At 60.2% G+C, this 40,439-nt stretch carries 32 protein-coding genes; 18 read left to right on the top strand and 14 right to left on the bottom strand.

Annotation, left to right across the window (positions count from 1 at the left end; genetic code table 11):
- Together PLJ71_15225 and mtnA are read right to left on the bottom strand one after the other, a co-directional pair.
- Positions 1-2,005: hypothetical protein (locus PLJ71_15225; protein ID HQM50040.1), on the bottom strand; the 2,005-nt coding region annotated here is incomplete at its 3' end.
- Between the two features lie 32 nt (positions 2,006-2,037).
- Entirely contained in the window at positions 2,038-3,075 is a 1,038-nt protein-coding gene (mtnA, locus tag PLJ71_15220; protein HQM50039.1) for an S-methyl-5-thioribose-1-phosphate isomerase, read from the bottom strand.
- 630 nt (positions 3,076-3,705) lie between these two features.
- Here mtnA and PLJ71_15215 point away from each other — a divergent pair.
- The 8 genes from PLJ71_15215 (at position 3,706) to PLJ71_15180 (ending at position 13,180) form a co-directional block, all read left to right on the top strand.
- Positions 3,706-4,629 carry a DUF1559 domain-containing protein gene (locus PLJ71_15215; protein HQM50038.1) on the top strand — a complete coding sequence of 308 codons (924 nt, stop codon included), beginning with the start codon at positions 3,706-3,708 and terminating at the stop codon, positions 4,627-4,629.
- Between the two features lie 151 nt (positions 4,630-4,780).
- Positions 4,781-5,998, top strand: a complete 1,218-nt coding sequence (locus tag PLJ71_15210) for a DEAD/DEAH box helicase (GenBank protein HQM50037.1) — start codon at positions 4,781-4,783, stop codon at positions 5,996-5,998.
- 323 nt (positions 5,999-6,321) lie between these two features.
- On the top strand, positions 6,322-7,320 hold the full coding sequence (locus tag PLJ71_15205) for a phytoene/squalene synthase family protein (GenBank protein ID HQM50036.1): 999 nt from the start codon (positions 6,322-6,324) through the stop codon (positions 7,318-7,320).
- A 41-nt stretch (positions 7,321-7,361) separates the two neighbouring features.
- A complete protein-coding gene (gene crtI / locus PLJ71_15200; GenBank protein ID HQM50035.1) occupies positions 7,362-8,882 on the top strand; it encodes a phytoene desaturase family protein in 1,521 nt (506 codons plus the stop codon).
- A complete protein-coding gene (locus PLJ71_15195) occupies positions 8,872-9,648 on the top strand; it encodes an alpha/beta fold hydrolase (protein ID HQM50034.1) in 777 nt (258 codons plus the stop codon). The genes crtI and PLJ71_15195 overlap by 11 nt, the downstream gene beginning before the upstream one ends.
- Positions 9,645-10,781 carry a glycosyltransferase family 2 protein gene (locus tag PLJ71_15190; protein HQM50033.1) on the top strand — a complete coding sequence of 379 codons (1,137 nt, stop codon included), beginning with the start codon at positions 9,645-9,647 and terminating at the stop codon, positions 10,779-10,781. The genes PLJ71_15195 and PLJ71_15190 overlap by 4 nt, the downstream gene beginning before the upstream one ends.
- Positions 10,782-10,871: 90 nt before the next feature.
- Positions 10,872-11,648 carry a carotenoid biosynthesis protein gene (locus PLJ71_15185; GenBank protein HQM50032.1) on the top strand — a complete coding sequence of 259 codons (777 nt, stop codon included), beginning with the start codon at positions 10,872-10,874 and terminating at the stop codon, positions 11,646-11,648.
- 104 nt (positions 11,649-11,752) lie between these two features.
- Positions 11,753-13,180 carry a VCBS repeat-containing protein gene (locus PLJ71_15180; protein ID HQM50031.1) on the top strand — a complete coding sequence of 476 codons (1,428 nt, stop codon included), beginning with the start codon at positions 11,753-11,755 and terminating at the stop codon, positions 13,178-13,180.
- A 175-nt stretch (positions 13,181-13,355) separates the two neighbouring features.
- Here the strand turns inward: PLJ71_15180 and PLJ71_15175 are convergent, their stop codons facing one another.
- The 11 genes from PLJ71_15175 to PLJ71_15125 all read right to left on the bottom strand — a co-directional run bounded on the left by PLJ71_15175 (position 13,356) and on the right by PLJ71_15125 (position 24,526).
- Positions 13,356-14,552 (bottom strand): hypothetical protein, encoded by a 1,197-nt coding sequence (locus tag PLJ71_15175; GenBank protein ID HQM50030.1) that lies wholly within the window; start codon positions 14,550-14,552, stop codon positions 13,356-13,358.
- A 39-nt stretch (positions 14,553-14,591) separates the two neighbouring features.
- The gene (locus tag PLJ71_15170; GenBank protein HQM50029.1) at positions 14,592-15,752 is read right to left on the bottom strand and encodes an SGNH/GDSL hydrolase family protein; all 1,161 of its coding nucleotides are present in this window, start codon (positions 15,750-15,752) and stop codon (positions 14,592-14,594) included.
- An 89-nt stretch (positions 15,753-15,841) separates the two neighbouring features.
- The gene (locus PLJ71_15165) at positions 15,842-16,894 is read right to left on the bottom strand and encodes a glycosyltransferase family 1 protein (protein ID HQM50028.1); all 1,053 of its coding nucleotides are present in this window, start codon (positions 16,892-16,894) and stop codon (positions 15,842-15,844) included.
- Positions 16,895-16,947: 53 nt separating this feature from the next.
- The gene (locus PLJ71_15160) at positions 16,948-17,292 is read right to left on the bottom strand and encodes a hypothetical protein (GenBank protein ID HQM50027.1); all 345 of its coding nucleotides are present in this window, start codon (positions 17,290-17,292) and stop codon (positions 16,948-16,950) included.
- Positions 17,289-18,680 (bottom strand): alkaline phosphatase family protein, encoded by a 1,392-nt coding sequence (locus PLJ71_15155; GenBank protein ID HQM50026.1) that lies wholly within the window; start codon positions 18,678-18,680, stop codon positions 17,289-17,291. Before PLJ71_15155 ends, PLJ71_15160 begins: the two co-directional genes overlap by 4 nt.
- Entirely contained in the window at positions 18,677-19,834 is a 1,158-nt protein-coding gene (sat, locus tag PLJ71_15150) for a sulfate adenylyltransferase (protein HQM50025.1), read from the bottom strand. Before sat ends, PLJ71_15155 begins: the two co-directional genes overlap by 4 nt.
- Before the next feature lie 240 nt (positions 19,835-20,074).
- Positions 20,075-20,530, bottom strand: a complete 456-nt coding sequence (locus PLJ71_15145; GenBank protein HQM50024.1) for a cyclic nucleotide-binding domain-containing protein — start codon at positions 20,528-20,530, stop codon at positions 20,075-20,077.
- Positions 20,531-20,637: 107 nt separating this feature from the next.
- Positions 20,638-21,468 (bottom strand): PTS sugar transporter subunit IIA, encoded by an 831-nt coding sequence (locus PLJ71_15140; protein HQM50023.1) that lies wholly within the window; start codon positions 21,466-21,468, stop codon positions 20,638-20,640.
- Between the two features lie 129 nt (positions 21,469-21,597).
- Complete coding sequence (locus PLJ71_15135; GenBank protein HQM50022.1) at positions 21,598-21,783, bottom strand: hypothetical protein; 186 nt, start codon at positions 21,781-21,783, stop codon at positions 21,598-21,600.
- Positions 21,784-21,916: 133 nt separating this feature from the next.
- Positions 21,917-22,429 (bottom strand): shikimate kinase, encoded by a 513-nt coding sequence (locus tag PLJ71_15130; GenBank protein ID HQM50021.1) that lies wholly within the window; start codon positions 22,427-22,429, stop codon positions 21,917-21,919.
- Between the two features lie 69 nt (positions 22,430-22,498).
- Complete coding sequence (locus PLJ71_15125; protein ID HQM50020.1) at positions 22,499-24,526, bottom strand: glycoside hydrolase family 3 N-terminal domain-containing protein; 2,028 nt, start codon at positions 24,524-24,526, stop codon at positions 22,499-22,501.
- Between the two features lie 487 nt (positions 24,527-25,013).
- Here PLJ71_15125 and PLJ71_15120 point away from each other — a divergent pair, with 487 nt between their 5' ends.
- From PLJ71_15120 to lpxC, 8 genes are all read left to right on the top strand, one after another.
- Positions 25,014-26,666 carry a hypothetical protein gene (locus PLJ71_15120; GenBank protein HQM50019.1) on the top strand — a complete coding sequence of 551 codons (1,653 nt, stop codon included), beginning with the start codon at positions 25,014-25,016 and terminating at the stop codon, positions 26,664-26,666.
- A gap of 237 nt (positions 26,667-26,903) precedes the next feature.
- Positions 26,904-27,425 (top strand): UvrB/UvrC motif-containing protein, encoded by a 522-nt coding sequence (locus PLJ71_15115; protein ID HQM50018.1) that lies wholly within the window; start codon positions 26,904-26,906, stop codon positions 27,423-27,425.
- 7 nt (positions 27,426-27,432) lie between these two features.
- Positions 27,433-28,476 carry a hypothetical protein gene (locus PLJ71_15110; protein ID HQM50017.1) on the top strand — a complete coding sequence of 348 codons (1,044 nt, stop codon included), beginning with the start codon at positions 27,433-27,435 and terminating at the stop codon, positions 28,474-28,476.
- Positions 28,477-28,548: 72 nt separating this feature from the next.
- Positions 28,549-31,005, top strand: a complete 2,457-nt coding sequence (locus PLJ71_15105; GenBank protein HQM50016.1) for an ATP-dependent Clp protease ATP-binding subunit — start codon at positions 28,549-28,551, stop codon at positions 31,003-31,005.
- Entirely contained in the window at positions 31,002-33,308 is a 2,307-nt protein-coding gene (bamA, locus tag PLJ71_15100; protein ID HQM50015.1) for an outer membrane protein assembly factor BamA, read from the top strand. The genes PLJ71_15105 and bamA overlap by 4 nt, the downstream gene beginning before the upstream one ends.
- Before the next feature lie 288 nt (positions 33,309-33,596).
- Positions 33,597-34,172, top strand: a complete 576-nt coding sequence (locus PLJ71_15095; GenBank protein ID HQM50014.1) for an OmpH family outer membrane protein — start codon at positions 33,597-33,599, stop codon at positions 34,170-34,172.
- Between the two features lie 62 nt (positions 34,173-34,234).
- Positions 34,235-35,290 (top strand): UDP-3-O-(3-hydroxymyristoyl)glucosamine N-acyltransferase, encoded by a 1,056-nt coding sequence (lpxD, locus tag PLJ71_15090; GenBank protein HQM50013.1) that lies wholly within the window; start codon positions 34,235-34,237, stop codon positions 35,288-35,290.
- Positions 35,265-36,617, top strand: a complete 1,353-nt coding sequence (gene lpxC / locus PLJ71_15085) for a UDP-3-O-acyl-N-acetylglucosamine deacetylase (protein HQM50012.1) — start codon at positions 35,265-35,267, stop codon at positions 36,615-36,617. Before lpxD ends, lpxC begins: the two co-directional genes overlap by 26 nt.
- Before the next feature lie 57 nt (positions 36,618-36,674).
- On the opposite strand, the gene PLJ71_15080 is transcribed toward lpxC, so the two are convergent.
- The gene (locus PLJ71_15080) at positions 36,675-37,796 is read right to left on the bottom strand and encodes a hypothetical protein (protein HQM50011.1); all 1,122 of its coding nucleotides are present in this window, start codon (positions 37,794-37,796) and stop codon (positions 36,675-36,677) included.
- A gap of 355 nt (positions 37,797-38,151) precedes the next feature.
- On the opposite strand from PLJ71_15080, the gene PLJ71_15075 reads away from it, so the two are divergent.
- Together PLJ71_15075 and PLJ71_15070 are read left to right on the top strand one after the other, a co-directional pair.
- Positions 38,152-39,516 carry a sodium:alanine symporter family protein gene (locus PLJ71_15075; protein HQM50010.1) on the top strand — a complete coding sequence of 455 codons (1,365 nt, stop codon included), beginning with the start codon at positions 38,152-38,154 and terminating at the stop codon, positions 39,514-39,516.
- A gap of 370 nt (positions 39,517-39,886) precedes the next feature.
- On the top strand, positions 39,887-40,439 hold a 553-nt coding region (locus PLJ71_15070; protein ID HQM50009.1), incomplete at its 3' end, for a GLUG motif-containing protein.

Genomic DNA, 40,439 nt, shown 5'->3' with positions numbered 1-40,439 from the left:
CGATGGACGTGAAGCGACGCTGATAGGTCATGGATGCTTCGCCGGTGTCAGGGACTACCAGGCGGGCGTTCGCTGACGCTTCGCTCTGTTCCAGGGCGAGCATATCAGCGCAAATCACCACGCCGCCTTCGAAACGTCCCGACACGCGCGGTCCTTCCCCGGTGTCGCCCTTTCCGAGGGTTATCACGATATGGTGTTGTGCGCGAAGGCGATTGGCTTTTTCTTCGAATTCGCGCCGCATTTCAAGCAATTCATGCCGGCGTTCTTCGGCGGCCTTTCGTCGTTTCTCGATATTCCTGCACATGGTGGCCACGAAATTGCTGGCCAGCTTCTTCGCCACAGCGGGCTTCTGAGGCCGCTCCTGGGCCGATGCCAGCAAGGTCTTCAACATGCGCTCGGCTGAATCCCGATCGGACGCCGAATAGACGAATTGTCCGAATTCCAGTTGTGACCGCAGATGGGCTTCGCGCTGCTCGAGCTGGCCGCCAATCCGGTTGCGCTCTGCGATCCAGGACTGCAATTCCTGGCGGATGCGCGCCAGCGAAGACGCGGCGAGCCGGTTGCCGGGCGCACCGCTCCGGAATCCATCGCGAATGTCGGCGACGCGGCCGATAAACGCGGGCACGTCGCGTTCAGCCGAGCCCGCGGAACTCAGGTCGTTCAGGACGGCATCGGCGACGCCGAACATGACTTCGGCCTCGTCATGGTCGCCGCGGTCTGGTTGTGCCGGGGCATTGGCTCGTTCAGCCGCGCGCTCGGCGATGGCGTAGGCCATGCCAAGAAGACCCTCGATTATGCGGTCGATGACGTCACGTCTTCCTTTGTCCCGCCGAATGGCGTCGGCCTGTTCTCGGGCGGTTTCGTCGCTCAAGATGTAATAGAGCGCATTCTCGGCCAGACGCTCGATTTCTCGATCGAGAGAATTGATGAGCGACTCGAGCGTGAGAACGCGCATCTTCAGTCGGAGCACCTCCGATGAAAGCCGCGCTGCTTCTTTGCTGCGGATCCCGCCGAAATCGCTGGCAGACAATTGTTTCCGAAATATGATCTCGAGCGGCAGGCCAGGCGTCGCGCGGAAACGGCCGCCCGACAAGCACCGCGATACCTGAATCCTGCCCCCGATGGCCTCCTCATGCACATCTATATCGGGTGCGATGATATTGCCCCGGCGAATGGTATCCACGACCACCAGGCGTTCGCCCGCAAAAAGCAATCTTGGGTTCTCGACGCGGCAAACATGCACGCTCCCCGCTTTCGCCACAACGTAGGCCTGGTCGATGATGTTCCGGGCGCGAATGCTGCCCATACTTGAGATGACAACACCCGAAATGTTGTGACGAACGTCACAGTGATGCGTAACGGCGAGCCGTCCCATCACGTATCCCGCCACGCTGCAACAGCCGTTCTCGACCACAAGGGTGCAATCATCCGGAACATTGCCTAGCAGCTTGACGTGCCCCGAATACCGGCGCAAGGGGCCTCTGGCAGAGATCCCGATGCCCGCAATCGAGCGAGCCGCGACATGCGGCGCGTCTTCAAGCTCCTTGGCATCCACGAAATGCACGCGCTTTGCCAGACCGGTCAGCCGAAGGTAATCCGGAAGTTCCTTGCGCCGAACCTCGATTTCGTTCAAGTAGGGCGCCAGCACAGAGCGCACGCGCGCGTACACGGTTCGATCCACAAACCGATCCGCCAACACGTACACGCAACAAAGGAAATCCAGTTCATCCCTTTCCAGCCCGAAGAGCTCGCCCCTTTGCACCACATCTATGAGGTCGCGCAGGACCCACTGGTACCGATGGCCCTCCGAATCCGGTGGCTGCTGCGCGTGTTCCGCCAGCCACGCATCAAGCTGCGCCTGCGCAGTCTCGCATACCTCCTTCTTCCTGTTGTGCCGCTCTTGGGCCTCGCACCAGGTCCGGCACAACGCCGCGTCCTCGAGGGAAATCTCGCGGAATTGCTCTTCGGTAGCCCCGGCTATGACTTCTACGAGTTTCTCGATCATCCTGGCAAATCCCACGTTGCTTTCGTATGCCGTCAGAAGCACTCGCTGATTGAATTCAGGAAAGGCGGCCGCAATATACCCCTTTCCGTGACAATTCCCGCGATCAGACGCGCCGGCGTTACATCAAAAGCCGGGTTGTACGCGTCCACACCCTCTGGAGCTATGCGCTTGCCGAGGCCATCGGTGATCTCGCCGCCGGGACGGTGCTCAATGGGAATGGCGTCCCCGTTCGCGGCCGCCGGATCGAACGTCGACAAAGGGGCGGCGACGTAAAACGGCACCCCGTGGGCTGCTGCAAGCACCGCAAGCCCGTACGTGCCGATCTTGTTGGCCGTGTCGCCATTTGCGGCGATGCGGTCCGCACCGGTCAGCACGAGCTGGACACGGCCCTCGCGCATGACTTGCGCGGCCATGTTGTCGCAGATGAGAGTGACCTTGATACCGGCGCGCATCAGTTCCCAGGCGGTCAAACGGGCGCCTTGCAGCAGAGGCCGGGTCTCGCTTGCGTAGACGTGAAAGGAGCGGCCTTGCTCGTGGGCGCGATACATCGCCGCAAGAGCGGTGCCATAGGCGCTCGTCGCCAATGCACCGGCATTGCAATAGGTCAACACCCCGCCGCCTTCAGGGATCAGTGCAGCGCCAAAATCGCCTATTCGCCGGCAGCAGGCCGTGTCCTCGTCGCGGATGGCGCACGCTTCCGTCTCGAGTGCGTCCATGAAGCCCTGCACGGACACGGTGCCCGCGTGTTCCCGGGCCGCATGCTGCATCCGGCGCAAAGCCCAGAACAGATTGACCGCGGTCGGCCGTGCGGTTTCCAGACGTCCCGCCGCCTCGTCCACCGTCCGCAGAGCGGCCGAGACGTCTTGTGGGCGGTTTTCGCGCAGGCATACCACCACGCCGAATGCCGCACAGACTCCGATGGCCGGCGCTCCACGGACCCGAAGGCTGCGGATCGCATCCCAGACGGCTTGCAGCGAGTCCAGGCGAACCTCCCGATACTCCAGCGGCAACAGCGTTTGGTCGATTATGGATAGTTCCCCTGCTCGCCAGATGACCGGCGTAAGATTCATACAGGAGGCTCCTTATGTCTAACCTTCCGGTAGGCTACCCAAGTGCGGCGCGTGAGGCAAGTTTTACGTTACACCCGAAGCCATGATAATGATTTGACGCAGGGCGCGGGTTGGCCGCCAAGACCAACCTCAGATGCGAGCGTAATGAGGCAACCAGCCATCATTACCAGGCGCGACCGTGCGCCCGCGCGGCTGGCCGCTCTATGTCCCCGGACGAGGTATCTCGTCCAAAGCTCCTTGGGAGGAGCTTGCGTGACCGAACGGGCCCGGCGGCAGCCGCTGTCTGTCCAAGAACATCGACCCCACCGGATGTATCCGCCCCCGCACAGTTTCCAGCACAGAATTGATTGTTTACGCAGGATTCACGCCGTCGTTAATGGTTGGTTTTTTCTCGATTCGTATAATTATTATTGCAAGTCGCATAATATATGGTATAATTGCAACTGGTCCGGGACAAGAGACCGGCCCAGACTTTCCGTCAAGATGGATTTCGAGATGGGTAAATTCGGAATTATCGGGAATTTCCGGATATATTCCATTGATTTTCGTGATACAATGGTTAGCAGGATGGCGCGGGTTTTTATTGACAGGACTCCTGAGGAGGAGTGTCCCGGTCTTGGGGAGAGAGCCATGAGGTATCGAGGATTTACCCTGATCGAGCTGCTCGTCGTAGTAGCCATCATCGGGATATTGGCGGCGATCTTGTTGCCAGCACTCGCGCGGGCCAGGGAAGCCGCACGCCGGGCCAGCTGCGCCAACAACCTCAAACAAATGGGGTTGATTTTCAAAATGTATGCAAACGAATCGCAGGGGGAGAAGTTTCCTCCGCTTCGGTTCCGTGACGGTACGGCATGCGACCAAGTAACCAGCGAAGCGATTTTGATATGGACCCCGGAAGGAGCTTCCATTTACCCCGAGTATATGAGCGACGCAATGATTCTGCTGTGTCCATCTGATCCGGACACTGCGGACGTACTTGAAGGGGGCGCCTTCCACTGCAATGGCGAGCTGGATTCCGCGATCTGTCCGTGCCTGATGTATCCGATTTCGTATTTCTACTACGGGTGGGCCTTGACACCGGAGTACTACCTGACAGACAGGGATGACCTTCAAAGCACGGACCCCGCCCTGGGTTTCCTTTCAAGTGATTTTCTTCTTGCGTTTATCGAGATGGTTACGGGTGTCGTGGATGCGGCCACGCTCGAGGATGCCGTGACTGCGGCGGATCGCGATGTGCTGGTCGGAGAAAAGACGGCTTACAGGTTGCGCGAAGGAATCGAACGGTTCTTTGTGACGGACGTAAACAATCCGGCAGCCGGGTCAATCGCCCAGAGCCGCTTGGTGGTCATGCACGACTCCGCGAATGCTGATGTGACCGTAAACAGCGTTGATCTGCTCGGAAACCCCTATACCGTCAATGAATTCAACCATGTACCGGGCGGCGGCAATGTCCTTTTCATGGACGGCCATGTCGAGTTCATCCGGTATCCGGGCGAGTTTCCAATCTGCGCCTCGTGGTCCATCCTCTTTGCGCACGTGAAAAACTTGCTATAATCACCCTGCCTGACTGTTTCAGGTGCTGTGTTCGACACGCCGGGAGCCTTGGTCTTCAAACAGATTACGCATGTTTGCTTGCGGGTTTCGTGACGCGTGCTTCAAGCACTGCGATCCGGTGTATGCCAACCCGGCGGGCGGGCGGAAGTATATGCAATTCGATGATTTCGGCTTACATCCCAGTTTGCTCCGTGTTCTGGATACGGAGGAGATTCACACTCCCACCCCGATTCAGCATGAAACGATCCCTGCAGTGCTCGCGGGGCGCGATGTTGTCGCCGTGGCGCAGACGGGCACGGGGAAGACCTTGGCTTACGTGCTGCCGGCCCTGACGCGCCTTGCCGAAGGCCGCATTCGGGCAAATATGATGTTGGTGCTCGCGCCAACCCGCGAACTTGCGCAACAGGTTCATGAGGTGATCGTCCGGACGGGGAAACCCCTGGGCATTGGCAGTGCCGCGGTGTACGGCGGCATGGGATACGGGCCTCAAATCGACGCATTCAAGAGGGGAGTGGCCGTGGTGGTCGCGACACCCGGCCGCCTTCTGGACCACATGCACCGCGGCCACGCCCGGTTCAACGACCTCGTGGTGCTCATTCTGGACGAGGCGGACCGCATGCTCGATATGGGGTTTCTTCCCGATATACGCAGCATTCTTCGAAGACTCCCCACTGGGCGGCAGACCGTGATGTGTTCGGCAACGTTTCCGCGGGAAATCGCGCGGCTTGCCGACGAGTTTCTCAAAGACCCCCAGCGTATAGAAGTCGGGCAGATTGCCAAGCCCGTCGAGACGCTGCGTCAACTGCTGTATACGGTTGAGGCCGAAGGAAAACTTTCGCTGCTGCGGGAATTGCTGCTGGACGAGAATATTGACTCCGCCATGATTTTTGTGGGCACGAAACCGCGCACGGAGCGAGTGGCCAAGGCCTTGCGAAAGCACGGTTTCAAGGTACAGGCGCTCCACGGAGACCGGTCCCAGCGCCAGCGCAACGAGGCGCTTGCCGGGTTCCGGTCGGGCAAGTACCGCTATCTCGTAGCAACCGACGTTGCCGCGCGGGGGCTTGACATCGAGGCCGTGAGTCATGTGATCAACTTCGATATCCCCGAAAACGCCGAGGATTACATCCACCGCATCGGCCGCACGGCACGGGCAAGCGCCGACGGTGACGCGCTCACGTTCGTTTCGCCGTCCGACCATCTCGCGCTGGAAGCCATCGAGCGGGCTCTGGGCCGGAACCTGCCCCGTGCCGATTGGGAGGGAGCGGTGCCCGTCATTTCCTTGTTTCAGGCGTCAGGCGGGGAAACCGCCCGGGGGCGGCACGGCATCTCGTACCGGCGGCGGCGCAGCGGCCTGTTCAAGTCGCGGTAGGCCCCTGAAACGTCGTCCGCCGACGGTTGTATTAGTGAACAGTGACCTTTGCCTGTGCTATCCTATCATTGCTGAAGTCTAAACAGGGCGTGCATCGGGGCGGCGATGTGAGAGCCAGCCCGCTGACCTGCCGGAGCAAGTCCCAATGCGGCGGCGAGGTGCCCACGCACAAGAAATGGGGAAGCAATCTTTTTCTCATGTTGTTTCAGGTTGACACAGGCCAGCGGCCCGGGAGCGTATAACTCAGGGGCACTTGAGAGTGCGGCGCCAGAGGCGCGGCGCACTGCACCCGCGCAACGACAGTCTGTGATTAAGGATATGCTATGTGGTTGTCTCGAAATGAGTACTCTCTTGCCGACTGGGAGCGCTTTATGGCGCAGACCCGAGCGGAAGTGCGAGACGCGGCCAGCGATTCTGAAGCATGGGCCGCGGCGGTTCGCAGTTCACGCCATGTGCTGCGCAATTACAGTACCAGCTTCTTCATCGTCACGCGTTTCCTGCCCCGCGTAAAGCGCGATCAGGTCGAGGTCATCTATTCGGCTCTCCGGTATCCGGACGAGATTGTCGACTCGTTCGCGTGGGATGAATCGCGCAAACTTGAGGCGCTCGACGTCTGGACCGTCCAGTACGATGCGGCTCTTGCGGCGCCGTCGCTGCGCGCCGCGGTTGAGGCAGGGACCCCGGTGTTTGCCGCCGCATTTGCCGAGGTCGTCCGGCGAAACAACATTCCCCACGAATACTACCGCGATTTTCTTCGCGCCATGCGCCTCGACGTGTGTCCGGCGCATTTCGAGACGTTGACGGACCTTATCGATGGATACGTCTATGGCAGCGCGATCGTAGTAGGCTATTTCCTGGCGTACGTTTATGGTCCGGCGCGCCCCGAGGATTTCCCGAGAGCCATACGTTCCGCGAGAGACCTTGGGATCGCGCTGCAGCTCACGAACTTCGTGCGCGACGTCGCCGAGGATCAGCGGCGAGGAAGGCAGTACCTCCCCATGGAACTACTGCGGGCAGAGGGCATTGCCCGCATGGACACCCTAGATCCCGCGCAAAGCGAGGCCATCTCGCGTGTTGTGCATCGTGTGGCAGGGGAGGCAGAGGTGTACTACGACCGGGCGCGCGCGGACCTCGATGCGTTCTCTCCGGATAGCCGGACTGCCATCCATGCCTGTATAGAAGTCTATGGCCGCTTGAACTGGCAGATCCGAAACAGTCGCGAGGGTTTTCTGCACCGGGAGACTGTGCCCTTCCGGGACAAATTCAGGCTTCTACCGGCGAGCAAGTACTGGCGCTTGCCACTGTCTTTCTTGCATTCGTGACTCCCGGCGTCTGTTGAGCGCCGCGTCTTCAAACTATGCTTATGCTTGGAAACCGCTGTCAACATGCCAATACCGCGTCTCCTGTCGCCGTGATAGGAGGGGGACTTGGGGGATTGAGCGCGGCCATACATCTGCGCCTGGCAGGATTCCCCGTAACCCTCTACGAGGCGAACGAGCGTCTGGGCGGGCGCGCTAACCTCCTCGAGTCGAATGGTTTTCGATTTGACACGGGACCGTCCCTCCTCAATTATCCCTGGGTCTTCGAAAACCTGTTTCGCGCGGCCGGCGCCCGGATGGCGGACTATATCGAGCTGTTGCCCGTGGAACCCGGCGTGGCATTTCAGTGGCCCGACGGAACCCGGTTCGCTCTCTCGAGCGATCTTGTAGCTCTGTTGAGGGCACTGGAATCCGTCGAACCGCGTGTTGCGCCGGGGCTTATGCACTTTCTTGCGGACGCGGGAGCCAAGTATGACCTGGCGTTTGCAAAATTGGTGACGCGCAATGTTGACAACCCCCTGCGATGGTTGGTGTCGATGCGGCCCGGGGAAATCCTGCGCCTGAGCGTGTGGCGCTCCCTGTACGGCGAGCTGGACCGTTTCTTCAAGAGCCGCCATATTCGCGAAGGGCTGGGGTCGTATGGAATGTACCTGGGCGGCTCCCCCTTCCAACTGCCGGGTTTCTTCTCGATCCTGCCGTATGGAGAGCTCGCGTACGGGTTATGGCTGCCGCGGGGGGGAATCTACGGCCTCGTCGAGGGCCTTGAACGTCTCGCGCGCGAAACAGGAGTGGCAATCCTGACAAGCACCCCGGTCGAGCGGATCGAGACCGCCGGCGGCGCGGTGCGGGGGGTGCGGAAAGCGGGAGGCGGAATAGACGCCTTTCGGATTGTCGTCTCGAACGTGGATGTGCCGACGACCGACCAAAGCCTCCTCGGCCACGAACCGCTCATCGAGAAGCGGCGCCGCTCGAACGCGCGGACGCGCATGACGCCTGCCGTGCTGACGTTTTACTGGGGCGTGCGAGGGCAGGTCAAGGGGATGGGCCACCACACCATCTTCCTGCCCGACGACTATCCCGGCGCCTTCCGTGACTTGTTCCGGGGCAGCACGGTTCCGCGCGGCCTTCCTTTCTATGTGAGCATCGCCTCGGCGACCGACCCCCGGCTTGCACCCGAGGGCAACACAACGGTGTTCGTGCTCGTGCCCTTGCCGTTACTGAGCAGGATGGGCGACGTGGACTGGGCACAGTGCGTTGCGAGCATCCGGGCCCAGGTGCTCGAGCGTTTGAGACAACACGATTGCGACCTGACCGCGGCCCGGATCTGCGTCGAGCACGTCTATACCCCGAACGACTGGCGAGAGCGTTTTGGATTACACGACGGGTCGGCTTTCGGCGCGGCACACACGCTGTTCCAGGTAGGCCCGTTCCGCGCCCGAAACTACGCCCCAGAGCTAGAAGGCATGTACTACACCGGCGCCAGCACCACGCCGGGCACGGGAATGCCCATGGCGGTACTGAGCGGCAAGCTTACGGCGGAGAGGATACTGGCGCATGAACGTTGAGCGCATAGGTAATGGACCGCGCGCGTTCGTCGGCGTGCACGGGTGGGCCGGCAATAGCCGCACTTTCCGGCGGCTTTACGACTACATGCCTGCTGATGCTTCGTTCTTTGCCATGGACCTTCCGGGCTACGGCGATTCGGTGGCGCCCGCGGAGCTTACCCTCGAGCCCGTGCTCGAGTGTATTGCCAACGCGATCCGGCAGGCGCCCTCCGGCGACATCACCCTCGTGGGCAACTGCGGCGGCGCTCAGCTCGGTCTGGAAACGCTGCGTGTATATGGATTGAACGTGCCCCGGGTGCTGCTTATCGACCCGTTTGCCTATTGCCCCTGGTACTTTCGGCTATTTACATGGGGAACGTTTGGGCGCAACGCGTACTATACGACATTTGCCAACCCCCTGGGACGCTTCATCACCAATAACGCCCTTCGGAAACGGCGCCGCCCCGAAACCAATCTGACCTCCGCCTTTGTCAAGGTAGACCACGCTGTGGCGCACCGCTATCTGTGCCTCATGCTCACTTTGGCTGACAGCCGCCGATTCAAATCCCTTCAGGTCGACGTCGACATCGTCCACGGCGACCGCACCTTCGCGGCGGTTCGGCGGTCGCTCGACATATGGCGCGAAGTCTTTCCGGGCGTTCGCATTCATGAATTGCAGGGAGCGGGCCACGAACCGATCCGGGAAGCGACAGCGCAGCTTGCCGGCATCCTGTTCCAAACACCCTGCAACGGCAGAACGCCGGCATCTGCCGAGGCGGCGCCATGACAGCGCTCACCACGATTGTCTTCCTGCTCTGTTCGTTTGTCTTTCTCGTGGTTGTGATGAACATGGCCTTATGGCCGGGGGTGCGCAAGAAAGAGGGCGAGGACGTGCCGGCAGTATCCGTCCTCATCCCGGCACGGAACGAGGAACGGCGGCTCGGGTCGTGTCTCGACTCGGTTTCCAGGCAGGGGCCGGCGGTGGCGGAAGTGCTGGTGTATGACGACCATTCGACTGACGGCACGGCGGACCTCGTCAGGGAATACGCCGCCCGCGATGCCCGCATTCGACTGTTGCCCGGCGTTGCCTTGCCCGACGGATGGTTCGGCAAACCGTTTGCATGCGCTCAACTGGCCCGGAACGCCGCTTCGGAATGGTTCCTGTTCCTGGATGCTGACACGGCTCTGAGCGCGGACGCGGCCGCGAGGATGGTTAACGAAGCCCGCGCCCGCAACGCCACCTTTTTGTCGTGCTGGCCGGCTCTCGAATGCCGCACCTTCTGGGAGAACGCCCTCATGCCCATGTTGAGCTTCTGTGCGTTCACGCTGTTTCCCGCTCATCTGGCGCTGTCGCGCAACGATCCTTCGCTGGGACTGGCCCATGGGGCGTGCATACTTGCGCAACGCGACGCGTATCGCTCGGTAGGCGGGCATGAGGCCGTACGCAACGAAATCTTCGAGGACACGTGTCTCGCGCGGCTCTGGCGGGTGCGCGGCCAACGGAGCATCTGCCTTGACGGGCAGGATGTTGTGCGCGTGCGCATGTATGAAGGTCTGGGAGACATCTGGCGCGGGTTTCTGAAGAATTTCTACCCGGCGTTTCGTCATAGGTGGGGTTTCCCGCTGTTCTTGCTGTTTCATTTCACGTGTTTCCTGCTGCCCTTTCTAATGATTCCTCTAGCGTTGATGATTGATGGCCCCTGGCACTTGTTCGCGGCGTCTGCCGCGCTGGTGGTTGCCATGCGCGCCATAATGGGGATGCGTTTTGGACATCCCTTCTGGTCGAGCCTGCTTCATCCGGTGGCCGAGGCGATGTTCATCGCTCTGGGCATTTCATCGTGGTGGCAGTGCCGCTCCGGCCGTGGCGTTGAATGGAAAGGACGGCGCTACCATGCGGGCGCCCCGGTGGATAAGCCATGAGCAAAGACGCCGGACACGCAGTGGTGAGCGGCGGCCGTACGCCCGTGGTGCGCTTATCCGCGAAGATCGCCGAGGAGTTGCTCATCCGCCATGAAACGTAGGCTCTTGCTCGGCATGCTGGTCATTCCGTACGCCGTGTTGTGGGCGGGCGGGATGGTCTCCTACGTTGTCTCGGGACAGCCCGAGGAGCACATGCGGTGGGCCGGACCTCTATTCATGATGCTGGCCGCCGTACTGGTTCTCATCTGCTCCACCAAACGCTATCAGATGGCGCTCGTAATCGGAGGACTGGCTGGATTCGCGGCCGAGATTCTGGGGGTTTGGACCGGGTTCCCTTTCGGCGAATACCAGTACACGCAGGCGTTCGCCCCATTGCTGCTCGGCGTGCCGTTGGTGATGGTGTGCGCGTGGGCGGTGCTCGCGGGGTATCTCGACGTATTGCTCCGGCCCTTTATCCGGCATCCGATGGTTCTTGCGCTTGCCGGCGCAGCGGGATTGACCGCGATAGATCTTGTGCTCGACCCCGTAGCCGCGGGGCCCATGCGTCTCTGGCAATGGGGCCACGCGGGCCTCTACTATGGCATCCCCATCAGCAATTTCGCCGGCTGGTTCGGGACGGGCTTTGTTGTATCCGGCGTGCTCTCGGCCGTTGGGCGCCGCGAAAAGGTGTCCCCGGCATTGCGTATCATCGGGCTGAGCCTGGTCGTTTTTTTCACCGTGATCGCTCTCGGAAGCCGGTTGTTCGTTCCGGGATGCTGGGGTCTGGCGCTATGTGTTGCTCATGTGATTCTCGTGCATGCGGCCAAGGGGCGCGGGGGATGCGCCGAGGCGTCAGCCGAAGGTTGCGGGAAACCGGACCGCGATTGAACGAGAAAGCGTCATACATATCAGCCGAGAGCATTGGAGGCGGGTTCACGATGCCGAATAGCCGCTAATCACGGCAGGAGCATCTGCGCGAAGGGAGATGCCGCGTGCTTTGTTTTCTCGTCATGATTTGTTGCGCTGTGACGGACGGGGCTGCGCAGCACTACACGTTGCAGCATGAAGACGTTCTCGCCGATGTGGCGGTGTCGGATGTGAACGGCGACGGGCGCGACGACATCTGCGCCCTGTCCGCGCGCGGGACCGCGGACCGGGGCACGTATTTATCTGTATACCTGAGCCGGCCCGACGGAACCTATGCGGAGAAAGCTGATTGCCGGCAGGAACTTCCACCCACCGTCGGCGGAGTGTTCTTTGCAGAGACGGATGGGGCCCCCCCCGCGGAGGTCGTGGCGGTGGATACGGCCGGGGCTCATATCCTCGCGTTGCGAGACAAGGCATTCACCCAGGTCGCCGAGCCGCGTTTCGTTTCGTTGTTTCCGGCCGGACTCGAGTTCCCCCGCTTTCTCGATAACCAGGTCGTTGACGTTGACCGTGACGGCGTCCATGAGTGGCTGGTCCCCCTTCCTCACGGCTACGGTCTGCGCGAGCCGGGCCGCGAAATTGCCACCATTGGATGCCATGTGGCGGGAGCGGTGGCCCACGACAGCGCTTCCCGCACGCACTTGCGTTACGACTTCCCGGGTGTCGTGCCGTTTCCCTGGGAAAACGACGCGTATCAGGCGCTGGCTTTCATCAATACGCACACGGTCGAGTTTGTACGGGGACCAGACTGGAATGATCTTGTCACCTCGGAAATCCCCTTCAAGAAAGCGCCCGAGCGCCTGTCCCCAACGCCGTCCGGGGCCTATGCGGACACTTTCCCAAAACCGCCAAAACCCCAAGCGCACGCTGAACTCCACGATTTGAATGAGGATGGCCTGCCTGACTTGCTTGTCACGGAAGCGCAGGGAAGCATAGATGTCGAGACGTGCACACGCATCTTCTTCGCGCAACCCGGCTGCACCTTTTCACAAGAGCCGGACATGCAATTCGTCAAGTCCGGCGCCTTCGCCCAGCCCACCGTCATCGACGTTAACGGCGACGGCCTGGATGATGTCTTCTTTTTCGAGTTGTCATTCGGACTGAAATCGATGGTGAGTTATCTCGTTCGCGAGAGACTTACGCTGCGCCTGGAAGCGCACTTGAACTCGCCCCACGGTTTTGACGCAACTCCCCGATATCGGAGCCGGTTCACGCTCGCCGCGCCTGACGGAACCAGAGAGGGCATCCTCGCACTCGGCGATTTTACCGGGGACGGCCGCATGGACGCGGTCTTCAGTCCTGACGGAAAAAGGTTGGGACTGTTCGAAGGCCGCGGCGAAGAACTTGTTTCCCAAGAGCCTGCGGCAACATTCGATATCCCGCCATATGGCGCAGCGAAGACGTGCGATCTCAACGCCAACCGCCGCCGCGACATCGTGGTGTTCGAAGCCGGCAATAAAGGAACGCGAGACATCCATGTGCTTGTCTTTTAGTCCTGGTCGCGAAGGCGCCGAATCTTTTTCTCTGCGTCTGCGCGCATGCGTGGATCAATGCTCTCTGGCGCGACGCCGCGTTAGACGCTTCCGGGCCTCGAACCACAAAGGCGCGAAGATGCCATCGAACAATCCGCGGCAAGGCAGCGCGGCCTGAGGCAAAGCGCTATCGTGTTCAGGGTTCGGCTATACCGCTCTTGACCACGTCGGTCTTGCGTCCAAGCACGGCGGTAAGGTCCACGCGTGGGAGTGCGGGCGTTCGGGTGATAATCTCCTTGGTCCCGTCAGGCATGAGAAGGAAGGTGTCTTCGGATTTCACCCCCGGCGCGGAGGGGTTCCACGCGAAGGCTTGCCCAAAGACCGCATCGATGCCCGTGATATCCCGCACTTTCTTCTCCCATCTGGTGTCAAGGATGGGAAACGATTCTTGGGGGGACGCCTTACATGTGCGGCCCGCGTAACCCGTTGTGCCGCCCTGATGGTGGTTATGCCATTCGGTCGCCGAGAAGCGCATGGCGGTATAGGCCTGCTCGCACTGGGAAAACACGTCGCCCAAGGTTTTGCCGGGCTCGGTGGCCTCGTGCAAGAGGGTATCGACGCCGCAGATGCGGGCGTACGCGGAGGGGATGCGGTCGGGCAGCTCGCCGACTCGCTTGAACCGAGTGACAGACGCCACGAGGCCTTCTCTCAGGAGAGAAAGAATGATCATCACATACCCGCGCACCAGGACCTCCCGCATCTTGTCGGGAAGGAGCGGCGCCGTGGTCGGCAAGGGGTGGCGGAACTTGGTGATGCGCCGGTCCGCCGCGATCAGGGCGATAGGTACCTGGCAACGGCGCTTGGCGCCTTCGCCTATGAGCAGCGCGGCGATATCGGCTTCGGCCATGCCTGCCTCGGCCCCTTCGACGGCCGCCGTGACGGTCTCAGCGGCCAGCTTGCCCAGATGGCGGTACTTCTCGAGTTCGTTGATCGTCAGCAGCGAGCGTATGTAGGCCATCTGAGCGTTGACGTTCTTGCCGAGGCTCCCATCATCCGATACGAGAGTCCCCGTGAATTCGCGTTCCGCCAGTGCCGCCGCCGAATCCTGAAACCACATGAACCTCCGGATTTCGCAGCCGTAGGGGCGCAGTTCCTCGGCGATGACACGTATTTCTTCGATATTATTGCCGATAAAACAGGCGTCGCCAGCGGACGTCACAAAGAGCGAACTCGCGCCCATATCGGAGCACAACGACACGTAGTTCCGTTTTCCCGCGGTTGCCATCGCGAAATTGTCTGTGCGGGAAAGCAGGATCCCGTCGTACTGATGGTCGAGCAAGAACGCCTGAATAAGACCGATGCGCACACGGAAAAGTTCGAGTTCGCTTAACATGGCTCGCTACCCTCTCGCTGCCGGTGGCCTCGAGGCCGCCTATTTGCTCAGGATCGAATTCAAGACCGGGGTGATGGCTTGGGCCATGCGCAAGAATCCCAAGTCCGTCGCATGGGTACCGTCGACGGTAGCTTCGGCGTCGTCGCCCAGCAGAGCATCGCACGGGATGTAGTGCAGGTTCTTTACGCCCGCCGCTACAAGCCGTTCGTAAGCCGCTTTCAGCTCGACATTCTTTTTTTCGTAAGCCTCACGCATACCGGGAATGAAATACCCTTCCTGATAAATGATGTTCTCCATCAGCACTATGGGGGTTTCCGGGCGGGTTTCCCGCAGGAGTTGCACCACCGGCTCCGTCCGCGCGGCGATCTCCTCCGGACCGAGATTCGGACAGCAATCAACGACGAACATTTCCGCGTCCAGTTCCGCGATGAACTTCGCCATCTCCGGCTCCATCTGTCCGTTGCCCGAGAAGCCGAGATTGATCGTGGGCCGGTCCATCATGCGTCCCACGATTGCCGGGTAGGCCATCCCGGGCCGCGCCGCGCAACCGCCCTGCGTGACCGATGTTCCCCAGAACACGATGGGTTTGCGTGTGGCTTCGGGCCGCTGCGGAGGAACCGCGAGGGTAGAATCCGGCTGAACACCGATGTGCACAGTCGTGACCCCGTTGTATAGCGGCAGGTACAGGAGATATTCGTGCATCCCTTCCGGGATTCCCGAGAGCAGCTTGGCTTGCATCGTAGTGGCAGACGGACGGCCGTTTGCGACCCAGAGCCACCTGCCCCCATCCTTGACGTATAAGTCCAGGCCGCTGACTCCCGTGGCGGGCATGTGCGCCATGGCCAGGCTGGCGTCCCGCAAGACCCAGCGCGCCCCGATCGTGGGCGAGTTGGTCATGAAACGGACCGCCATGCCCGCCGAATCGCGGCTGAGGTCCCAGACTGGCGGACGCACCACCCCTTCCGCGCGCGCAGGGAGGCGGTCATACGGAGCAGCGGTGTCGGTCCAGCCCCTGCCGTCGACGGGAAGGCTTGTTGCGTCGTACCAGAGCAGTTCATCGCCGAACTCGCTGGTAGCCGTGGCGGGGTCAACCGGAGCCGGACCGGCCGTAGCCTCCTGCGCGGAGGCATATCCGGCTCCGAGTATTACTGCACCCCAAAAGGCAATCATGGCGGCATACGATTGATGCAAGACAGTCATGACACTTCTCCCCACTTGTTTGGTCTCCCGTGTGCTGAAGGAAGGCCATTATAACGGAAAACGCCGGGCAAACGGAGCAGCAAATGGCATCACCATGTGCGAAAGGCTTGGAGGGTCTTCCACGCGCAGTTGTCCCATGTGTATTCCGCCGCCGCGTTGGTCATGTAGAGAGCGCGCCGCTTGCGCTTTTCCGGCTCGATATCCATGGCCCGCTGAATAGCCGAGGCGATCATCCCGGCGTTCTGAGGATTGCAGTAGATTGGCGCGTTGCCGGCAAACTCGGGGATAGCCCCGACGCGTCCCGCCACAAGCTGAGCGCCCGCCCGCATGGCCTCCAGCACCATGACGCCAGAGCCTTCATAGAACGAGGAGCACACCACGGCCTCGCAATGCTGATACAAGGCGGCCAGCGCGTTCTCGGGACACTGCTGGATGCGCATGACCCGAGGGCCCCAGTCGCGAAACTCGCGGTCTCCGGGAAGCCCCGCAATCACAAGACTGTGCGGGCCGCGCGACTCGAAGAACTGGAACGCCCGCAACAAGCCCTCGACGTTCTTCGAGGCCCGCGTCGCCCCCACTGAAAGAAAATAAGGTTGCTGCACCCAGCAGGCCTGAGGTTCGGCAAACACATCCGAAACACCCAAGGGCGCCACCACCACCCTGTCCAGCGGCACCTCCAAAAGCTCGAGAAGCTGTCTGCGGATGAATTCAGACGGAGCCACTATCGCAACGGCGTTTTCGCACGTTTGCACGACCCGTTTGACCATGGCCTTGTCGCGCCAACGGCCCTTCGCGAGCGGTTCGAGGATGAACTGCAGGTCCATCGTATACAGGACTTGGGGGACGCGCGGCTTGACCGGCGCCGTCCGCAGAGAAGAAAAGAGAACGTCGATGCCCGCGCTTTCGATGGTTTTTGTGAACTCACGTTCGGATGCCGGCAACCCGATTACGCTCGCGTCCACGGGCTGTTCGAACACCACACGGTCGCATCCCGCAAAAAACTCGTTGTTCTGTGCGCTTGTAATGAAGATCCCTGTCGTCTCCGGCTGCAAGTCGCGGACCCGCGCAAACACCTTGCGGAGATAAACCGTCTCCCCGCAATAGCCGGGTTCGAGGGACAATGCGTTAATACCTATCCGCATAGCGCTTGCTGAGCGTTTCCTGAATGGCGGTAGTGGAATGCGTTTACGCGCTGCTATTCAATATACCCTAAATCGGCCAGACGTTTCCGGACAGCTTCTTCCTCCTCCGGGGAATAGTCTTCCGATTCCATCGAAATCACCCCCCGTTCGTCAAGGAGATCCAGGATTTTTTCCGCGGCGAAATCGGGCGTATCGTGCGGGCTGACCTCCACGGTCTCATCAGCGCCCGAGGACGATGAAGATTGGCCCAGTAAGACCGCAACGCCGGCGAAATCCTCGCTGGGCTTCCGGTCCGGCGGGCATACGTGACACCCGAGTTCGGCCAGGCGGCGAACCAGCGCATGAGCCGTTTCAGCAGCCCCCTCTCCAACAATCCGAACGGTGTACCGATGTTTCACAGCAGGCTCTCCTCGAGTGCGCCTCCCCTCATGTCCGCGGGCGCCGGCACATCCATCAGACGCAGCATGGCCGGAGCGATGGATAGAAGGTCAAGACCCTCGATTTCCTTTCCACCCCGGCCGGTTCGATCATCCAGAATGAATATGCCGTGATAATCGTGGTTGGCGTCATCGGGGCCGGTGTCATTCTCGAAAGTAAAGATGTCATCGAACCCGACCGAGCCCACCGAGCGCCACCCCAGGTCCCCCCAGTACACGAGCAGGTCCGGGGCAACGCCTTCGACGTTCTCGTAGATGTCCTGCGGCTTGAGGGCCCGGTTCCCGAGCAACTGCCCATTGGGACCATGCATCTCCTGGATGCGGCTGATCAACTCGTCGCGAAAAGTCTCGTAAGCCGCCGCGGGGACCTGGCCCTCCGGCTCGCGCCCCGCGACGTTGAAGAACATCCGCCCGTAGTAGCCGCCGCTGCCCCATACCCGGGTGCGGGCCCAATCGATGTCGCAATCCTCGATGCGGGCGCGGCGCTCGGGCCTGCGTTTCAGCGTGAGCAGCCCCTCGCGAAGCAGCCATTCGTTGACGCAAACGCCTCCCACCATGCTCTTGGCCCCATGGTCCGAGACCAGCATCACGGCGGTATCCTCTCCGGCCAGCTCGACTAGTTCGCCGAGGCGGGCGTCGACCGCCTGATAGAAGTCCCGAAAAACGTGCTCGAATGGGTTGCCGGGCACGAATGCAGGATGAGTCGGCTCGCAGAAGCGCCAGAACGCATGGTGGAGCCTGTCGATGGCCATGTCCACCACCATGAAGAAGTCCCAGGGCTTCGCTTCCATCAGATGCCGCGCATAGTGAAACCGGTTCTCCATGAGGGCATACAGCCGCTCGAGCAAGGCAGGCCGGTCCTCCGTCCGGAAGTCCTTCACATCGATAAGATATTCGCCAACGGCCCGGCGGAGCTCCTCTTTGAGCGGCCTTGGATAGGTGTACGGGGCATCTTCGTTGGGCGTCAGAAATCCGGCGACCATCCAGCCATTCACGGGGCGCACCGGATACGTCTGGGGAACGCCCAGCACCACCACCCTTTTTCCGTGCCGGGAGAGAATGTCCCACACGCGGGGCTGGCGGACAGCCGAGGCATCGGCCGTGAACATGTTGTCGTAGGAGTAGTCACGCCGGTTGCGGAAGCCATAGATACCGAGCGTTCCCGGGTCCTTCCCCGAGAGCATGCACGCCCATGCGGGGACCGTGATCGGCGGATGGCAGCTTTCGAGCCTCCCCCAGCAGCCGCGGCGCATCAGCGCGCGGAGGTTCGGCAGTTCGAAGGCATTCGGCCCGAACACAAACTGGGGCGTCGCGCAATCAAGGCCGAGCACCAGGAGGCGGCGGCTCATTCACCGTTCTCTTGGGCCCACTCGATGAGGATCTTCGCGACCTCGGGGCGCGTGAATTCGGGCGGCGGCATCTCGCCCCGTTTGAGCATCTCGCGTACCTTGGTGCCGCTCAGAAAGACGCGGTCCTCGTTGGTGCCGGGGCACGTCTTCGGGGAAGCCATCGATTGGGTGCGTTTCGAATAGAACGCGTGTTCGAAGAACAGCGGGGTGATGGCGATCTCCTCGGGATCGAAATCGTCGAAAATCCGTTGAGCGTCGTAAGTACCGTAGAAGTTGCCTACGCCTGCATGGTCTCTGCCCACGATGAAGTGCGTGCAGCCGTAGTTCTTGCGGATGATGGAATGCATGATGGCCTCTTTCGGCCCCGCATACCGCATGTTGACCGGCATCAGCGACAACATGACATGGTCTTTCGGGTAATAGTTGTCGATCAGCACCGAATAGCACTTCATCCGCACTGAGCCGGGAATATCATCGCTCTTGGTGGTTCCCATCAGGGGATGGATCAGCAGCCCGTCGCAGATCTCAAGGGCGCATTTGGTGAGATACTCGTGCGCGCGGTGGATGGGGTTCCTCGTCTGAAACGCGACGATCCGCTTCCAGCCTTTCTGCTCGAACGCCGCGCGGGTCTCGGCGGGCGTCAGGTTGTACTCTTGGAATTCGATCGTGCGCGCCTTGAGCACATCCAGTTCGCCCGCAAGAAAGACCTTGCCGAGAGACATGGTGTACTTCACCCCGGGGTGGGAATCGTCGGCTGTCAGATACACCTTCTCGCAAAGCTGCGCGTGGTCCAGGGAGAACTTCTCGGAGAGATGCAATATCGCTACCACGTCGCCCTGGTCGTCCTGAATGGCCACCTCAGAACCCAGCTCGAGTCGGTCGGCAACCTCCGCCTGCACGTCCAGCAGAATCGGTATCGTCCAGGGAATGCCGGGGCGCAAGTGCATGCTATCCAGCACGGAAAGGGCTTCTGCTTCTCCCATGAAACCGGTAAGGGGGCTGAACAACCCCTTGGCGATGCCATCGATGTCGAACGCGGTATAGGCATCCACGGTGATGGATGGCAAGGCCGCGGCTTTGCGCTGCGCGGCTTTGAGCGCTTCTCCCGTGAGCAGTCGGTTTACCAGCTTTCCGCCGTGTGGTGCGATGGCCATAGTCGTCCTCCGTTCGGTCCAATTGGCGCGTTTCGCGCATGAACATAACAAAACCGCGCCACAAGGGCGCGTGAACCTGGCAAAGACACAAAACACCAGTTTAGCAAGACCCGATGTTTCGACTCAAACGGGCGAAGCGTACCACGGCACTACACGGCCCGGTGAGTTCCGGCTCCGGCGCGGCATCTGCCCGTTTCACAAGGCCTGCGCGGACCGTTCCCCCATCCGGCTGGGGTCGGGTCAAGACCGCGCACTCTCTTCCTTCATCTCCAGAATGCGCTTGTTCATGCTCTGCAGGCGCGTGCTCAAGGTACCGATGATGTTGAGCAACATCTGGATGGCGACCTTCTTGGTCATAAGCCTTTGAAAGAAGGTCTCGCTCATGATGAACAGCTGGGTCTGCTCGGCCGCGACAGCGGTGGCGCTGCGCGGTTCATTGTTTATGAGCGCCATCTCGCCGAACATATCCCCCGTGCGGAGATCGGCCAAATGCTTCTGCCCGTCGAAAAGGCTTACCCTCCCGGCCAAGATAACGAACATCTGGTTGCCCGTCGTCCCTTTGTAGAAAATGATGTTGCCCTTCTCCATAGCCATGGTCAAACCGCGCGAAATGATCTTGTGGATGTCATCCGGGCTAATCCCTTTGAACAGGGCCACGCGATTGGCCAACATTTCATACTTGGGATTAAGCGTCATACGTGCAATCCTTTCTGGACATCCTTTCGGTGCACCCGTACGCGCCTGTCGCCGCCCCATGTCTGCATCCGGGCCGCGCGGACCTGATCCGGTTCACCTCCCGTCGGCTAAACGACGTAGATGTAGCGGCTGCAATTGGGGCACGTATGGATATGCTCAGGGTCCTGCCGCACCTGCTGCACAAACTGTGAAGGCAATTTCATAAAACAGCCTTGACAAGTATCGCCCTCAACCGGAACCAGCGCTGGCGGACGCGCTTTGCTGAGCCGATCGTAGTGCCGGATGAGCCGCGGCGACACGAGTTCTCGAATGTTGTCGATGCGGCTGCGAATCTGCTTCTTGCCCGACCGCGCGTTGGCCAGCATCTCCTCGCACAACTGCAGGCGCGCCAGCAGGATAATCTCGGCATGGCCATCCGGCACCTGCTCAATGGCGGGGTCCGCCTTGACTTTCCGCACTTTCTGTTCGGAAGCTTCCGAGAAACTCTCGGAGGCCTTCTCCAGCAGCTCGAAGATCTCATCTTCGTTTTCCGCATTCATGATCTTGGCGAGATTGTGAGGATCGCTCAGCAATTTGGCGACGGTGGCTACGAAATTGAGATAGGTTGTCTGCTCGCTAGGCGGATAGCATATCAGGAAAATGATGTTCACCGGTTCACGGTCAACCGCGCGGAAATCAAGCCCCTGCGGGACGCGCCCCACGGCGCACGCGAGCCCTTTCATGCCGGTGACTCTGGCGTGGGGGACGGCGATCCCCTTTCCGATGCCCGTGCTCTCCGTGATTTCGCGGGCCAGGATTTGGTCCAGCGCCGGGCCTACGCTCGTCATCTTCTTCTTCTCGAACAGCAAGTTGATCAGTTCTTTCAACGCGTCCGCTTTGTTATCAGCCTTCATTTCCGAAACGATGCACGATTTCATGATATACTTGGTAAGATTCATCGAAGCACCAGTCCCCTTGCTAAGCAAGCGTGTTGACCTTTCTTGCCGACGGGTGTAACGAGTTTTGGCGCCCGGGAAACGCCGTGTAAGCGTACCCTCTCGTTTGCAGCCCGCTGGCGGCAGTTTTCCTTAGTACCATACGGTGGTGATAAGTGTGGGATCTTGGGCATTTACTCCATGGTGATTTTCGTAACTAAACGTTTGCGTAACGATTTTGACCTCAACCTGGTTCTTTTCCAGCCAGTTGTTGATGATTTCGTCCATCTTTTGAAGGGATTCGGCGCTCACCTTCGTCTGAAACGTGCGGACTCGCATGGCTGCCCTCTCTTCAAAACCGGCCTGGCGGTGCGGCCCAGCATACCTCGGGCGCTTGATACACGCCCTTAACCCCTGCTTACCGCTCAAAAACCAAACGCAGTATACCATGCCAGGGAGCCGGACGGGTAGTCTACAGTGCGGTACACGCGATCGCGATAATCTCGTCCGCGATCTCGGCCAGAGACCGCCTATCCGTGCGGATTACATGGTCCGCAGCGGCCTGGTAAAGCGGCAGTCGCGCCTCCAACACCTCCTCGATCTCGTCCAGGAACGACTTCTTCCCCGTGATTGAGGGGCGTCCCCCCTCATCTTTGATGCGATCTTTGATCGTGCCAGCCTCCGCGATCAACAAGAAAAACGTGCCGTTGGCCTTGAGCGCCGCGACATTCTGAGGCCGCTGAACCACGCCGCCGCCCGCGTCAATCACGGTGTCCGTCATGCCCGCCGCTTCCGCACAGACTTCTGCTTCGAGGTCCCAGAACCGCTCCCATCCATATTGCTGGACGAGTTCCGAGATGGAACACCCCGCCCGTCTCTCGACCTCGTCGTCTATCCGGAAGACCTTGCGGTTGGTGCACAACGCCACGAGTTCCGCAATACTCGATTTTCCTACTCCGCGGAAACCAATCAGAACGATATTCATCCGGAATCCCTTGCCTTGCCACTCTGGCGCATTGGGCTGCCTGTATATCCTGCGTTTCGCGACGGATTTCTACTCGGACACTTCGACATGCGTTATTCCCGAGGAGACCTCTCCCGAAGCGTCGGTAACCGACAGCGTCAACGTGTAGGTTCCACACGTCTTGTAGGCGTGTTGGACCGTGCGCTCTTTCGATTTGCCGCCATCGCCGAACTCCCACTGCAGCTTCTTGACAGTTTGAGGAGTGAGAACGGAATGTCCCAGACCGTATACAAACGGCGGTTCCAAGCTTACAGGAAGACGCCCCGCCGGGCTATACAGCCATTGCAGCGCGTCGAGGGCCAGGGGCGTGCCCGCTTTCACTTGCACGGCCTCGTCGGGCGGCTTGACGGCGATAGAGCTCTTCCCCAGGAGGGCTTCGGCCACCGCCCCCATGGCCGCCGAAGACGCCGCCGGGTCGCAATACACGACCACAATGGCGTCCGCCTCCTTGAGATCCCCCAGGGTGCTCGGATAGCCCACGAGGACTGCCACGACTCGCGCGCCGATATCCTTCAGTTTACTGATCAGTTCGATCTTGCCTTGGGCCCGGATCTCGTTGGTAAGCACTACGACGACCGTTCGGACACCTTCCGCACGGGACGTCAGCCGGTGTATCTCGAAGTCGTAGATTTCGCCGCCGTGTTTCGCCGTGGCGATGTTTTGCTGTGCGACATTCTTCAGGTCCTTTTTCAGAAGGTCGCGCAGTTCCGATACGCCAATCACCCCGGTTATGCCAACAGGGGCCGACCGCTCTCTGGAAAGCGGAAGCACACCGTTTTCGTTCCGCACGATGGTGATGGAACGCCGCTCGATTTTTCGGGCCGCCTCGGGATAAGCGCTGCGTTTCTCGAGCCGGTCAACGGCTTTTTCCTTCGAGGGCTCCTTCGAGCGAAGCTTCAAGTCATCCTTGAGTTGGAGAACCCGGGTTACCGACACGTTGATGGCCGCCTCCGAAAACTTGCCGTCCTCGACGGATTTCACAATAGTCTCGACGGATTTCATGACATGCAGGCCCGGGTACTGCCAGAGCAGCATATCGGCGCCCGCTTTCAAAGCCGTAACGGCCGCGTCTTCCTGCGTTGCGCCCTTCGAGACCGACAGCCCGTCAATAGGGCCGGCAACCACAATCCCCGGATACAGAAGCTCGTCGCGCAGCAGCTCCTTCATCACCTTGGGAGACAGACTGGCGGCGCCGCGGTCCTTGTCCAGATGTGGCGTAAGAATGTTGCCTACGAGGAGCATGCGCGCTCCCCCCAGGATGGCGCGCTTGTAGGGTATCAGGTCCTGGGCTCCCATGGCCGAGGCCGGCGTCATAAGCATCGGGGGCGCGTCGCCGGATTGGTTCCAGTACCCGCCGGGGAACCCCGTAAACAGCACCGCGAGACCCCGCTCGGCGAATGCCCGCAGAAAAATCTCCGCCGTCTCCCCCACGAAGTCGGGGTCAGAGCCAAGACATTGCAGGCCGCCTTTCGCGTTCGGCAAATCGGGAGCCAGCGCAAGACATGGGCCTGCCTGAAACGAGAACCCCATCGCGGCGAGGTGTTCCGCGTACAGGTCCGCCAGACCCCGGGTCGCCGTAGGGTCATCGGCCGCGGCCACGGCGAGCATCGTCGGCAACGGTGCAAAAAAGTCTTCTTTCCGCATGCCAAACGCCACTGGCAACTCGGCCAGGTCCGCTCCGAGCAGCACCGGAACCCCGTACCGTTTTCGAACAGGATTGCTCTGCAGCGCGGCCGCATAGTCGACTGCGTTGCGCGGCCGGGTCAGATTCGAGATGATCACGGCCCCCGGGGTGTAGTTCTCCAGCAGTTGCCGCTCAGCGGCGTCCGGGCCAAGACGTCCCTGCAACGTCACCATCATGAGCTGAGCCACTCGCGTGCGCAGACTCATTTCGGCAATGGCGGACTCGATGGTCCACGTTGCGGAAGACTCTTCCCCGCCCTGTTTTTCCGCCTTTTCAACCGTTTCAGACAGCCCAAACCCGCGCACCTGGGCCAACGCCGTTCCCGTGAGGCAGGCCGCTGCAATCCATATCGCCACCGGTTTCCAATACGTCATCGCCTTGCTCCTCGACGTGATTCTAGCAGCGCCCTGAGGCCGGGACAACGTGTATGTCCTCGGGGCCGGCGTGTAGTGTGAAGGCAGCGGCAGCGCGAGAAGCCGCCAAACGCGCAGGCGGACGTGCCACGGAAATCATCGTGCTGCCGGTGTTTTGGGCGGAGGCCGTCCGCCTCTGCCCGGTTGACGACCCCAAGAGCTCCGTCATTTCCCCGTGCCTCCGGGGCACCGGGCTCGGATCATCCGCGCTCTCTGGCGAGGCCGGCTGCTATTCCCTGTCCTGCGGGGCCATTTCCCGCGCTATTCTCCTTATCATCGAACGATGCAAGTCCACGCTGTGAGAGGGTTCCGCTGACAACCGGCCGCGCGGGCGGCTTCTTGCGCGCAACCCAATCTCTTACGACTTTTTTACATTCTCGTGACAACTCAGGCAGCCATACGCGCTATCCTCAGTAAAGAACGTACACAGAGGAGAAGGAGTCTTGCGATGAGAAACATGATTGTGATTCTGTGCGTGGGCTGCGCATTGGCGGGGACCGCGTGGCCGCAAGCCCAGGAACTCGAGTGCCGGATCGCCTCCGTCGGGATGTTCAAAAACGGATTGGCTGTTATTACGCGTACGGTGGATGCTCCGGGTCCGGGCGTCTACATCGTGACCAACCCTCCCGAACCCATCCATGGCACATTCTGGCTCGAAAGCGATGCTGCGGTCGAGGCGCGCATGACCACCCGCGAACTTGAGGTCCCCGTCGCCGAGGCAGGCGGACCCGGCCTTGACGCCGAGTGGATTGGCGCCAGAGTCGTCCTCTACTTCCGCGACGGCGAGATTCCTCCCACAAGCGGCACGGTGCTCGAAGCCGGCACGGCCGAGCGCGCATGGGACCGCAACTACCAGCAGCCCCAAAACGGATACCAGCCGTGGGCTTCATGGCACAATCCCGGATACGGCAGCTCCCCGAACCCATCCACGCCGCCGCGCTATCTGGTGCTGCAGACAGAGCGGGGGCGCGTCTACGCCGACTCCTCAATGATCGCCTATGCCGAAGTTCAGGGTGCACGGGAAACCGTCCGCCAGACTCGTCCCGTCCTCGAACTCACCGTCAAGGATGGCCCATCGCCTTCCCGGATCACCATGTCGTACCTGACCAAAGGCGTCGCCTGGGCGCCCAGTTACCGTATCGATATCTCGAACAAGGAAGAATTGACCATCGAACAGCAAGCCGTAATCAAGAACGAACTGGAGGACATACAGGACGCCGACATGTATCTCATTTCGGGGTTCCCGAGCGTCCAGTTCGCCCATGTGACATCCCCCCTTTCACTGAACACCACATGGACCAGCTTCTTCCAGCAACTCAGCCAGCAAATACGGCCCTATTCAGGTTTGGCGCAGGCAGCCACCCAGCAGGCGGTCATGACAAACGTGTTTATGCCCACCCAAGGTATCGATTTGTCCGCTATCCCCCTCGGCGAGGGGCCTGATATCCATTACCAGCCCATCGGCCGGCGCGGCCTCAAAGCCGGCGATGCGCTTGCGTTCCCGGTCGCCTCGGCCGCAGCCCCATTCGAGCGGATCGTCGAGTGGCTCGTCCCCGATACCCGGGGTCCCGAAGGCCAGTACCTGCCCGAACATCGCTACCAGGAGAACCCCGAGGCCTACCAGGACGCCGCATGGGATGCCGTGCGCTTCAAAAACCCCCTGCCCTTCCCCATGACCACCGGCGCGGTCGCGATTTCATGCGATGGCCGGTTTCAAGGACAACAGATGTGTTACTGGACCAACAAGGGGGAGGCCGCGACCGTCCACATTACCAAGGCGCTCAGCGTCCGGACGCGAAACGTCGAGAACGAGGTTGGCGGCGAGCGCCTAACGGTGGTCGTTGGCGGACGCCGCTTTCAGAGAACCCTGGTTAAAGGCGAACTCACGGCCAGCAACCATCGTAACGAGACCCTCAAGCTGCTCATTCGACGCCGCTTCTCGGGCGACCTCGTTCAAGCCGATGGCGAGCCAGAATGTACTCTGCTCGAGGAGGGTGTGTGGTCCGTCAACAAACGCAACGAACTCACCTGGACTCTCGAACTCCAGCCCGGCGGCGAAACAACCCTCGCCTACGAGTACACCGTGCTTGTTTACTTCTAGCCTGTCTATCTGGCTGGGTTAAGAAAAGGACACCCAAGACCCGCGAAAACAAGGGACGTATGGGGGACGTATGGGACGCATCCAGGTCTGATACGTCCCCCGGCGCTTTTCAGGCGCGCGGCGACCACTGAACCCGAGACGGGCACAGGTCTTCGCCGGCAAGGCATTTCCCCAACGGCACGGCATGGACTGTCCCCCCCTCGGGGTGTTATACTTCCCATGAGGGCTGAAGAGATTATGTTATGCGAACGTTGTCATAAGCGGCTGGCCACTTTGCGGTATAGCGAAGTCATTGATGGCAAAGCCATTGTCAGGAGCATCTGCCAGGGCTGCCTCAATGAGATTCAGGGCAACGCCAGTACCGGGTTCGAGATGTCCGGGGCGGCCCCAACGCCCCGCCATGACGTGTATCAACGGATGGCCACAGACCGTCTGGCACGCCATATTGTCTGCTCCGGTTGCGGATTAGAGCTTGCTGAAGCCTTACAGCGAAGCGTGCTCGGCTGCCCCGTATGTTACGACAGCTTTGCCGAACACTTGCCCAACGTCCTCCGGAGCATGCAGCCCGGCTTGCGCCATCGCGGCAAGATCCCCTCACGTGACTCTTCCCGCGAACAATTGCATATGCAGCTTCAAACGAAGCGGGCGTTGCTCCGCAGCGCTCTCAAAACCGAAAACTATGAGGACGCCGCCAAGTTGCGCGACGAAATCAAGGGCCTCGAGTCGGCCTTGAACGCCGGGGCGCCCTCGAAGGGTTAAATGTGTGATGCTGGAGACTTTGCTCGAAAAGAAGGCACGTTGGCTGTCGGGCGAGGGCCCCGACGCGGGCATCGTCATCGAGTGCGGCGGTTCATTGGCGCGCAATCTCGCGGACCTGCCCTTCCCCGGCCAGGCCTCGGATGACGAACTTCACAGCGTGCTCGATCGCGTGCTGGGTGCCATGGAGGGTCACGACATCTTCCGAACGGGCCAATTCTTCATGCTTGAGCACCTCGAACCCCGGGTGGTGCGGTTCCTCGTCGAGCGGCGCCTGATTACCCCCGACATGGAGGGCGCCCACAGGCCCCGCGGCGTGTGGGTAAGCGACGATCAGGCCTTCAGCGTGATGGTCAACGGCCGCGATCACATACGCCTCCAGGTCCGCAATTCCGGCTTCAACTTCGACGAGGTCTGGACCCGCCTGAGCCGTGCCGACGGTGTCCTCTCCCAAGCCGTCGATTTCGCGTTCCATGACAAGTATGGCTATCTGAGCGCCGCATTATCCGAAGTCGGCACCGGCTTTCGCCTGTTTGGCGTTATGCACCTGCCCGGCTTGGCCATGAGCAACCGGATACTTGCCGAAAGCGAAAAAGCCGCCAAGAGCGGCCATCGCGTCGAAGGATTCTTTGGACCCGTGAGCGAAGGCTTGGGCGAAGTGTTCATCGCCAGCAACACGGCCACTCTCGGGCGCTCGGAAGAGGAGATTCAGTTCAATCTCCGGCACCTTGTTTCGAGCCTTCTCGAAGGCGAGCACCAGTCGAGACAGCATCTGCTGTCAGAGGGAACGCGCGCGCTCGAGGATCGCGTCGGAAGGGCGGCCGGCCTCGCCAAGGGCGCCCGGTTGCTGGAGTTCGCCGAGGGACTGGGCATCCTCTCCTCACTCCGGCTGGGCTTTGCCATGGGACAACTGAAGGACTTCTCGTACAAGCAATTGAACTACGCATTGTACGCTTCGCAGCCCGCGCATCTGGCGATGCGCGCCGGCCAGGACTGTGACGAACTTACGCTCAGCATGGAACGGGCCGATCTGTTTCGAAGCATATTCTCGTGAGCCTTGGCGTCCGCCGGGACATTACCTGGCGGGACGATAAGCTGAAAGACGCAGGGAAAGGCCATTTCGACCATGTGGGATAGATTCACCGAACGCGCCAAGCATGTTATCAGTACCGCCCGCGAAGAAGCCACTCGTTTGGGCAGCGAATATGTGCGGACCGAGCACATTCTTCTCGGACTGTGCCGCGAGCCCGACGGCATTGCCGCGCGGGCCCTCGAGAACCTGGGCGTCGATATCGAATCGCTCGCCATGGAAATCGAACAGCAAGTACAGCGCGGCAACGCCGTGCCGTCAAGCGATGAGATCGCCTTTACGCCACGGGCCAAGAAAGTCCTCGAACTCTCAGTCGAGGAAGCCCGCCGTTTCAACCACAGCTACATCGGCACCGAGCATATCCTCCTGGGGCTCGTGAAGGAAGGCGAAGGCATCGCCGCAAAGGTGCTTCAAGACCTCAAGATCGACCTCGAGAAGATCCAAGCAGAAGTCATCCGTCTCCTGGGCGATCAGGGCAAACCCGGCCCGCAGGCCTCTACCAGCAAGAAGAGCCAGACACCGGCTCTCGACACGTTCGGACGCGACCTGACGGTTCTCGCCCAGGAGGGTAAACTCGACCCCGTTATCGGACGCGAATCCGAGATCGAGCGCGTGATCCAAGTGCTCAGCCGCCGCACCAAGAACAACCCCGTCTTGATCGGCGAGGCCGGCGTCGGCAAGACCGCAATCGTTGAAGGGCTGGCCCAGGCCATCATCAAGGGGGATGTTCCTGACCTTCTGCTCGGCCGCCGTGTGCTCACCCTCGACCTCGCCGGCGTAGTCGCCGGCACCAAGTACCGCGGCCAGTTCGAAGAACGTCTCAAGTCCGTCATGAAAGAAATCCGGCGCGCGGACAACATCATCCTGTTTATCGACGAACTGCACACCATCGTGGGAGCGGGCGCCGCCGAGGGCGCCGTAGACGCCGCCAATATGCTCAAACCCTCGCTCGCGCGCGGCGAACTCCAATGCATCGGCGCAACCACCATGGACGAATACCGCAAGCACATCGAGAAAGACGCCGCCCTCGCGCGGCGGTTCCAGACAATTCTGGTCGACGCCCCTTCCGTCGAACAGACCATCGAGATCATTCGCGGGCTGCGAGACAAGTACGAAGCCCATCACCGCGTGAAATTCTCCGATGAAGCCATCGTCGCCGCCGCCAAGCTGTCCAACCAGTACATCAGCGACCGTTATCTGCCCGACAAGGCCGTAGATGTGATCGACGAGGCCGGGAGCCGGGCGCGACTTCAGATCACCACCCGCCCCGCGGAACTCAAACAAGTCGAGAAAGACATCGAAGAGGTCACGCAGGAAAAAGAGGCTGCCATCCGCAGCCAGGAGTACGAGCGGGCGGCCGCGTTGAGGGACCGTGAACGCCACTTGATTCAGCTCCTCGAAGAGAAAAAGCGCGAGTGGGAGAAAATGCGGGACTCGGCCGAAATGACGGTCACCGAAGAGGACATCGCCTACATCGTGTCCAAGTGGACCGGGATCCCCCTCACAAAGCTCGAAGAAGACGAGTCGCATCGGTTGCTGCGGATGCGCGAGGAGCTTCGTAAATCCGTTGTCGGCCAGGATGACGCCATCGACAGCATTGCGCGGGCCATCCAGCGCTCGCGGGCGGGGCTGAAAAGCACCTCCCGGCCCGTGGGCTCATTCCTGTTCCTGGGCCCGACGGGCGTGGGGAAGACGTTGCTTGCCAAGGTCCTCGCTTCCTTCCTTTTCGGAAACGAAGACGCGTTGATCACCGTCGACATGTCGGAGTACATGGAGAAGTTCGCGGTGTCCCGTCTGGGCGGCGCGCCTCCCGGCTACGTGGGATATAACGAAGGCGGCCAGTTGACCGAGCAGGTCCGCCGCCGCCCCTATTCGGTCGTGTTGTTCGACGAGATCGAAAAGGCCCATCCCGATGTCTTTAACGTGTTGCTCCAGGTTCTTGAGGAGGGGCACATGACCGATTCCACGGGCCGAAAAGTCGATTTCCGCAATACGGTCGTCGTGATGACAAGCAATATCGGCACCCGGCGGATTGGCCATACCACCACCCTGGGGTTTCAGCAAGACAGCAGCGAAGACGAGTTCAAGCGCATGGAATCCCGGGTCATGGAAGAAGTCAAGAAAGTGTTCAATCCCGAGTTCATCAACCGCATCGATGAGACCGTCGTATTCCACCGGCTGGGGCATGCCGAATTGTGCCTGATTGTTGACATTGAAGTGGCTGAGGTGATAGAACGACTCAAGGAGAAGGCGCTCGATTTGGTGCTCACCGAGAGTGCACGGGAGTTTATCGTCCGCGTGGGGACCGACGAGCAGTATGGCGCGCGGCCACTTCGGAGGGCCGTGCAACACTATATTGAAGACCCGTTGTCTGAGTTGTTGTTGAAGGGGGAGTTCGGCGCTGGAACCCGTATCATGGTTCGGCCGTCAGAAAGCGACGACAGGCTGGTGTTCGAACCAGCCGGTGCAGTGGCGGAAGGTGTGACTACTTGAAACGTGTTACGATTTATCCCGGATTCGCCGTAGCGCTGGTTGTGTGTCTAGGCGCTGCCGCGCAGCCCCCGGAACTTGCCGGGCAAACCATTGGTGAGGTGCGTCTAAGCGGGTTAGAGCGCATCAGCGAGCAGGTGGTGCGCGCACAGCTCGAAGCCCAGGCAGGCCAGGCGTACAGCCCCCGGGCCGTGGCTCGAGATCTGCGCCGCCTGTACGAGCTGGGCTACTTCTCGACCATCCAAGCCGATGCCAATGTCGAAGCGGGCAAAGTCATCCTCACCTACATTTTCGAGGAAAAGCGCATCATCAATGAGTTGCGCATCGTGGGCAGCGACAAGGTCCGCCCACGCCATGTTCGCGCGGCCTTGTCCTGGCACGAAGGCGGCACTTTCGACGAACAGGGCTACTCTGACGAGCGCCAGAGCGTGCTCGAACTGTACGAAAGCAAGGGCTTCCCCAATGCCACGGTCGACTTTGTTGTCGAAGAGGCCGGACCCGGGCGCGTAAATGTCACGTGCGCGGTCGACGAAGGACGAAAGGCCCGCATCCGGCAAATTCGTTTCGATGGAAATACCGTCCTTTCCCGCAGAAAACTCAAGAAACTCGTTAAGACCGACCGCGCGTGGTGGTTTCTCGGGGGCAAGTACGAGGAATCCCAGTTCGAGATCGATCTCGAAAGCATTCTCACCGAATACAAGAACTATGGCCGTCTCGAAGTCGATATTCCGAAGGTGGATTTCGCCTACGACGACTCGGGCAAGCGGATGGATATCACCATTCATATCGCGGAAGGCCCTGAATACAGCGTGGCCGCTCTCGATACATCGGGCAACGCCGTGTTCGACGACGACGAGGTGCTGGGCCTGCTGGAGGTGCAGGCGGGCGATGTCCACAATGTGGGACAAGTCGATGAAGACGCCCAGTTGGTGCAGAAGGGTTACGCAGACAGCGGTTTCGTCAACGCCGTCGTGAACCCACAGGTTACGCTCGACCGCGAAGCCAAGACCACAAATATCATTCACCGCATTCAAGAGGGCGAACTGATGTATGTCGGTGAAATCAAGATCACCGGCAATACCGTAACCCAAGACGACGTTGTGCGGCGCGAGCTGCTGCTCTATCCCGGCGAGCGGTTCGACGGAACCATGTTGCGCGCCAGCGAACGCCGGCTGGATAACACCGAGTATTTCGATTCCGTCCGGTTTACCCGCGAACCCATTGCGGGCGATGAACTCTTCGAGAATCTGCTCGTCGACGTCGACGAAGGGAAAACGGGCAACTTCGATTTCGGCCTCGGATACAGCACGGAGGAGAAGTTCGGCGTCTACTCCGAGCTCCGGCTGCGCAACTTTGACATTGCCAACTGGCCCACGTTCAGCGGCGCCGGGCAACAGCTGCGGCTGCGCCTGAATGTTGGCGAACTGCGCAATCAGTACTATCTGGCCTTTACGGACCCCGAAATCTTCGGGTATCCCCTGGCTTTCGGGTTTGACGTCTTTGATGAATCCCGCGAATACGAAAGCGGCTACAATTATGAGGAAACCAACCAAGGCGCGCAGCTTCGCCTCGCCAAACAGCTTTCCCCATACGTGACGGCCCGCACTGCCCTTCGTTACAGCGATATAGACATCGACGACGTCGGTTTCGTGCTGAATCCTGAACTTCGCAAGTGGGGCGGCGACGTCACCTCCAGCACCCTCTGGGGCATCAACCGCAATACGGTAGACCGCCGGTTCGACCCCAGCCGGGGTTCCGAACATGACTTGGGGCTGGAACTGGCAGGCCTCGGCGGCGACAACGAATTTTACCGCATCGACCACGACTCCATCTGGTATGTGCCGGTTGACAAAGATGAAAAATGGATCTTCTCCTTCCGCACCCGCGAAGGCTGGGCCAATGATTACGGCGACCCCGGTTACGTGCCCATACAGTTCCGTTATTTCGCCGGCGGAAGCTCCACGGTCCGCGGCTACGATTACCGCGAAATCGGACCTACCGAGAAACGCTTCACGTTCTTCGGCGACGACTACTATGTCGGCGGCGAGTTGCGCCTGGTGCAAAACGCCGAGATCAAGTACAAAATCACCGAGAACCTGCGCGTATACTCTTTCCTTGATGCTGGCGGCGTCTGGCGCAGCGCCAGTGATTTTGATATCGGCGACATGAAATACAGCATTGGACTGGGTCTCGGCTTCAATATTCCGCGCCTCGGGCCAATCCGGGTGGACTACGGATTTCCGCTCAATCCGGACGAGGACCAGGGCAGCGGGCGTCTACACTTGCAGACCGGCTTGAAATTCTAACGGGGCTCTTGGGACTCGCACCGTTAGCGGGCATGCCGTGGTCTGGCAGCAGATTAGCAGCTTCCGGCTTGTTGTATGAGGGGGAAGGCTGTCTGCGGGATACGCATTTGAATGGTTTGTGGTTTGCAGACGTCTAAGAGGCGGTGGTATACTTCGGTTTCCGTGCGCCCGAAGCCGGCGGGGCCGAATCAGCCACAGCGGCAGGGTCAGTGCAGCTTGCGTGCGATGTGGATAGCGTTCTGTTCCCGCTGGAGTTAAACCAAAACGACGAAAAGGGGATTTCGTACCGTGAAATATCGTGCCGTAATACTGGGTATGGTGGCCGGTTTCCTGTTGTCCGGCCTGATGCTTCTGAATAGCCGCGTGCTGGCTCAAGACGATGCCGTCTCCGCCTGGAAAATCGCTGTCGTTGACCGCAAGACCGTTTTCAACGAATACAAGAAGCAGCAGGTAGAGATGGCAAAGCTTGAGGGCGAACTCAAGTCAATGCAGAACGAGCTGGACGCCATGTCCACCAAGATCCAGAATGCCAAGGATACGTATCTCGAGAAACGAGACGGCATGACCGAAGCGGACCGGGACGCCGAGAAAAGCCGGATTCAGCAGGAGTTTGTGGCCTACGAGGCTCAACTCAAGTCGCGTCAGGCCACGATCGATGGCAAGACAGCCACTCTCATTAAGAACGTCAAGAGCGATATTGACGCGGCGATCGCCAAGTACGGTGAGGAAAACCGCTACCACCTGATCCTCGAAAGCGATGCGGACCCCAACAGCCGTACGTCAGTCCTTTATTTCGCCACGAAGATTGACATTACCCTTGAAATACAGCGGATTTTGAACGAGGCTTACGCGAAAGCCAAATAACGGATGGCGTCTTCGCTTCTTGGTCCTCAGGGCACGAAGAAGCCAAGACGATGGGAATCCGCATGAACGCAACAGTTGGCGAAATCGCGGCTCAGGTCGGCGGTATCGTAATCGGAGATGATTCGGTTCGTCTAACGGGCTTGAACGGCATCCGCCAGGCCCGGGAAGGCGAGCTTTCTTTCATTAGCTCTTCCCGCTATCTGCGCTACCTCGAGGGTACCAAGGCGGGCGCGCTCCTGGTGCCCGGCAGCGTCTCCGTAGCGCGAATCCCCCTCATCCAAGTGCCTGACCCATACGCCGCCTTTCTGGACGTCCTCCATCGGGAACTCCCTGCTGCCGGTGCCGCCCGGCCTCGCGGTATTCACCCCAGCGCGGTTGTTGGCGAAAATGTTGACCTCGGCGAAAACGTGGCGCTTGATGCCCACGTCACCGTGGCCCCTGACGCAGTCCTGGGCGACAACGTCTGCGTGTACACAGGCGCCTACGTCGGCACGGGCGCGCGCATCGGGGCCGACACGGTTATCTACCCGAATGCCAGTATCTTAGCGGGGGTAATCGTGGGAGCGCGCTGCACTATTCACAGCGGCGCGGTCATCGGCTCTGACGGGTTCGGCTATCTGCCAGGACCCGATGGCCCCAGGAAGATTCCCCAAATCGGGAATGTTGTTATCGAGGATGACGTCGAGGTCGGCGCAAATTCGGCCATTGACCGCGCCACGTTTGGAAGCACCATCATCGGAAGGGGCACGAAGATTGACAACCTCGTGCAAATCGGACACAATGTCGAGATGGGCAGAAGTTGTATAATCTGCGGAAATGCAGGCATTTCGGGAAGTGCTATTCTGGGAAACGGTGTGACTGTCGCCGCCGGCGCGGGGGTGGCGGGACATATCGAGGTCGGCGACGGCGTGACGATTGCCGGGTTAAGCGGGGTTACGAAGTCTGTCCCATCTGGAAAGGTGGTCTCTGGCTTCCCGGCCATGGACCACGAACGAGACAAACGAATCATTGCAAGTGTGCGGCGGCTGCCGGAGGCTCTTCGGGAAATCCACGAATTGCAGCGCCGCCTGGAGGTATTGGAAAATCTGCGGGATGGAATGTCAAAAGACCATAGCTAAGCCGTCTTCTTTTTCCGGCATTGGTCTGCATACCGGAAACCTGACCACGATTACCTTCAAACCCGCGCCCGTGGGCAGCGGGGTGACCTTCTACCGGGTGGACCTCCCGGACCGCCCGGCCGTCAAGGCGGACATCGACCACGTGGTGGATGTCTCGCGCGGTACCACGATCGGCATTAACGGCGTCAAGGTTCATACGGTCGAGCATGTGCTCTCTGCCATCGCCGGTATCGGCATCGACAATGTCGACATCGAAGTGGACGCCAATGAAGCGCCCGTGGGCGACGGGAGCGCCCTGCCGTTTCTGAATACCCTGAAAGAGGCCGGCCTCGTCGAACAAGACGCCAAACGCGAGTATGTCGAGATTAAGCAGCCCGTCTATTACAAGTCCGAGGACAAGACGCTGAGCGTGCTGCCGGCCGACGAAACGCGCCTCACGGTCACTATTGCCTACGACCATGTCGCGGTGGGTACCCAATACGCTTCATATACCATCACTCCCGAAACGTACGAGAAGGAAATCGCCCCGGCCCGAACCTTCTGCTTCTTGCGGGAGGTGCGCATGCTTCAGGAACAAGGCCTCATCAAAGGGGGAAGTCTCGAGAACGCCATCGTGATTGGAGACGAATCCATCCTGAACGACGACCTCCGTTTCCCGGACGAGTTTGTGCGCCATAAGCTGGTCGATCTATTGGGCGACCTGTTCCTGTTGGGACAGCCCATCAAGGGGCATGTGATCGCCGTGAAATCAGGCCACCCCCTCCACGTGAATTTCTCCAAGCAGGTGAAGAGGGCCCTGTTGAACGGCCATTCCAGGATTGACCCTGGTTTCGCGGGGAGTTATGGGAAGACCCAGCCCGCGCTGGATGTGAACAACATCATGCAGGTGCTGCCCCACCGGTTCCCCTTCCTGCTTGTCGACCGGATTCTGTCCTATGTCCCGTACAAACGGGTAGTCGGCATCAAGAACGTGACCGTAAACGAGCCCTTCTTTCAAGGTCACTGGCCCAATATGCCTATTATGCCGGGCGTCTTGATCATCGAGAGCATGGCCCAGGTCAGCGCGATACTCCTATTCGACGGAAACGGAAAAGCGGGCAAACTCGCCTATTTCATGGGCATCACCAATGCTCGATTCCGCCGCACGGTCGTGCCCGGCGACCAGCTCATCGTCGAATCGGAAATGTTGCAGCTCAGGCACAACGCGTGCCGTGTGCGGGCAGTGGCTAGAATCGAAGACGACATTGCGGTCGAGGCCGAGATGAGTTTCGGGCTTACCGATGCCCCCTGTCAAGACGGGCAAATCATGCCCCGCAAGTCTGTCTGAACCGCATCCTCGCCTCCGGGCGGCAGGTTCTGGCGGCAGAAACAGGCGGGCCAGCGGTTACCGTCTGCGGCGAAAGTGGAACGGGCGTTTGCTCGGGGGCTGCCCCCCCACCTCGGCTTCTGCAGCGGGCAGCGGGTAATCCTCTTCCCTGTGCGCGAAGAAAGCTTCCTTTTGATCCTCGGGGTAATAGTCGATAGGCGAGGATTCCGATTCCGGCAAGAGAGGTTTGGTCAACGGGGCGGGGATAACCTGCGGCCCGGCATAGCTATCGTACTCGCGGCGTTTCCGGGCTCGTCGGGCCTCGGGATCATCGGGGACCATGCAGTAGCCGATGATATCGCCCAGGTCCAGCAGAAGCGCCAGGGCCATGATAAGAAGCGACATGCAGATTTCCATGAAATCCGAGTTGCGAAAATCGAACAACTTGGCAAATACCACGAAAAGCTGGTTCTGAGCCCGGTACGGCTCCGGCAACAGCACCCCCGCCTTCGCGCCCATATCCTTGACCGCGGCCTGCAGCTCGCCTTGCAGCGCCTCGACCTCCGTCAGGTCTTTCGGGGACTGCGTCAGCAGCGCGTCGGCCTTCGCTTTCATCGCCTGAGCTTCTTCGATCGACCGAAGCTCGACCTCCGTCTCTTTCTGCAACAGCGTCAACTTGTAATCTTCGCTCTTCGCCTTCGGCCCGTATCCTTCAGGGTCCACACGAATACCGCGAATCTCAGATTCCAGTTCGCCCTCTTGTTTGGCCACCTGCTTGAGGAGTTCCATCTTTTTCGCGGAAAGCTTCGACTCCACCTCCGCAAGGTAGTCCGCGTACACTTTCTTCATCTGGGCATTGGTGTAATTGATGTAAAAATCCCTGTTGGCCGCGCGGTAAAACACGTCCATGTTGAACGAGATCGAGATGAACGCCACAATCAACATGCCCAGAAGGCCTACTACGTTGAGCCGCTTCTTCTCGTCGATGATCGCCACTTTCAGCGCAAACAGCATCAGGCCGATACCCACCGAAATCAGCAACGCCAAATAGGCACAATCCCACTTCACGTCCTGCGTGATGGGTATGGTCACGGTGGGCTCGGGAAGCACCGAAATGCTCAGGCTGATATACGTCGTCACAATGGACGCGAAGGTGAACATCACCATGGCGATTAGAATGACGAATTTTGTATCTGGCATCGGTTTCTCCTGCCGCACCCGTCCCGGTCTGATACCTGCCCGCAGCTTGTAAGTACCTAGTCTATGTATTATCCCCGAACGGCGTGCACGGTTCCATTACCATGAGCGCCGGACTATCGCAGGCGCGCGGCCCGGCCTCACAAGACCCTATCATACCAGAAACACCGGAAAATCAAGAAGAGAACGAAAAGACCGGCTCATTTCCTCTGGTTTAATCTTGACGGCGCCGCGCGCGCTATGATAGAAGCAAGCCCGCCGGCTCGGCATCACAAGCCAGCCTCTACCGTGACAGAGCCCATCCGTCCAGGCCCCCGAACAGCATGGTTTTGCCGCACAGGCAATGGAGACGAATCGTATGGAGTCAATCGAAAAGCTGCTGGATACGGTAAGCGGATTCATGTGGGGGTGGCCGCTTATCATCCTCCTCCTGGGCACGCATGTCTATCTCACGATCCGGCTCCGGTTCATCCAGCGCTACCTGGGCAAGGCCATTCGGCTGTCCCTGAAGCGAACAAACGAAGGGGAGGGCGATATCAGCCACTTCGGCGCCTTGACAACCGCATTGGCTGCCACAATCGGCACCGGCAACATTGTCGGTGTAGCGACGGCTATCGCCGCGGGAGGACCCGGAGCCGTGCTCTGGATGTGGTTGACCGGCGTCTTCGGAATCGCCACAAAGTACGGCGAGGCTCTCCTTTCCGTGAAGTTCCGGGTGACCAGGGCCAACGGCCAGATGGCCGGCGGGCCGATGTACGTCCTCGAACGCGGCATGAACCAGAAGTGGCTGGGCGTTCTGTTCGCCATCTTTACCGCGGTCGCCGCTTTCGGCATCGGCAACATGGTCCAGGCCAATTCCATTTCCGAGCTGGTCAACAACACGTTTCACATTTCCCCATGGGTTACAGGCGCTATCATGACCATCTTGACCGCCATCGTGATTCTAGGGGGAATTCGCTCCATCGCGCGCGTGTGCGAGGCCCTGGTTCCGTTCATGGCCGTCGCATACGTCGCCGGCTGTATCCTCCTTCTGTGCATGAATGCATCGACGGTCCCTCACACCATCGCGCTGATCTGTACGAGCGCGTTCACGGGTCAGGCCGCCCTGGGCGGGTTTCTCGGGGCCACCATGAAGGAGGCCATACGGTACGGGGCGGCCCGCGGCCTCTTCTCGAACGAATCCGGCCTGGGCAGCGCACCGATAGTCGCCGCCGCCGCGCAAACCAACACCCCCGTGCGCCAGGCTCTCGTATCTTCCACCGGAACCTTCTGGGACACCGTAGTCGTATGCGCCATGACCGGTCTCGTGCTGGTCAATTCCGGCGAATGGCAGGCCGGCGTCCACGATGGCGCCGCCTTGACCAAAGCCGCCTTCGGCGACTTCGGCATGCTGGGCGGCGTAGTGCTTACCGGCGGGTTGCTGACCTTCGTGTTCTCCACCATCCTGGGATGGTCCTACTACGGCGAGAAAGCCGCCGAATACCTGTTGGGCTCCAGGGCCGTCATGCCCTACCGGTGCTTATGGGTGGCTTTCGTCATGATTGGCTCCGTAACAACCCTGCGCGCCGTGTGGTCGTTCGCCGACATCGCCAACGCCTGCATGGCCATACCCAACCTCGTTTCCCTGATCTTTCTGAGCGGCGTCATCGTAGCCGAAACGCGCACGTCCCTCTGGCAGAACCCTCAGGCACTGGAATCCGAACTCACGCGACTCTCAGAGTAACCCCCAAACAAGCACAAACATGCCGACCGGGTGATTCGGTACGAAACGGGCGTTTATACATTGGATTTGGAGGCCGCATGGCTCCTTCCCATCACCCCCAGGGACACATCGAGAACGGTGTCATGAAGCCTGTTGACAGATATAGACAATTGTTCTAAGATGTGTCTAGTTTAGGGCCTGTCAACATGCGCAATCGCCTCTATCCACATCGAATATGGTGCTCTTGGGGCCAAAAGGGGACTGCTTCCTGCAATGTCGCTAAGGCGCCGTTGACTCATCCCTGCGTAGCGAGATGCTGGATTGCGGCGCGCCCCAGCGGATGGAGCATTAACGCTGCCGCCAGGATAGCGGCAGGCAAAGGGGGGTTTTTATGATCTCGCGTACTTCATCGGCCAATCACACGTTGCGCAACGCCAAGAAAGCACCGTGCCTCACATGCCTCTGGGCTATGGTTCTGGCTGTGTGCATGGCGCATACCGCGCCTGCTTTCGGTCAAGTCATCCAAATCGACTCGATCGCAGAGCTTCAGCTCATTGGAAATGACCCCGCCTACCCCCTCGACGGGGATTACGTCCTTACCCAGGATATCGACGCCTCGGCCACGGCGGCCTGGAACAGCGACGCAGGGTTTGACCCAATCGGCGATTCGACAACGCCGTTTACGGGGACATTGGACGGCCAGGGGTATGTCATTACGGGGCTTACGATCAACCGCCCTGGCACGGATTATGTAGGCCTTTTCGGGGCAGTTGGCGCGGGCGGGGTCGTGCAGAACCTCGGGCTTGATGGCGGCGAGGTGACGGGGGAAAACAACGTCGGCGGCCTGGTGGGCTACAACTGGGGCGGCACGGTATCCCAATGCTACGCGACGGGCGCGGTGGCGGGCTCCTACGAGGTCGGCGGTCTGGTGGGCTACAACGACT

The organism is Candidatus Hydrogenedentota bacterium, assembly GCA_035416745.1.
In the GTDB taxonomy this organism is placed as follows: Bacteria; Hydrogenedentota; Hydrogenedentia; order Hydrogenedentales; family SLHB01; genus UBA2224.
The sequence above is the reverse complement of the archived record's forward strand: the minus strand, read 5'-3'. Positions and strand labels throughout refer to the sequence as shown.

Bases quoted from the DNA above. Each gene is read 5' to 3' on its own strand.
- crtI (HQM50035.1), top strand. From the start codon at position 7,362: ATGCTTGGAAACCGCTGTCAACATGCCAATACCGCGTCTCCTGTCGCC.
- PLJ71_15170 (HQM50029.1), bottom strand. From the start codon at position 15,752: ATGACTGTCTTGCATCAATCGTATGCCGCCATGATTGCCTTTTGGGGT.
- PLJ71_15190 (HQM50033.1), top strand. From the start codon at position 9,645: ATGACAGCGCTCACCACGATTGTCTTCCTGCTCTGTTCGTTTGTCTTT.
- PLJ71_15215 (HQM50038.1), top strand. From the start codon at position 3,706: ATGAGGTATCGAGGATTTACCCTGATCGAGCTGCTCGTCGTAGTAGCC.
- lpxC (HQM50012.1), top strand. From the start codon at position 35,265: ATGGAATGTCAAAAGACCATAGCTAAGCCGTCTTCTTTTTCCGGCATT.
- PLJ71_15115 (HQM50018.1), top strand. From the start codon at position 26,904: ATGTTATGCGAACGTTGTCATAAGCGGCTGGCCACTTTGCGGTATAGC.
- PLJ71_15105 (HQM50016.1), top strand. From the start codon at position 28,549: ATGTGGGATAGATTCACCGAACGCGCCAAGCATGTTATCAGTACCGCC.
- mtnA (HQM50039.1), bottom strand. From the start codon at position 3,075: ATGAATCTTACGCCGGTCATCTGGCGAGCAGGGGAACTATCCATAATC.
- sat (HQM50025.1), bottom strand. From the start codon at position 19,834: ATGGCCATCGCACCACACGGCGGAAAGCTGGTAAACCGACTGCTCACG.
- PLJ71_15145 (HQM50024.1), bottom strand. From the start codon at position 20,530: ATGACGCTTAATCCCAAGTATGAAATGTTGGCCAATCGCGTGGCCCTG.
- PLJ71_15135 (HQM50022.1), bottom strand. From the start codon at position 21,783: ATGCGAGTCCGCACGTTTCAGACGAAGGTGAGCGCCGAATCCCTTCAA.
- PLJ71_15075 (HQM50010.1), top strand. From the start codon at position 38,152: ATGGAGTCAATCGAAAAGCTGCTGGATACGGTAAGCGGATTCATGTGG.
- PLJ71_15120 (HQM50019.1), top strand. From the start codon at position 25,014: ATGAGAAACATGATTGTGATTCTGTGCGTGGGCTGCGCATTGGCGGGG.
- PLJ71_15195 (HQM50034.1), top strand. From the start codon at position 8,872: ATGAACGTTGAGCGCATAGGTAATGGACCGCGCGCGTTCGTCGGCGTG.
- PLJ71_15125 (HQM50020.1), bottom strand. From the start codon at position 24,526: ATGACGTATTGGAAACCGGTGGCGATATGGATTGCAGCGGCCTGCCTC.
- PLJ71_15210 (HQM50037.1), top strand. From the start codon at position 4,781: ATGCAATTCGATGATTTCGGCTTACATCCCAGTTTGCTCCGTGTTCTG.
- PLJ71_15110 (HQM50017.1), top strand. From the start codon at position 27,433: ATGCTGGAGACTTTGCTCGAAAAGAAGGCACGTTGGCTGTCGGGCGAG.
- PLJ71_15140 (HQM50023.1), bottom strand. From the start codon at position 21,468: ATGAATCTTACCAAGTATATCATGAAATCGTGCATCGTTTCGGAAATG.
- PLJ71_15080 (HQM50011.1), bottom strand. From the start codon at position 37,796: ATGCCAGATACAAAATTCGTCATTCTAATCGCCATGGTGATGTTCACC.
- PLJ71_15175 (HQM50030.1), bottom strand. From the start codon at position 14,552: ATGTTAAGCGAACTCGAACTTTTCCGTGTGCGCATCGGTCTTATTCAG.
- PLJ71_15130 (HQM50021.1), bottom strand. From the start codon at position 22,429: ATGAATATCGTTCTGATTGGTTTCCGCGGAGTAGGAAAATCGAGTATT.
- lpxD (HQM50013.1), top strand. From the start codon at position 34,235: ATGAACGCAACAGTTGGCGAAATCGCGGCTCAGGTCGGCGGTATCGTA.
- PLJ71_15165 (HQM50028.1), bottom strand. From the start codon at position 16,894: ATGCGGATAGGTATTAACGCATTGTCCCTCGAACCCGGCTATTGCGGG.
- PLJ71_15205 (HQM50036.1), top strand. From the start codon at position 6,322: ATGTGGTTGTCTCGAAATGAGTACTCTCTTGCCGACTGGGAGCGCTTT.
- PLJ71_15185 (HQM50032.1), top strand. From the start codon at position 10,872: ATGAAACGTAGGCTCTTGCTCGGCATGCTGGTCATTCCGTACGCCGTG.
- PLJ71_15155 (HQM50026.1), bottom strand. From the start codon at position 18,680: ATGAGCCGCCGCCTCCTGGTGCTCGGCCTTGATTGCGCGACGCCCCAG.